Genomic DNA, 55798 nt, shown 5'->3' on the forward strand with positions numbered 1-55798 from the left:
CCCACCCAGCACACCCGTGCCACCGGTCACCAACACCGCACCCTCCCCACCGAAACCCACATCACCGACCACGGGCGCGGTCACACGGGTCAGTCGGGGGGCGTGGAGCGCAGTGCCCCGGGCGGCCAGCTGGGGTTCGCCCGTCGCGAGGGCGGCCGTGAGCAACGGGCCGAAAGCGGCGTCGTCGTACGATGCGTCCGTGTCGAGGAGGACGAACCGGTCGGGGTTCTCCGCCTGCGCCACCCGGACCAGACCCCACACGGCCGCCCCCGCCGGATCGGTCGCCGTCCGCCCGTCCCCGGCGGGCACCGCACCCCGGGTGCGCACGACGAGGCGTGTCCCCTCGGTCCTGGGCTCGGCGAGCCAGGCCTGGACGATCTCCAGCGCCGCGCTGGTCAGCGCCAGCACCTCGGTGTCGGTCGTCCCGTCCGCGACGCACTCGACCAGCGCGGCGGCCGGCGGCTCGGTGCTGTCCAGCAGTGCCGCCAACCCGTCCGGGCCGGAGAGCGTCACCCATTCCGGTGCCGGCGCGGCCGGCCGGGGCGTGGGCAGTTCGGTCCACTCCACGTGGAAGAGGGCGTCGTCCGTGCCGGTGCCGGTGTCCCGGGTGGCCAGGCGGTCGGCGGCGACCGGTCGCAAGGTCACGGCGTCCGCCGTCAGCACCGGGCCACCGGTCTCGTCGGCCGCCTCGATCGAGACGGCGCCTCCGGCGGAGCGGACCAGGCGCGCGCGCAGCACGGTGGCGCCCGTGGCGTGCAGCACCACCCTGTTCCACTCCAGCGGCTGCCACACCTTGTCCCCGTCACCCGCCGTGGCCTCCTGGACGGCCGGGTGCAGGACGGCGTCGAGCAGCGCCGGGTGGACGCCGTACCGGTCCGCCCCGGTCCCGTCCTCCTCCGGCAGCGCCGCCTCGGCGAACAGCTCGTCACCGCGCCGCCACAGCCCGCGCAGTCCCTGGAAGAGCGGCCCGTAGGTGTGCCCGTGGGCGATGAGTTCGGTGTAGAGGTGGTCCGTGTCCACTCGCTGTGCGCCGGGGGGTGGCCAGGCGGTGAAGTCGTGGCCGAGTGTCGTGCCGCCGGTCGTCGGTGTCAGGATGCCGGTGGCGTGGCGGGTCCAGACGACCGGTCCCTCGGAGCCGGTGGAGCCGTCGGGGGCCGCGTACACCTCCACGCTCCTGGAGCCGGTTCCGTCCGGTCCGCCGACGGTGATCTGGAGTCGTACGGCACCCTGCTCGGGGACGACCAGCGGGGCTTCGACGACCAGTTCGTCCAGGACTCCGCAGCCGACCTCGTCACCGGCCCGGACGGCCAGCTCGACCAACCCGGTGGCGGGTACGAGGACCACGCCGCCGAGGGCGTGGTCGGCCAGCCAGGGATGCGTGCGCAGGGACAGCCGCGAGGTGAGCACCAGCCCGTCCGACTGCGGCAGTGGGACCAGCGCGCCCAGCAGCGGGTGGTCCGCGCCGGCCAGGCCCAGCGCCGCCGCGTCGACCAGGGACTCCGTCATCCGCAGCCAGTAGTGCTGGTGGTCGAAGGCGTACGTCGGCAGGTCCACATGCACGCCGGTGGCACCCTCGGGCAACACCGCCGCCCAGTCCACCTTCACCCCCCGCACGAACAACTCCGCCACCGACAGCACGAGTGTCTGCTCCTCGCCGCGGTCGTCACGCAGGGCGGGCACGCTCGCGGCACCCTCACCGGCGGACTCGGCGATCGCACCACTGAGGGCGCCACCCGGGCCCAGCTCCAAGAACACCGACCCACCCGACGCGGCAACACCGTCGGCGAAACGAACCGGGCGACGGACGTGATCCACCCAATAGGCCGGGTCCGTCAACAGACCGGGCTCGGCGACCTGCCCGGTCACGTTCGACACCACCGGGATCCTCGGTTCGTGCCACGTCAGCCCCGCCAACACCTCGCCGAACTCGGCCAACATCGGCTCCATCAACGCCGAGTGGAAAGGGTGCGAGACGGTCAACCGCTTCACCCGGCGGCCCTGCTCCCGCAGCCGCTCCGCCACCGCCAGCACGGCGTCCTCACCACCCGACAGGACCACCGAACCCGCAGCGTTCACCGCCGCCAAGTCCACGCCAGCGCCGAGGTGTTCCGCGATCTCGGCCTCACTCGCCGCCACCGCCACCATCGCCCCACCCGACGGCAACGCCTCCATCAACCGGCCCCGGGCCGCCACCAACGCCGCCGCATCCTCCAGCGACAACACCCCCGCCACATGCGCGGCGACGACCTCACCGATCGAATGCCCGACCACCACATCCGGCCGCACACCCCACGACTCCACCAGCCGGAACAACGCCGACTCCACCGCGAACAACCCGGCCTGCGCGAACACCGTCCGATCCAACAGACCGCCCACCACACCGAACACCACATCCCGCACCGAATGCTCAACCGCACCCGCGAGCTGTGTGTCGAGGGCCGCGCACGCCTCATCGAAAGCCCGCGCGAAGACGGGGAACCGCGCATACAACTCCGCGCCCATCCCCACACGCTGCGACCCCTGCCCAGGGAACACGAACACCGTCCTGCCGTCGGCCCCCGATCCCGTCACCACGACCGGGGACGCCTCCCCCGCGGCCAGCGCGCCCAGCCCCGCCACGGCCTCCGCACGCGAACCGGCGACGACCACCGCCCGCTCCGGCAGAGCCGCCCGCTGCGTGATCAGGGCACCGGCGACGGCGCCCAGGGGGATGTCCGTGGCGCCGGTGAACTGCGCCAGCCGGTCGGCCTGGCCGATGAGGGAGCCCGTGCTCCGCGTGGAGAGGACCAGCGGCAGGACCCCGTCGGCCGGGGGTGACGCCGGTGCGGTGATGTCGTCTTCCTCTGGTGCAGGCTCCGGTGCCTGTTCCAGGATCAGGTGCGCGTTCGTGCCGCTCACCCCGAACCCGGACACGCCCGCCCGCCGCGGCCGGTCCGTCTCGGGCCAGGGGTTGGTGCGGTGCAGGAGCCGGACGGCGCCCGCGTCCCAGTCGACGCGGCTGCTGGGCTCGTCCGCGTGCAGGGTGGCGGGCAGGACGCCGTGGCGCAGGGCCTGCACCGTTTTGATCACACCGGCGACTCCGGCGGCGGCCTGGGTGTGTCCGATGTTGGACTTCAACGAGCCGAGCCACAGCGGCTCTTCGCGGTCCTGGCCGTAGGTGGCGAGGAGGGCCTGCGCCTCGATGGGGTCACCGAGGACCGTGCCCGTGCCGTGGCCCTCGACGGCGTCCACGTCCGCCGGGGTCAGCCCCGCGTTGGCGAGCGCCTTGCGGATCACCCGCTGCTGCGACGGCCCGTTGGGAGCCGTGAGGCCGTTGGACGCGCCGTCCTGGTTCACGGCGCTGCCCCGGATCACCGCGAGGACCCGGTGGCCCTTGCGCTGGGCCTCCGAGAGGCGTTCCAGTACGACGACGCCCGCGCCCTCGGCCCAGCCCGTGCCGTCGGCCGTGTCCGCGTACGACTTGCAGCGGCCGTCGGCGGCGAGGCCCCGCTGACGGGAGAAGTCCACGAAGGTGTGCGGGGTGGCCATGACACTGGCGCCGCCCGCCAGGGCCATCGAGCACTCGCCGCGCCGCAGTGCCTGGGCCGCGAGGTGGATGGCGACCAGGGATGAGGAGCAGGCGGTGTCCACGGTGACCGCGGGACCCTCGAAGCCGAAGACGTAGGAGACGCGGCCGGAGGCGACGCTGCCCGCGCCCCCGGTGCCGGCGTACCCCTCGAGTTCCGGCGGGAGGTTGCCGCCGAGGAAGTAGTCGACGCCCATGATGCCGTTGAAGACGCCGACGTCCGCGCCCTTGAGGGAGAGCGGGTCGATGCCGGCCTGTTCCAGCGCCTCCCACGAGGTCTCCAGCAGCAACCGCTGCTGCGGGTCCATGGCCAGCGCCTCACGGGGTGAGACACCGAAGAACTCGGCGTCGAACAGGCCGGCACCGCGCAGGAATCCGCCCTGGCGGGCGTAGGAGGTGCCCGCCTTGTCGGGGTCGTCGTCGAACAGCGTGTCCAGGTCCCAGCCACGGTCGGCGGGGAAGTCGGACACGGCGTCCCGGCCCTCGGCGACCAGCCGCCACAGCTCCTCCGGGGTCGTCACGCCGCCGGGCAGCCGGCACGCCATGCCGACGATCGCCACCGGCTCGTCCGCGTTCCGCCGGACCTGACGGCGCAGGTCGTGCAGTTCGGTCGTGACGCGCTTGAGGTACTTGAGGAGTTCCTGCTCTGTGGCCATCTTCCATTCCTCACCGAGGGTTTGACGGTCCGCGACGCGACGTGACGGTCAGGAGATTCCGAGTTCGTCGTTGATGAAGTCGAGGACCTCATCGGCGGAGGCGGATTCCAGTTGTTCCGCCACGGCGGAACCCTGTGTGTCCTCGACCGCTCCGTTGCACTTCGCGACCAGGCCCTGGAGGCGAAGCACGATGTCGGCCTTCTTGGCCTCGTCGGACAGCAGTCCGGCGATCAGGGACTCGATGTCCTCGATCCTTTCGCGCACCAGCGACAGGGCGTCGTCGGTGGTGCCCAGTGCCGCGTGCAGGTGGCGGGCCAGGGCGAGCGGGTTGGGATGGTCGAAGACGACCGTGGCGGCCAGTTTGAGCCCGGTCGTCTCCCGGAGCCGGTTGCGCAGTTCGACGGAGGTGAGCGAGTCGAACCCGGCGTCCTTGAACGCCGTCTCGACTCCCACGCGCTCCGCCCCGGTGTGGCCGAGGACGGTCGCGACCTGGCCGCGCACGAGGTCCAGGAGCAGGGCCTCCTGTTCGGCCTGGGCGAGTCCGGCGAGCCGGCGGGTGAGGCCGCCGTCGTCCCCGGCGGTGGTGCGGACCGGCTGGCGGCCGGTGCGGACCAGGCCGCGCAGCAGGGGCTGTACGGCGCGGCCCGCCGAGGCGTCGGCGCGCAGCGCCCGCAGGTCCAGCTTGATGGGGACGACGAGGGCCTCGCCGGTGTCCAGGGCCGCATCGAGGAGGCGCATGCCCTCGGCGGGGCCGATGGGCAGGACGCCGCCCCGGCTCATGCGGGCCTGGTCGGCGGCGCCCAGGTGGGCCGTCATGCCGCTGGTCTGCTCCCACAGGCCCCAGGCGAGCGAGGTGGCGGGCAGGCCGGCGGCCCGGCGCTGGTGGGCGACCGCGTCGAGGTAGGCGTTGGCGGCGGCGTAGTTGCCCTGACCGGCCGAGCCGAACAGGCCGGACGCCGAGGAGAAGACGGCGAACACGGTCAGGTCCAGGGTGCGGGTCAGCTCGTCCAGGTGTCGTACGGCGCTGACCTTGGGTGCGAAGACCCGGGCGAGGCGTTCGGGCGTGAGGGCGCCGATCACGCCGTCGTCCAGGACACCGGCCGTGTGGATGACACCCGTCAGCGGATGCTCCTCGGGTACGGCGTCCAGGAGCCGGGCGACCTGCGCGCGGTCGGACACGTCGGCGGCCACCAGCGACACCGACTCCGCGCCCAGCCCCGCCAGTTCGGCCGCCAGCGCTTGCGCGCCCTCGGCCTCCGCGCCGCGCCGCCCGGCCAGCACCAGGTGCCGTACCCCGTGCCGTACGACCAGATGGCGGGCCACCAGCGCGCCCAGCGAACCGGTACCACCCGTCACCAGCACCGTGCCCCCCGGACGGAACACCACGACCGACCCGACCCCGGCCGACTCCGTTGCGGCCGGCTCCGCCCGCACCAGACGCGGTACCGACAGGGCCGCGCCGCGCACCGCGACCTGCGGTTCCCCGGAGGCCAGGACGGCGGCGAGGAGGTCGTCGGACGGTTCGTCGGTGGCCGGGTCGGTCGCCGGGTCCAGGTCGAGCAGGACGATCCGGTCCGGGTTCTCGGCCTGCGCCGCCCGGACCAGCCCCCAGACGGCGGCACCGGCCGCGTCGATCACCGTGGTGGCACCGCCCGCGGGCACCGCGCCCCGGGTCACCACGAGCAGCCGCGCGTCCTCGGCGTTCTCGGCGTCCTCGTCGGCGAGCCAGGCCTGGACGACCTCCAGGGCGGCGGCGGTCCGGGCCAGTGCCTCCGCGTCGCCGTCGCCGGCGCCCCGGACGTCCAGGACGGCGGCCTCGGACACCTCGCTCCTCAGCGCGGTGACCTCGGCCGCGGTGGCGACCCGCGCCCAGGCAGGTGCCGTGTCCGCCGCCGGGGTCCGTGCGGGCAGGTCGGTCCAGGCCACGGTGAACAGGGCGTCGCGGTCCTCGCCCGCCGTCGCGGCGGCGTCGAGCTGTCCGACGTCCACCGGGCGGAAGGTCACCGAGTCGACGGTCAGGACGAGAGCGCCGTTGTCGTCGGCCGCGGCGAGGGACAGCGCGTCGGTTCCGCGGGGTGTGACGCGCACCCGGAGGGACGCGGCGCCGGCGGCGTGCAGTTGGAGTCCGGTCCAGGAGAACGGCAGGACGTTGTGCCCGTCGGCCGGCTGGGCGAAGGCATCGGTGTGCAGGGCCGCGTCGAGCAGGGCGGGGTGGAGTCCGAACCGGGCGGCCTCGTCGCGGTGGTCGTCCGGCAGGGCGACCTCGGCGAAGATCTCCTCGCCGCGCCGCCAGACCGCGCGCAGCCCCTGGAACGCCGGGCCGTAGGCGTAGCCGTGGCTCAGCAGGTCCGCGTAGAAGGCGGTGGTGTCGCCGTCGACCGGTTCGGCTCCGGCGGGTGGCCAGACCGTGGTGTCGAAGGCGGGTGTGTCCGCCGCGGACGCCGTGACGGTGCCGGTGGCGTGCCGGGTCCAGGTCTCGGGGCCGATCTCGCCGGTGGTGTTCTCCCGCGCCGAGTACACGGCGACGGTACGCGCTCCGCCCTCGTCCGGTCCGCCGACGGCGACCTGCACCCGGACCCCGCCCTGCTCCGGCACGACGAGGGGAGCCTCGATGACGAGTTCGTCCAGCACACCGCTACCGACCTCGTCACCGGCCCGGACGGCCAACTCGACCAACCCCGTGCCCGGCACCAGGACCACCCCACCCACGGCATGATCGGCCAGCCACGGATGCGTGCGCAGGGACAGCCGCGAGGTGAACAGCACCCCACCCGTCTCCGGCACCTCCACCACCGCCCCCAACAACGGGTGGTCCGCCGCGCCCTGCCCGAGCGCGACGGCGTCGGTGACGGGAGTCGTCCGCAGCCAGTAGTGGTGGTGGTCGAAGGCGTACGTCGGCAGGTCGACGTACGCCTCGGTGGCGCCCTCGGGGAGGACGGCAGCCCAGTCCACCTTCGTACCGCGTACGAAGAGTTCGGCGACGGACAGCAGGAGGGTCTGTGCCTCGCCGCGGTCGTCGCGCAGGGCGGGCACGCTCACCGCGTCCTCACCGGCGGACTCGGCGATGGCACCGGTCAAGGCGCCACCAGGGCCCAGCTCCAAGAACACCGACCCACCCGACGCGGCGACACCGTCGGCGAAGCGGACCGGGCGACGGACGTGGTCCACCCAATAGGCCGGCTCGGTCAACAGGCCGGGATCGGCGACCTGCCCGGTCACGTTCGACACCACCGGGATCCTCGGTTCGTGCCACGCAAGGCCCGCCAACACCTCGCCGAACTCGGCCAGCATCGGCTCCATCGACGCCGAGTGGAAAGCATGGGAGACGGTCAGCCGCTTCACGCGACGACCCTGTTCGCGCAGCTTCCCGGCGACGGTCATGACGGCGTCCTCGTCGCCGGAGAGCACCACCGAGCCGGGTGCGTTCACCGCGGCGAGGTCCACGCCCGCGCCCAGGTGGCCGGCGATCTCCGCCTCACCGGCGGCGACCGCGACCATCGCGCCGCCCGGTGCCAGGGCCTGCATGAGCCGGCCGCGGGCGGCGACCAGGGTCGCGGCGTCCGTCAGCGAGAGCACACCGGCGACGTGCGCGGCGACGACCTCGCCGATGGAGTGCCCGATCACCGCGTCCGGCCGTACGCCCCAGGACTCCACGAGCCGGAACAGGGCCGTCTCCACGGCGAAGAGTCCCGCCTGCGTGAAGACGGTCTGGTCCAGCAGGCCGGCGGCGGCGTTGCCGACGTCACCGAGGACGACGTCCTTGACGGGATGGTCCGTCCAGCCGGTCAGCTGTGCGTCGAGCGCGGCGCAGGCCTCGTCGAAGGCGCCGGTGAACACCGGGTAGCGGTCGTACAGTTCACGTCCCATGCCGAGGCGCTGGGCGCCCTGGCCGGGGAACACGACGACCGTGCCGGTGGCGCTGCCGGTGCCCGTGACGACGGCCGGGGACGGTTCACCGGCCGCCAGTGCCGTCAGTCCGGCCACCGCCTCCGCGCGCGAACCGACGACGATCACGGCCCGTTCGGGGAGCACCGCCCGTCGGGAGACGAGCGCCCCGGCGACGGCCGCCGTCGGGGCGTCGGTGGCGGCGGTGAATCCGGCGAGCCGGCCGGCCTGCGCGGCCAGGGCGTCGGCGCCGCGGGCCGAGACGACCAGCGGGAACACGCCGTCGGCGGGGGCCACCGGTTGCGCGGCCGTCTCCTCCTCGGGCGCCTGTTCCAGGATGACGTGGGCGTTGGTGCCACTGACGCCGAAGGCGGAGACGCCGGCGCGGCGCGGGCGGCCGGTCTCCGGCCAGGCCCGGGCCTCGGTGAGGACCTCCACCGCGCCCGCCGACCAGTCGACCTCGGTCGACGGCCGGTCGACGTGGAGGGTGGGGGGCAGTACCGCGTGCCGCAGCGCCTCGACGGTCTTGATGACGCCGGCCACGCCGGCCGCCGCCTGGGCGTGGCCGAGGTTGGATTTCACCGAGCCGATCCACAGCGGCTCCTCGCGGTCCTGCCCGTAGGTGGCGAGGAGGGCCTGCGCCTCGATCGGGTCGCCGAGGACCGTGCCCGTGCCGTGCGCCTCCACGGCGTCCACCTCGGACACCGAGAGACCGGCGTTCGCCAGCGCCTTGCGGATCACCCGCTGCTGCGAGGGCCCGTTGGGCGCCGTCAGTCCGTTGGACGCGCCGTCCTGGTTCACGGCGCTGCCGCGTACGACCGCCAGCACCCGGTGGCCCTTGCGGCGGGCCTCCGACAGCCGTTCCAGCACGACGACGCCCGCGCCCTCGGCCCAGCCGGTGCCGTCCGCGCCGTCCGCGAAGGCCTTGCAGCGGCCGTCGGGCGAGAGGGCCTGCTGGCGGGAGAACTCGACGAACGTGTACGGGTTGGCGAGGACGGTGGCGCCGCCGGCGAGGGCCATGGAGCACTCGCCGTTGCGCAGGGCCTGCGCCGCCAGGTGCAGCGCGACCAGGGAGGAGGAGCAGGCGGTGTCCACGGTGACGGCGGGGCCTTCGAGGCCGAAGACGTACGACACCCGGCCGGAGGCGACGCTGCCCGCGGAGCCGGTCGCGGTGAACCCGGCCAGCTCGGGCGGGAGTTCGCCGCCGAAGCCGTAGCCCTGGGTCATCACGCCGGAGAACACGCCGACGTCGGTGCCCTTCAGGGAGGTCGGGTCGATGCCCGCCCGTTCCAGTGCCTCCCATGAGGTCTCCAGGAGCAGACGCTGCTGCGGGTCCATCGCCAGTGCCTCGCGCGGCGAGATACCGAAGAAGGCCGCGTCGAACAGGCCGGCGTCGTGCAGGAAGCCGCCCTGGTCGACGTAGGAGGTCCCGACGCGCGCGGGGTCGGAGTCGAAGAGGCCCTCCAGGTCCCAGCCGCGGTCGGACGGGAAGCCGGACATCGCGTCCCGGCCCTCCGACACCAGCTGCCAGAGGTCGTCGGGGCCGGTGACGCCGCCGGGCAGGCGGCATGCCATGCCGACGATCGCGATCGGCTCGCCGGGATCGGCCGCGGTGACGGCCGGTTCCGGGCCGGCGGGTGCCGCGGTGACGTGCCCGAAGTGGGTGTGCAGGTGGCGGGCGAGGGCGAGCGGGGTGGGGTAGTCGAAGACGACGGTGGTCGGCAGGATCAGGCCGGTGGCCTCGCGGACGCGGTTGCGCAGTTCGACGGAGGTCAGGGAGTCGAACCCGGCGTCCTTGAACGCCTTGTCGGCCCTGACCTGGTCGGCGCCGGCGTGCCCGAGGACGGCCGCGACCTGGCCGCGGACGACGTCGAGGAGCAGTGCCTCCTGCTCGTCCGGGCCGAGTCCGGCGAGCCGGTCGGCCAGGCCGCCGCCGGCGCGGTCCGCGGTGGCAGTCCGGACGGCCTGCCGGGTGACGCGGACGAGTGCGCGCATCAGGGGCTGCACTGTGCCGCCGGACGCGGCGTCGGCGCGGGCGGCCCGCAGGTCGAGCTTGATCGGGACGACGAGGGCCCGGTCGGCGGCGAGGGCCGCGTCGAAGAGGGCGAGGCCCTCCTCGGGGGTCAGGGCGCGGACACCGCCCCGGCCCATGCGGGCCTGGTCGGTCTCGCTGAGGTGGGCGGTCAGGCCGGTGGTCTGCTCCCACAGGCCCCAGGCGAGGGAGAGCGCGGGCAGTCCGGCGGCGCGGCGGCGGGCCATCAGGCCGTCGAGGTAGGCGTTGGCGGCGGCGTAGTTGCCCTGACCGGCCGAGCCGAACAGGCCGGCGCCGGAGGAGTAGACGGCGAACACGGTCAGGTCCAGGGTGCGGGTCAGCTCGTCCAGGTGGGCGGCGGCCGCGGCCTTGGGGGCGAAGACGCCCGCCATCCGTGCGGGGGTGAGGGCGGCGATCACGCCGTCGTCCAGGACACCGGCCGTGTGGATGACACCCGTCAGCGGATGCTCCTCGGGTACGGCGTCCAGGAGCCGGGCGACCTGCGCGCGGTCGGACACGTCGGCGGCCACCAGCGACACCGACTCCGCGCCCAGCTCCCCCAGCTCGGCCGCCAGCGCTTGCGCGCCCTCGGCCTCCGCGCCGCGCCGCCCGGCCAGCACCAGGTGCCGTACCCCGTGCCGTACGACCAGATGACGGGCCACCAGCGCGCCCAGCGAACCGGTACCACCCGTCACCAGCACCGTGCCCCCCGGACGGAACACCACGGCCGACCCGGCCCCGGCCGACTCCGTTGCGGCCGACCCGACCCCGGCCGACTCCGTTGCGGCCGACCCGGTCCCGGCCGACTCCGTTGCGGCAGGCTCGGCCCGCACCAGACGCGGTACCGACAGCGCCGCGCCGCGCACCGCGACCTGCGGTTCCCCGGAGGCCAGGACGGCGGCGAGGAGGGGTTCCACGGCGGTGCCGTAGGCGATGTCGGGGTCGGTGTCCGTGTCGATCAGGACGATCCGGCCCGGGTTCTCGGCCTGCGCCGCCCGGACCAGGCCCCACACGGCGGCGCCGGCCGGATCGGTCACCGTGCCGTCGTCGCCGGCGGGGACCGCCCCCCGCGTCAGGAGCACCAGCCGGGACTCCTCCAGGGCGGGTGCGGCGAACCACGCCTGGAGCATGGCGAGCACCCGGTCGGTCAGGGCGAGAGCGCCGTCCGCGCCGTCCTCGGCGGTGACGGCCTCGACCACGGCGACCACCGGCCCGGTCACCGCGGCGGCGAGGATCCCGACCTCGTCCGCGTGGAACAGCGGCACCCACGGCGGCACCTGCCCTGTCTCGGGGGCGGGTGCCGGCAGCTCCGTCCAGTCGACGTGGAACAGCGAGTGGCCGTCGGCGGGGGCCGCCGTCAGCCGGTCGGCGGCGACCGGCAGGAAGCCGAGGGCGTCCAGGGTGACGACGAGACCGCCGGTGCCGTCCGCGGCCTCCAGCGACAGGCGCCCGTCCCCGGCGGGGGCGAGCCGCACGCGGAGCTGGGTGGCGCCCGTGGCGTGCAGGGTCAGGCCCCGCCACGCGGCGGGCTGCCACAACCGCTGCCCGCCGCCGTCAGGGTCGGCCGTGGCCGCGTGCCGCAGCCCGGACTGCACGGCGGCGTCGAGGAGCGCCGGGTGGATGCCGAACCGCTCGGCGCCCGCCAGTCGTTCCTCGGGCAGGGCGACCTCGGCGAACACCTCGTCGCCGCGCCGCCACAGCGTCCGTACGCCCCGGAAGGCGGGGCCGTAGGGGTGACCGAGGCGGGCCAGGTCGTCGTAGAACTCGTCGGTGTCGGCCGGGCGGGCGCCGGTCGGCGGCCACAGCGTCAGGTCGGCGCCCGCGCCGGGCGCGGTGAGCGGGGCGGGCGAGAGCCGTCCGGTGGCGTGGCGGGTCCAGGGGCCGGCCTCGTGGCCCTCGCCGGCCGCGTAGACGTCGACGGTCCGGGAGCCGGTTCCGTCGGGGCCGCCGACGGCGACCTGGACGCGGATGCCGCCGTCCTCGGGCAGGACGAGCGGGGTCTCGACCGTCAGCTCGTCCAGGGTGGCGGTGCCGGCCTCGTCGCCGGCGCGCAGGGCCAGTTCGACCAGCGCGGCGGCCGGGACGACGACCGCCCCGCCGACGACGTGGTCGGCCAGCCAGGGGTGGGTGCGCGGGGAGAGGCGGGAGGTGAGGACCAGCCCGTCCGACTGGGGCAGCGGGACGACCGCGCCCAGCAGGGGGTGGTCGGCCGGGGCCTGGCCGAGCGACGCGGCGTCCGTGGCCGGGGCGGTCGTCAGCCAGTAGGGGCGGTGGTCGAAGGCGTACGTCGGCAGGTCGACGTGGCCGGTGCCGGCGCCCTCGGGCAGCACACCGGTCCAGTCGACGGGTACGCCCTTGACGTGGACCTCGGCCATCGAGGTGAGGAGCCGGCGCGGGCCGCCGTCGTCGCGGCGCAGGGAGCCGGTGACGACGGCGTCGGCGCGGGTGTCGTCCACGGTCTCGGCGACCGGCTGGACGAGGACGGGGTGGGCGCTGGACTCGACGAACATCGTGTGGCCCTCGGCGAGGAGGGTGGCGACGGCGGGCCCGAAGCGCACCGGGTTGCGCAGGTTGCGGTACCAGTAGCCGCCGTCCAGGACGCCCGCCTCGCGCACCCATTCGCCGGTCACCGTGGAGAGGAACGGCACCAGCGGCGCCCGGCCGGCGATGTCCGCGAAGGCGTCCGCCAACGCCTGCTCGATCGTCTCGACATGGCGGGTGTGGGAGGCGTAGTCCACGGCGACGCGGCGGACCCGCACCCCGTCCGCCTCCAACGCGGCCAACGCCTCGTCCAGGGCTTCGGCGTCGCCCGCGATCACCACCGAGGACGGACTGTTGACGGCCGCCACCTCCACCCGGCCGTCCCAGGGCGCGATCCGGGCGGCGGCGTCGGCCTCGGGCAGGGCCACCGAGGCCATACCGCCCCGGCCCGCCAACTCCCCCGCGATCACCTGACTGCGTACGGCCACGATCCGGGCCGCGTCCTCCAGCGACAGCGCACCCGCCACACAGGCGGCGGCGATCTCGCCCTGCGAGTGACCGACCACCGCGTCCGGCACCACACCCACCGAGGCCCAGACGGCCGCCAGTGCGATCATCACCGCGAAGCTCGCCGGCTGGACGACGTCGACCCGGGCGAGGAGCGCGTCGTCGGCGTCGCCGCGCAGCACCGCCTTCAGGTCCCAGTCGGTCCAGGGCTCCAGGGCCCGGGCGCACTCCTCGATCCGTTCGGCGAACACCGGTGACGCGTCGAGGAGTTCGCGGCCCATGCCGGTCCACTGCGAGCCTTGGCCGGGGAAGACCAGCACCGTCCGTCCTCCGGCGCCCGAGTGGCCGGTCACCAGTCCGGTGGCCGACTCGCCGGCCGCAAGGGCCGTCAGCCCGGCCACCGCCTCCGCGCGCGAACCGGCGACCACCACCGCCCGTTCCGACAGTGCGGCCCGGCGGGTGACGAGGGCGCCGGCGATGTCCGCGAGCGGGGTGTCGGTGTCCGCCGTGAATTCGGCGAGGCGCTGTGCCTGGCCGGCGAGTGAGTCGTCGGAGGCCGCCGACACCACCAGCGGCACCGGGCCGTCGGACTCGGCCGCCGGCTGCGCGGGCGGCTCCTGGGGGGCCTGCTCCAGGATGAGGTGCGCGTTGGTGCCGCTGATGCCGAAGGAGGAGACGCCGGCCCGGCGCGGGCGGCCGGACTCGGGCCAGTCGCGGGCCTCCGTCAGCAGCTCGACGGCGCCGGCCGACCAGTCGACCTGCGGGGTGGGCTCGGTGACGTTCAAGGTGGGCGGCAGGACGCCGTGGCGCAGCGCCTCCACCATCTTGATGACACCGGCCACCCCGGCGGCGGCCTGGGTGTGCCCGATGTTGGACTTCAACGAGCCCAGCCACAAAGGTTGTTCGCGGTCGCGGCCGTAGGTGGCGAGCAGGGCCTGCGCCTCGATGGGGTCGCCGAGCGCGGTGCCCGTGCCGTGCGCCTCGACCGCGTCCACGTCGGAGGCTGACAGACCGGCGGCCGCCAGCGCCCGGCGGATCACCCGCTGCTGGGACGGGCCGTTCGGGGCGGTGAGGCCGTTGGAGGCGCCGTCCTGGTTGACCGCGCTGCCGCGCAGCACCGCCAGCACCCGGTGCCCGTTGCGGCGGGCCTCCGACAGGCGTTCCAGGACGACGATGCCCACGCCCTCGGACAGGACGGTGCCGTCGGCGCCCGACGAGAACGCCTTGACCCGGCCGTCCGCGGCCAGACCTCGCTGCCGGGACATGCCGAGCACGCCGATGGGCGAGCCCATCACGGCGACCCCGCCGGCCAGCGCCAACGAGCACTCCCCCTGCCGCAGCGCCTGGGCCGCCAGGTGCATGGCGACGAGCGAGGAGGAACAGGCCGTGTCGACGGTGACCGCGGGACCCTCGAAGCCGAACGCGTACGACACCCGGCCCGAGGCGACGCTGCCCGCGGTGGCGGTCGTGACGTAGCCCTCCAGCTCGGGGGGCATGTTGCTGAGGGACTCCAGGTAGTCGTGGATGGAGACGCCGGAGAAGACGCCGACGTCGGCGCCGCGGGTCGAGCCGGGGTCGATGCCGGCGTTCTCCAGTGCCTCCCAGGTCGCCTCCAGCAGCAGCCGCTGCTGGGGGTCCATGGCAAGGGCCTCGCGGGGCGAGATGCCGAAGAAGTCGGCGTCGAACTCGGCGGCGCCCTGGAGGAATCCGCTGCGGTGCACGTAGGAGGTGCCGGCCTTGTCGGGGTCGGCGTCGAACAGCTGGTCCAGGTTCCAGCCGCGGTCGTCGGGGAAGCCCGACATGCCCTCGCGGCGGTCGAGGACCAGCCGCCACAGCCCGGCCGGGTCGGTGACGCCGCCCGGCAGCCGGCAGGCCATGCCGACGATGGCGACGGGCTCGTCCGGATCGGTGGCGACGACCGTGGGGGCGGCGGTGCCGGCCGTGCTCTCGCCCAGTTCCTCCCGCAGATGGCGGGCGAGCGCCACCGGCGTGGGGTAGTCGAAGATGAGCGTGGCGGGCAGCTTGACGCCGGTGGCGGCGGACAGCCGGTTGCGCAGCTCGATCGCGGTGAGCGAGTCGAAGCCGATGTCTCCGAACCCGCGTGTTCCCTGGGCGAGTTCGGGTCCGCTGAAGCCCAGGACGGCGGTGGCCTCGGCCTGGATGACGCCCAGCAGGACGGTCTCCTGCTCAGCCTCGGGGAGACCGGCGAGGCGGCGCAGGAGGGCGCTGCCGTCACCGGCGGTGGCCCGGGCGGAGCGCCGGCCGGCCCGGACCAGGTTGCGCAGCAGGTGCGGCACGGTGGAGCCGGAGGCCGCGTCGGAGCGCAGCGCGCGCAGGTCCAGCTTGATGGGGACCAGCAGGGCCCGGTCGGCGTGCAGGCCGGTGTCGAGGAGGGCGAGGCCCTCGTCGGCGGTGAGGGCGAGGACTCCGCCGCGGCTCATGCGGGCCTGGTCGGTCTCGCTGAGGTGGGCGGTCAGGCCGGCGCTCTGCTCCCACAGACCCCAGGCGAGGGAGACGCCGGGCAGCCCCGCCGCGCGCCGGTGGGCCATGAGGGCGTCCAGGAAGGCGTTGGCGGCCGCGTAGTTGCCCTGGCCGGCGGAGCCGAGGAGGGCGGCCGCGGAGGAGAACACCACGAACGAGCGCAGGTCGGGAGCGAGTTCCCGGGTCAGCTCGTCCAGGTGCCGTACGGCGGTGGCCTTGGGGGCGAAGACCCCGGCGACGCGTTCCTCGGTGAGGGCGCCGATCACACCGTCGTCGAGGATGCCGGCGAGGTGGACCAGTCCGGTCAGCGGCCGGCCGGCCGGGAGGTCGCGCAGCAGCGCGGCGACGGCGTCCCGGTCGGAGACGTCGCAGGCGACGACGCGGACGTCCGCGCCGAGCGCGGTCAGGTCGGCCGTCAGGGCGGCGGCTGAGGGGGCGTCGGGCCCGCGCCGGCCGGCCAGCACCAGGTGGCGTACGCCGTGCCGTCGCACGAGGTGCCGGGTGACGAGCGCGCCGAGGGAGCCGGTGCCGCCGGTGACCAGGACGGTGCCGTCGGGGTCGAACGTGGGCCCGGGTACCGGGGTTTCGGGGCCGTCGGCGGGGTCGGTCCCGGATATGGAGCCTGCGGCCGGGTCGGCCCCGGGGGTGGTGCCGGTGGTCGGGTCGGCCTCAGGGGTGGGCCCGGTGGTCGGGTCCGGTTGGTCCGCGCGGATCAGGCGGGGTGCCGACAGGGTGGTGCCGCGGACGGCGAGCTGCGGTTCACCGGTGGCGAGGAGCCGGGCGAGGGCGGGGCCGGCGCCGGCGGCGGTGGCCGGGTCGAGGTCGACGAGGACGACCCGGTCGGGGTTCTCGGCCTGGGCGGCGCGGACCAGGCCCCATACGGCGGCGCCGGCCGGGTCGGTGACCGTGGTGTCGCCGCCGGCGGGCACCGCTCCCCGGGTGGCGACGACCAGGCGGGCGGCTTCGAGACCGGGTGCGGTCAGCCAGGCCTGGAGGACGTCCAGCACCCGGCAGGTCAGCGTCTGGGCGTCGGCGCCGTCGCTGTGGGCGTCCAGGACGGCCGCGGCGGGCACGCCGTCGCGGGCGGCGAGCGCGCGCACCGCACCGGCGTCGGCGACGGCTACCCAGGCGGGTGCGGCGGTGACGCCCTCGGCGGCGGGCAGCGCCACCCAGTCGACGGCGAACAGGGCGTCCTGGTTGCCGCCGGCCGCGGCGCCGAGCTGTTCGGCGGAGACCGGCAGGGAGACCAGGGAGTCCATGGTGAGGACCAGGGCGCCGGTCTCGTCGGCGGCCTGGAACGACAGGGCGTCGGGGCCGGCGGGCGCGACCCGCACCCGCAGGACGGAGGCGCCCTCGGCGTGCAGGACCAGGCCGTTCCAGGCGAACGGCAGCACGTTGCGGTCGTCGTCCGGGTCGGCGAACGCGTTGGTGTGCAGGGCGGCGTCCAGGAGTGCCGGGTGGATGGCGAACTTGTCGGCGTTCTCCCGGTGGTCCGGCGGCAGGGCCGCCTCGGCGAAGAGTTCCTCGCCGCGCCGCCACACACCGCGCAGGCCTTGGAAGGCGGGGCCGTAGGAGTAGCCGCGGGCGACGAGATCGGCGTAGAAGCCGTCGATGGGGACGGGTTCGGCGCCGGGCGGCGGCCAGGCGGTGAAGTCGGCGGCGGGCGCGGTGGACCGGGCGGGTGCGCTGGACAGCAGGCCGGTGGCGTGCCGGGTCCACTCGCCGTGCCCGTCGTCGTCGGCGTCCTCGCGCAGCGAGTACACGTCGACGGTGCGCGCGCCGTTCGCGGTGGGGCCGCCGACGGCGACCTGGACGCGGACGCCGCCCCGCGCGGGCAGCACCAGCGGTGCCTCGATGACGAGCTCCTCCAGGGTGCCGCAGCCGAACTCGTCGCCGGCGCGCACCGCGAGGTCGACGTAGACGGTGCCCGGGACGATGACGACGCCCTGCATGGCGTGGTCGGCCAGCCAGGGGTGGGTGCGCAGGGAGAGCCGGGAGGTGAGGACCAGTCCGTCGGTCTGGGGCAGCGGCACCATCGCGCCGAGCAGCGGGTGGTCGGTGCCGGTGACACCGAGGGAGGCGGCGTCACCGCCGTCGGGGGTGAGCTGGATCCAGTACCGGCGGCGGTCGAAGGCGTACGTCGGGAGGTCGACGTGGGCGGTGCGGGCCGGTTCGGGCAGGACGGCCCTCCAGTCGACCGGCACGCCCCCGGTGAAGAGCTCTGCCATGGAGGTGAGCAGACGGCGCGGGCCGCCGTCGTCGCGGCGCAGGGAGCCGGTGACGACGGCGTCGGCCGCGTCGGCGATCTCGGTGACCGGCTGGACGAGGACGGGGTGGGCGCTGGACTCGACGAACACCGTGTGGCCCTCGGCGAGGAGGGTGGCGACGGCGGGGCCGAAGCGGACCTGCTCGCGCAGGTTGCGGTACCAGTAGCCGCCGTCGAGGACGTCCGCGTCGCGCACCCATTCGCCGGTGACGGTGGACAGGAACGGGACGGCGGGGGCCCGGCCGCGGATGTCCGCGAAGGCGTCGGTGAGGGTTTCCCGCACGGCCTGGACGTGCCGGCTGTGCGAGGCGTAGTCCACGGCGACCCGCCGTACCCGCACGCCCTGGTCCTCCAGGGTGTCCAGGGCCTCGTCGAGGGCCTCGGCGTCACCGGCGATCACCACGGACGCCGGGCCGTTGACCGCGGCCACCTCGACCCGGCCGGCCCACCGCTCCAGCCGGGCGGTGACGTCGTCCTCGGTGAGGGCTACGGAGGCCATGCCGCCCAGTCCGGCGAGCCGCCCGCGGATGACCTGGCTGCGGACGGCGACGATGCGGGCGGCGTCGTCCAGGGTGAGGGCGCCGGCGACGCAGGCGGCGGCGATCTCGCCCTGCGAGTGGCCGACCACCGCGTCCGGGACGACACCCACGGACGCCCACACGGCGGCCAGGCCGATCATGACGGCGAAGCCGGCGGGCTGCACCACGTCGACCCGGGTCAGCAGGCCGGGGTCGGCGTCGCCGCGGAGCACGGCCTTCAGGTCCCAGTCCACCCAGCGTTCCAGGGCCCGGGCGCACTCCTCGACGCGGTCGGCGAACACCGGTGAGGTGTCGAGGAGTTCGCGGCCCATGCCGGTCCACTGGGTGCCCTGGCCGGGGAAGACCAGGACGGTCCGGCCGACCCCGGCGGCGCCCGCGGTGCCCCGGAGGGTGCCGGGGGCCCGCTCGTCGTGGGCAAGGGCGGTCAGCGCGGCCAGGGCCTCCTCCCGGGTGTCCGCGACCACGACGGCGCGTTCGCCGAGGACGGCCCGCCGGGTGGCGAGGGTGCCGGCGACGTCCGCGAGGGGGGCGTCCGTGCCCTCCAGATAGGCGGCGAGGCGGCCGGCCTGCCCGGTGAGCGACGCGGTGGAGGACGCCGACACCACCAGGGGCACGGCGCCGCCCGGCACTTCGGCGGCGGCCGGCGCGTCCTTCTCGGGGGCCTGCTCCAGGATCAGGTGGGCGTTGGTGCCGCTGGCACCGAACGCGGAGACGCCGGCGCGGCGCGGCCGGTCGGTCCCGGGCCACTCCCGGGCCTCGGTGAGCAGTTCCACGGCGCCGGAGGACCAGTCGACCTGCGGGGTGGGGGCGTCGATGTGGCGGCTGGCCGGCATGAGCCCGTGGCGCAGGGCCTGCACCATGTTGATGACGCCGGCGACACCGGAGGCGGCCTGGGTGTGACCGATGACGGACTTCACGGAGCCCAGCCGCAGCGGCTGCCCGGCGGGGCGGTCCTGGCCGTAGGTGGCGAGGATGGCCTGCGCCTCGATGGGGTCGCCGAGGACGGTGCCGGTGCCGTGGCCGTCGACCATGTCGATGTCGGCGGTGCTCAGCCCGGCGCTGCTCAGCGCCTTGCGGATGACGCGCTGCTGGGAGGGGCCGTTGGGGGCGGTCAGTCCGTTGGAGGCGCCGTCCTGGTTGACGGCGGAGCCGCGGATCACGGCGAGGACGCGGTGGCCGCGCTCCCGGGCCCGCGACAGCGTCTCCAGCAGGACCACGCCGACGCCCTCGGCCCAGCCGGAACCGTCGGCGGCGGCCGCGTAGGACTTGCAGCGGCCGTCGAAGGCGAGGCCGCGCTGGCGGGCGAAGCCGACGAAGCCGCCGGGGGTGGCCATCACGGTGGAGCCGCCGGCGAGCGCCATGGAGCACTCGCCGCGGCGCAGCGCCTGGGCGGCGAGGTGGATGGCGACGAGGGAGGACGAGCACATGGTGTCGACGGTGACGGCGGGCCCCTCCAGGCCGAGGGTGTAGGCGACGCGGCCGGAGGCGACACCTCCCGCGGTGCCCAGGGCCCGTTCCAGGCTGAGGTAGCCCTCGTGGCCGCTGAGGTCGGGGGCGTAGTCCTGGTGGACGATGCCGGCGAAGACGCCGGTGTCGCTGCCGCGCACGGAGTGCGGGTCGATGCCGGCGCGTTCCAGGGTCTCCCAGGCCACTTCGAGCAGCTGGCGCTGTTGCGGGTCCATGGCGAGGGCCTCGCGCGGCGAGATGCCGAAGAAGGCGGCGTCGAACTCGGCGGCCTCGTGGAGGAAGGCGCCTTCGCGGACGTACGTCGTGCCGGGGTTGTCCGGGTCGGGGTGGTAGAGCCCCTCCAGGTCCCAGCCGCGGTCGTCGGGGAAGGCGGTGTACACGTCGGTGCCGTCGGTCACCACCCGCCACAGGTCCTCGGGGGTGCGGATGCCTCCCGCGTACCGGCAGGCCATGGAGACGATGGCGATGGGTTCGGCAGCGGCCGCCGCGAGTCGGCTGTTCTCCTGCTGGAGCCGCGCGTTCTCCTTGAGGGAGGCGCGCAGCGCGTTGACGATCTGGTCGTCCGGGCCCGACATATCCGTCCTCCGAGGTGCGTCCGCTGTCATGGGGTCAGCTCGTCCCGCCCAGAGCACGCTGCACGAGGTCGGCAACGTCCATGGCGTCGATCAGGCTCTCGTCGTCCTCGGCCGGGTCCGCCGCGTCGGACGCGGGTGCGTCCCCGGTGTCCGCGAGGCCGAGCAGGGTGTCCAGCACGCCGGCTTCGCGGAACCGGGCGAGGGGGACGGTGGCGAGGACCCGCCTGAGGTCGTCCTCCCGTCCGTCGAGCCCGTCGTCGGCGTCCCGCAGCAGTTCGGCGCGGAGGTAGCCGACGAGGGCGTCCGGCGTGGGGTAGTCGAAGATGAGGGTGGCGGGCAGCCGCAGGCCGGTCGCCACGTGGAGGCTGTTGCGCAGGTTGACGGCGGCCAGCGAGTCGAAGCCGACCTCCTGGAAGGCCTGGAGGGCGCCGATGCTCTCGGCGCCGCTGTGTCCGAGGACGGTGGCGGCGTGTCCGCAGACCAGCCGGAGCAGGAGACGGTTCTGGTCGGCTTCGGGGACGTCGCGGAGGGACTCCACGAGACCGGCGGTGGTGTCGCCGTCGCCGGTGTCCGGCTGGGTCGCCCTGAGGGCGGCCAGCGCCTCGGGCAGGTCGGCGAGGAGCGGGCTGGGCCGGACGGAGGTGAACGCCGGGACGAAGGCGTCCCAGTCCATGTCGGCCACGGTGACGGCCTTCTCCCGGGCCCGGACGGCCTGTTCGAGGGCGGTGACGGCGATGTGCGGGGCCATGGGCAGGACACCGCGCCGGCGGAGCTGGGTGAGGGTGTCCTCGTCCATGCCGACGCCGACCTCGTCGAGGGCGCCCCAGGCGATCGCGGTGGCGGTGTGCCCGTGGCCGCGGCGCCACTCCACGAGGGCGTCGAGCACGGAGTTGGCCGCGCCGGACGGTCCCTGCCCGCCGCCGCCCCAGACACCGGCGATGGAGGAGAACACCACGAACGCGTCGAGCGGGGTGTCCGCGAACCGTCCGGCGAGCCATCGGGCGGTGTCCACCTTGGCGGAGAACACCTCGGTGAGTTCGGGTACGCCGGTGTCGTCCACGGTGCTGGTGCGGGCGAGGTCGGCGGTGTGCACGACCGCGGTGAGCGGCTGGTCGCCGGGGGACTCCGCGAGCAGGCGCTCGACGGCGGTCCGGTCGGTGTCGGCGCACGTCTCGACGGTGGTGCCGGTGCCGAGCGCGGTCACCTCGGCGCGGAGCGCGTCGACGGCTTCCGGGGGTGCGGCGGCCGTGGTGGTGACGAGCAGCCGCCGGGCACCGGACCGGGCCAGCCACAGGGAGGCGTGCCGGCCGAGGCCCTCGGCGCCGCCGGTGACCAGGACGGTGCCGCCGGGCTGCCGGCCGGAGCCGGCGACCGGGTCGGGGGCCCTCTTGCGCAACAGCCTGCGGGTGTGCACGCCGGAGCGGCGCACGGCCAGCTGGTCGTCGTCGCCGGCGGCGAGCGCGCCGAGCAGGTACCGGACGGTCCGGGTGTCGGGGGTGGCGGGCAGGTCGACGAGCCCGCCCCAGCGGTCACCGCGTTCCAGGGCGGCGGCCCGGCCGATGCCCCAGACGGCCGCCTGCGCCGGCGCGGTCACGGTGTCCTGGATGCCGGTGTCGACCGCGCCCCGGGTGAGGCACCACAGCGGCTGGGTGGCACCGCTGTCGCCGAGGGCCTGCACCAGCGCGACGGTGGCCGCCGTCAGCGGGACGGGGTCCCGGAGGGCGTCCTCGGCGTCCCCGTCGTCGTCACCGACGGGGTCGAGCGCGAGCAGGGACAGCACACCGGTCACCGTGTGCTCGGCTAGGGCGGCGGACAGCCGCTCGCCGAGCCGGTCGCGGGTGGCGTCGGCCACGGCGATCTCCAGCGGGACGACGTCCAGTCCCTGCGCGGTCAGTTCCCGCAGCAGCTCGGCCGGTACCGACCCGGTCCGCGGCGCCGCCGGTACGACGGCCAGCCAGGTACCGGCCGGGACACCGGTGCCCTCCTGGTCCACGGGCCGCCAGGTGACGTGGTAGCGCAGCTTCTCCGCCGCCGACCGCTCGCGCCGCCGGCCGCGCCAGTCGGCCAGCACGGGGACGACCGTGCGCAGCGCCTCGCGGTGGTCGGCGGCGGCCAGGTCGAGGAGGTCGGCGAGGGAGTCGGCGTCGGACTGTTCGACGGCGGACCAGAAGTCGGTCTCGGCGCCCTCGGCGGCCGGGGTGTCCGCGCCGGTCTCCGCCTCGCGCAGCCAGAAGTGCTGCCGGTCGAAGGCGTACGTCGGCAGGTCCACGTCGGCGGCCTCGGCGCCCTCGGGCAGCACACCGGTCCAGTCGACCGGCACGCCCCTGACGAAGAGTTCCGCCATCGACGCCAGCAGCCGCCGCGGACCGCCCTCCTCGCGCCGCAGCGAACCGGCGGCGACGGCACGGAGGCGGACGCTGTCGTCGGCCGCCTCGTCGAAGATCTCGTTGACCGGCTGGAGGAGCACGGGGTGGGCGCTGGACTCGACGAACACCGTGTGGCCCTCGGCGAGGAGGGTGGCGACGGCGGGCCCGAAGCGGACCTGGTTACGCAGGTTGCGGTACCAGTAGCCGCCGTCCAACGCACCTTCGTCGTGCACCCATTCGCCGGTCACCGTGGAGAAGAAGGGCACCACCGGCGCCCGGGAGACGATGTCGGCGAAGGCCTTGCCCAACGCCTGCTCGATCGTCTCGACATGGCGGGTGTGGGAGGCGTAGTCCACGGCGACGCGGCGGACCCGCACCCCGTCCGTCTCCAACGCGGCCAACGCCTCATCCAGGGCTTCGGCGTCGCCCGCGATCACCACCGAGGACGGACTGTTGACGGCGGCGACCTCGACCCGGCCGTCCCAGGGCGCGATCCGGGCGGCGGCGTCGGCCTCGGGCAGGGCCACGGAGGCCATACCGCCCCGGCCCGCCAACTCCCCCGCGATCACCTGACTGCGTACGGCCACGATCCGGGCCGCGTCCTCCAGCGACAGCGCACCCGCCACACAGGCGGCGGCGATCTCGCCCTGCGAGTGACCGACCACCGCGTCCGGGACCACACCCACCGACGCCCACACCGCCGCCAGGGCCACATTCACGGCGAAACTCGCCGGCTGCACCACGTCCACCCGTGTCAGCAGGTCGACTTCACCGCGCAGCACGGCCTTCAGGTCCCAGTCCACCCACGGCTCCAGAGCCCGGGCGCACTCCTCCACCCGCTGCGCGAACACCGTTGCGGAGTCGAGGAGTTCCCGACCCATGCCCAGCCACTGCGAACCTTGGCCGGGAAAGACCAGTACGGTCCTGCCGGGGCCGCCGGTGCCGGCGACGGTTCCGCTCACGACGAGGGGGCTGCTTCCGCCGCGGGCCAGCGCGCCGAGCCCCGCCACCGTCTCGGCCCGGGAGCCGGCGACGACCACGGCCCGCTCGGAGAGCAGGGCCCGCCGGGTGACGAGCGCGCCCGCGATCTCGGCCGGGGCCGCGCCGGTGTCCGTGGTGAACGCCGCCAGACGGCCGGCCTGGGCCGCGAGCGAGGCCGCGCTGCGGGCCGACACCACCAGCGGGACGACACCGGCGGGAACCTGCGGCCGGGTCACCGTTCCGGAGTCCGGCGCGGTGTCGGGTTCCTCGTCCGGGATGTCGGGTGCCTCCTCCAGGATGACGTGCGCGTTGGTGCCGCTCGCACCGAACGAGGAGACCGCGGCCCGGCGCGGGCGGTCGTCGCGGGGCCACTCACGGGCCTCGGTGAGCAGTTCGACGGCGCCGGCCGACCAGTCCACCTGCGGGGTGGGCTCCGTGACGTTCAGGGTCGGCGGCAGCACGCCGTGCCGCAGCGCCTCCACCATCTTGATGACACCGGCGACACCCGCGGCGGCCTGCGTGTGCCCGATGTTCGACTTCAACGAGCCTAGCCACAGCGGCCGCTCGCGGTCCTGGCCGTAGGTGGCGAGGAGCGCCTGGACCTCGATCGGGTCGCCCAGGGTGGTGCCCGTGCCGTGGCCCTCGACCACGTCCACGTCGGCTGGTCCGATCCCGGCCGCCGCGAGGGCGCTGCGGATGACGCGCTGCTGGGATGGGCCGTTCGGTGCGGTCAGGCCGTTGGAGGCGCCGTCCTGATTGACCGCGCTGCCGCGCAGCACCGCCAGCACCCGGTGCCCGTTGCGGCGGGCCTCCGACAGCCGCTCCAGCAGGACCACGCCGACGCCCTCGGCCCAGCCGGTGCCGTCGGCCGTCGCGGAGTACGCCTTGCAGCGGCCGTCGGCGGACAGGCCGCGCTGCCGGGAGAACTCCAGGAAGGCGTCGGGGCTGGCCATCACGGTGGCTCCGCCGGCGAGGGCGAGGGAGCACTCGCCGTTGCGCAGGGCCTGGGCCGCGAGGTGCATCGCGACGAGGGAGGAGGAACAGGCGGTGTCGACGGTGACCGCGGGGCCCTCGAAGCCGAAGACGTACGACACCCGGCCCGAGGCCACGCTGGACGCCGTTCCCGTCATGACGTAGCCCTGGACGTCTTCGGGCACCTCGCGCAGCCGGGTCACGTAGTCGTGGTGGACGATGCCGGTGAACACGCCGATGTCCTGGCCGCGGGCGGACAGCGGGTCGATGCCGGCCCGCTCCATGGCCTCCCAGGAGGTTTCCAGCAACAGCCGCTGCTGCGGGTCCATGGCGAGGGCCTCGCGCGGGGAGATCCCGAAGAGTCCGGCGTCGAACCGGGCGGCGTCGTGCAGGAAGCCGCCGGCGCGGGTGTAGCTGGTGCCGGGGTGGGCCGGGTCGGGGTGGTAGAGCCGGTCGGTGTCCCAGTCGCGGTCGGTGGGGAAGGCGGAGATGGCGTCACGCCGGTCCATGACGAGCTGCCACAGCTCCTCTGGGCTGTCGACGCCACCGGGCAGCCGGCTGCTCATGGCGATGATGGCGACGGGTTCGTCCGGGTCGGCGGTGCTCCGGCGGGTGACGGCGGCCGGTTCCGGGCGGGCGCCGAGGAGTTCGCCGCGCAGGTGGTCGGCGAGCCGGGCCGGGGTGGGGTGGTCGAAGACCAGGCTGCTGGGCAGGCTGACGCCGGTGAAGTCGTGCAGCCGGTTGCGGAGTTTGACGGCGGTGAGCGAGTCGAAGCCGAGGTTCTTGAACGGCTGGTCCTCGTCGAAGCCGTCGCTGTCCTGGTGGCCGAGCACGACGGCCGCGCTCTCCCGGACGAGGTCCAGCAGGACCCGGCGCTGCTCCGCGACGGCGAGACCGGTCAGCCGGGCGGCCAACCCCTCCTCCCCGGCGGACGGTTCACGGCGGACGACACGCCGGGCGGGGGCGGCACCGCGAGTGCCGGGGTGAGGGCTTACGACGGCAGATGCGGTGCCCTGCGTGTCTTCGGTGCCCTCGGTGCCTTCCGCGATCCCGGTGTTCCCGGTTTCCCCGGTGCTCTTCGTACGCGTGAACGTCATGGGGCCGAGCAGGGCCACCGGCCGCCCGTCGGAGTCGGCCAGCTCCACCAGGTGTCCGCCATCGGCGAGGGTGACGCGGACCCGTAGTTCGGTGGCGCCCTCCGCGTACACGGCGAGGGTGGCGCACTCGCCCGGCGAGCCGGCGGACGCGTCACCGTGGGCGGTCTCGGCGGCGAGCCGCAGGGCCGTGTCCAGGAGTACCGGGTGCAGGGCGAAGTCGGTCGCTTCCTCGGCGAGGTCGTCCGGCAGCGCGATGTCGGCGAGGACCTCGCCGGACTGTCGCCACAGGCCGCGCACCCCGGGCACGGCACTGGCCTCGGCGGGCTCCGCGGGCCAGGCGCGCAGGTCGGACGCGTGCTGCGGGACGCCGGGTACGAGGGTGGCGTGGGCGTGCCGCAGCCACGGCTCACCCGCCCGGCCGGCCGGGCGGCTGTGCACGGTGACGTCACGCCGGCCGTCGGGGCCGGGAGCGTCCACGAAGACGCGCAGCTGGAGGTGCCCGTGCGCGGGGACGACCAGGGGGGCGTCGACGGTGATCCGGTCGGCGGTGCCGCCGCCGGCCTCGTCACCGGCCCGGACCAGGAGGTCCAGCAGCACGGCCACCGGAACGGTGGTGTCCTCGTCGGTGCGCACGCCGGGAAACCGGCCGGGGCCGCGCCCGGACAGCCGCCCGGTGAGGACGACGCCGGTGCCGCCGTGGGTGCCGGGGACCTCCACGACGCCGCCCAGCAGCGGGTGGCCGGCGGCCCGGGCGCCGAGCGCCTCGGCGTCGGTGGGGGCGTCGCCGCGCACCCAGTACCGCTGGTGCTGGAAGGCGTACGTGGGCAGGTCGGGTCCGACGGCCGGTGCGGGGCGGCCGAGGACGGCGGTCCAGTCGACGGGCACGCCCCGTACGTGCAGTTCGGCGAGCGCGGCACGGACGGCGGTGTCCTCGGGGGTGTCCCGGCGCAGCGTGGTGACACAGCCCCGGCTGTCCGGTCCGAGTGTGCCGAGGGCCATGGCGCTGAGGACTCCGCCGGGACCCAGTTCGAGGTGGGTGACGGCGCCCTGGTCGCGCAGGGTCGTGACGGCGTCGGCGAACCGTACGGCGTGCCGGGCCTGGTCCACCCAGTAGTCGGGGGTGGCGAGCAGCCTGTCCGTGGCGAGCGCGCCGGTCAGCGTGGAGACGATCGGCACGGTGGCCGGCCGGTAGCGGAGCCGGGCGGCCACGGCGCGCAGTTCGTCGAGCACCGGTTCCATCAGCGCGGAGTGGAAGGCGTGGCTGACAGGGAGCCGCCGGGTGCGGTGGCCGTCCTGGGCGAGGCGTCCGGCGACCGCCTGAACGGCGTCCTCGGCGCCCGACAGGACCAGTGCCCGTGGGCCGTTGACCGCCGAGACGCCGACGACGCCGGGTGCCCGGGCGAGCAGGGGTGCCACCTCGGCCTCGGTGGCCTCGACGGCGGTCATCGCCCCGCCCTCGGGCAGGGCCTGCATCAGCCTGCCGCGTGCGGCGACGAGTTCACCGGCGTCCGCCAGGTCCAGGATGCCGGCCGCGTGGGCCGCGGCGATCTCACCGACCGAGTGGCCGGCGAGCAGGCCGGGCCGTACGCCCCAGGAGGTGAACAGCCGGAACAGCGCGGTCTCCAGGGCGAACAGCGCGGCCTGGGTGTAGAGGGTCTGGTCGAGCAGTGCGGCCTGTTCGGTGCCCGGCTCGGCGAACACCACGTCCTTCAGGGGGTGGGCGAGTGCGTCCAGGTGCCGTTCCACGGCCGCGCAGGCGGCGTCGAAGGCGTCGCGGAACACCGGTTGGGCGGCGGCGAGTTCGCGGCCCATCCCGGGCCACTGACTGCCCTGCCCGGTGAACAGGAAGGCGAGTTCTCCGTCGGCCGGGCGGCCCATGACGGTGTCCGTGCCGGTGGTGCCGTCGGCGAGCGCGCGCAGGGCGGCGACGAGGCGCTGCCGGTCGGCCGCAACGACGACGGCGCGGTGGTCGAGGTGGGCGCGGGCCGTGGCGAGCGCGTGGGCCGTGGCGGGGAGCGGTGTCCCGGTCCGGTCCGTGAGCCAGTCCGCGAGCCGGCCGGCCTGTCCACGCAGACCGGCGGGGGTGCGGGCGGAGACCGGGAAGAGATGGGGGCCGCCGGCGGTCTCGTCCGCGGGCGGCGCCTGGCCGGCCGGGGCGCCGGAGGAGCCGTCCGTGGCCGTGTCCGGTGCCTGGACGGGCGGGGCGCCGGAGGAGCCGTCCGCGGCCGTGTCCGGTGCCGGCGCCGGTGCGTCCTGCGCCTGTTCCAGGACCACGTGGGCGTTGGTGCCGCCGATGCCGAAGGCGGAGACGCCGGCGCGGCGCGGGCGGCCGGTCTCCGGCCAGGCGCGGGCCTCGGTGAGGACCTCCACCGCGCCCGCCGACCAGTCGACGTGGCGGGACGGCCGGTCGACGTGCAGGGTGCGGGGCAGCAGGCCGTGCCGCATCGCCATGACCGTCTTGATGACGCCGGCGACGCCGGCCGCCGCCTGCGTGTGGCCGAGGTTGGACTTCACCGAGCCGATCCACAGCGGCTCCTCGCGGTCCTGCCCGTAGGTGGCGAGGAGGGCCTGCGCCTCGATCGGGTCGCCGAGGACCGTGCCCGTGCCGTGCGCCTCCACGGCGTCCACCTCGGACACCGAGAGACCGGCGTTCGCCAGCGCCTTGCGGATCACCCGCTGCTGCGAGGGCCCGTTGGGGGCGGTCAGTCCGTTGGAGGCGCCGTCCTGGTTGACCGCGCTGCCCCGGAGCACCGCCAGCACCCGGTGGCCCTGCCGCTGCGCCTCGGACAGCCGCTCGACCAGGAGTACGCCCGCGCCCTCGGACCAGCCGGTGCCGTCCGCGCCGTCCGCGAAGGCCTTGCAGCGGCCGTCGGGGGCCAGGCCGCGCTGCCGGGAGAACTCGACGAACGTCTCGACGTTGCCCATCACCATCACCCCGCCGGCGAGCGCCATGGAGCACTCGCCGTTGCGCAGGGCCTGGGCCGCCAGGTGCAGGGCGACCAGCGATGAGGAGCAGGCCGTGTCGACGGTGACGGCCGGTCCCTCGAAGCCGAAGTGGTAGGCGACGCGGCCCGACACTACGCTGCCGGAGCCGCCGGTGAGGCGGAACCCCTCGGCGTCGGCCGAGTGGTGCATCCGCACGGTGTAGTCGTGACTGTTGACGCCGACGAAGACCCCGATGTCCCGGCCGCCGAGCCCGGTCGGATCGATCGCGGCGCGTTCGAACGCCTCCCAGGACGTCTCCAGCAGCAACCGCTGCTGCGGGTCCATGGCGAGGGCCTCGTTCGGGGAGATGCCGAAGAACGCGGCGTCGAAGCCGGGCGCGTCGTCGAGGAACGCGCCGTGCCGCACGTAGGTCGTGCCGGCCTTGTCCGGATCGGTGTCGTACAGCCGGTCGATGTCCCAGCCCCGGTCGTCGGGGAACTCCGTGACGGCGTCGACCCCGTCGGCGACGACCCGCCACAGGTCCTCGGGACTGTGCACCCCGGCGGGGAAGCGGCAGGCCATCGCGACGATCGCGATCGGCTCGTCGGGCGCGGCGGGACCCACTGCGGGCGCGAGCACGGCGGACGCGGAGGCTGTGTCGCCGGCGAGCCGGGTGCGCAGGTGCTCGGCGAGCACGACGGGCTTGGGATAGTCGAAGACGACGGCCGACGGCAGGGTGAGCCCGGTGGCCGTCGCCAGCCGGTTCCGCAGCTCCACCGCGGTCAGCGAGTCGAACCCGGCGTCCTTGAAGGCCCGGTCGGCGCGGACGGCGTCGGCGGTGCCGTGCCCGAGCACGTCGGCGGCGTTGCGCCGGACCAGGTCCAGCAGCAGTGCCCGCTGGGCGGCCTCGTCCAGCCGGCCGACACGCTCGCGCAGGCTGCCCTCGTCCGCGGCGCCGGCGCGGGCCAGTGCGCGGGGTGCGGGGGCGAGGCCCCGCAGCAGGGGCGCCACGGGCGCGGTGCGGGCCGCGACGCGCAGCGCGGGCAGGTCCAGTTTCGCCGCCACCAGTGCGGGGGGCAGCCCGGTGCCGGGGCGCAGGGCGAGGTCCAGCAGTGCCATGCCCTCGGCCTCGGACAGCGCGGCCATGCCGAGCCGCCGGTTGCGGTTGAGGTCGGCGGCGCCGAGGTGCCGGGTCATGCCGCTGGCCCGCTCCCAGTGGCCCCAGGCGAGCGAGACGCCGGGCAGCCCCTGTTCCCGGCGGCGCGCGGCGAGCGCGTCCAGGCAGGCGTTGGCGGCGGCGTAGTTGGCCTGCCCGGGGTTGCCGAACACGTGGGCGGCCGAGGAGAACAGCACGAACGCCGCGAGGTCCAGGTCCCGCGTCAGTTCGTCGAGCAGCAGGGCCGCGTCCAGCTTCGGCCGCAGTACGGTGTCGAGCCGCGCCGGGGTCAGCGCGGTGACCACGCCGTCGTCCAGGACACCGGCGGTGTGCAGGACGGCGGTCAGCGGGTGTGCGGCGGGCACCGCGTCCAGGACGGCCGCCAGCTGGGCCCGGTCGGCGGTGTCGCAGGCGGCGAGCGTGACGGTGGCGCCGAGCGCGGTCAGCTCCTCGGACAGGGCGGGGGCGCCGTCCGCCGCGGGCCCACGCCTGCTGAGCAGCAGCAGCCGGCGGACGCCGTGGTCCGTGACCAGGTGTCGCGCGGTCAACGCGCCCAGGGTGCCGGTGCCGCCGGTGACGAGGACCGTCCCCTCGGGGTCCAGCGCACGGCCCGGCCGGGTCGTCTCCCCCTGGTCCGCCGGTACGCCGGCCCGGACCAGCCGGGGCACCTCAGCCCCCGTGACTCCCCGAGCCGCCTCCGCCCGGAGCCGTACCCGCGGTTCGCCGCAGGCCAGCAGGCCGGGCAGCACGGAGCGGATCAGCGCGTCGGCGTCCGGATGGTCACCTGTCCCCTCGACCTCGACCTCGACGAGCGTGATCCGGCCGGGGTGCTCGGACTGGGCGGAGCGCATCAGCCCCCGGACCGCGGCTGCGGAGAGGTCCGTGCAGGCGCCGACGGACGCCACGACCAGCCGGGCCGCCTCCGGTGCGGGATCCGCCAGCCAGGCCTGGAGTACGGCGAGCGCGGCGACGAGCGCCGCCCGTGGATCACCGCCCGCCCGTTCGGCCGCGTACAGCAGGACATCGGCGTCGCCAGCCCCCGCCGTGACGTCCCGCGCGGTCCGTACGGTGACGACGGACGGTGACCCGTCACCCGCCGGAAGCGGCAGCTCCGTCCAGTCGACGCGGAACAGCGCGTCCTCGGTGAGGGCTTCGGCGAGCCCTGCGCGCGCCGGGTCGAACGGCTCGGGCAGCACCGCGTCGACGTCGAGCACCGGCCGTCCCGCGGGGTCGGTCAGCTCCAGCCCGGTGCCCTCCCCCACCGACCGCACCGTCACGGCGGTCGCGCCGGACGCGCGCAGCCTTACCCCGCGCCAGGTGGCGGCCACGGTGCCGGCGGGCAGCACCGTCCGCACGGCCGCGTCGAGCAGGGCGGGGTGCACGCCGTACCGGCCCGCGTCGCCCGCACCCTCGTCGAGGCCCACCTCGGTGCCGGGCCCGGCGGCCGGCCGGTCGTCGTCCTCCTCCGGCGCGGCGGGGGCCAGCGTGCCGCGCGCGTGCCGCGTCCAGACGGCGTCCGGTCCGGAGCCCTCCGCCCGCGAGTAGACCTCGACCGTACGCCGTCCCGTGCCGTCCGCCTCGCCCACGACGGTCTGCACGGCCCGGCCACCGCGCGCCGGCAGGACCACGGGCCGCTCGACGGTCAGCTCGGCCACGACCGGTGCCCCGGCCTCGTCACCGAGCCGGACGGCCAGCTCGACCAGTGCCGTGTTCGGCACCACGACGGTGTCGGCGCCCACGAGGTACTCGGCCAGCCAGGGTTGGGCGCGCGTCGACCAGCGCGAGGTCGTCATGAACCCACCGGAGTCGGGCCGTCCGACGACCGCGCCGAGGAGCGGGTGATCGGCGCGGGCCTGCCCGAGGGAGGCCACGTCCGCCGCCGGAGCGGGCTTCAACCAGTAGTGCCGGTGGTCGAAGGCGTACGTCGGCAACTCCACGTCGGCGACTCCGGCGCCCTCGGGCAGCACACCGGTCCAGTCGACCGCCACACCCCGGACGAACACCTCGGCCATCGACGCCAACAGCCGCCGCAAGCCGCCGTCCTCACGGCGCAGGGAGCCGGTGACCACCGCCTCGGCCCCCGCCTCGTCCACGATCTCGTTCACCGGCTGCACCAGAACGGGGTGGGCGCTGGACTCGATGAAGGCGGTATGCCCCTCAGTGAGGAGGGTGGCGACGGCAGGCCCGAAGCGGACCTGATTGCGCAGGTTGCGGTACCAGTACCCGCCGTCCAGGACACCCGCCTCACGCACCCACCCACCAGTCACCGTGGAGAAGAACGGCACCACCGGCGCCCGACTCACGATGTCCGCGAAAGCCTCCGCCAACGACCGCTCTATCGCCTCCACATGACGGGTGTGCGAGGCGTAATCCACCGCGACCCGACGCACCCGCACCCCGCCCGCCTCCAGCACGGCCAACGCCTCGTCCAGGGCTTCGGCGTCGCCCGCGATCACCACCGAGGACGGACTGTTGACGGCCGCCACCTCCACCCGGCCTGCCCACGCGGTGATCCGCTCAGTGGCTTCCGTCTCCGACAGGGCCACGGAGGCCATACCGCCCCGGCCCGCCAACTCCCCCGCGATCACCCGACTGCGCACCGCGACGATCCGGGCCGCGTCCTCCAACGACAGCGCACCCGCCACACAGGCGGCGGCGATCTCCCCCTGCGAGTGACCGACCACCGCGTCCGGGACCACACCCACCGACGCCCACACCGCCGCCAGGGCCACATTCACGGCGAAGCTCGCCGGCTGCACCACGTCCACCCGTGTCAGCAGGTCGACTTCACCGCGCAGCACGGCCTTCAGGTCCCAGTCCACCCACGGCTCCAGAGCCCGGGCACACTCCCCCACCCGCTCCGCGAACACCGGTGAGGACTCCATGAGCTCCTGGCCCATGCCCAGCCACTGCGAACCCTGACCGGGAAAGACCAGCACCGTCCGCCCCGCAACAGCCGTACCGCCGGTCACCACCCCGGCAGCAGACTCTCCCCGGGACAGCGCACCCAGCCCCGCCACCGCCTCCGCACGCGAACCCGCAACCACCACCGCACGCTCCGACAGCACCGCACGCCGGGTGACGAGGGCGGTGGCGATCTCCGTGAGCGACGCGCCGGTGTCCGCCGTGAACGCGGCGAGGCGCTCCGCCTGTCCGGAAAGCGCGCCGTCGGAGGCCGCCGACACCACCAGCGGCACCGGGCCGTCGGCCTGGATCGCTGCTTCGGCGGGCGGTTCGTCCGGTGCCTGTTCCAGGATCACGTGGGCGTTGGTGCCGCTCACGCCGAAGGAGGACACACCGGCACGGCGGGGGCGGCCGGTCTCGGGCCAGTCGTGGGCCTCGGTGAGGAGTTCGACGGCGCCCGCCGACCAGTCGACCTGGGAGGAGGGGGCGTCGACGTGCAGCGTGGCCGGGAGGACACCGCGGCGCAGCGCCTGGACCGTCTTGATGACACCGGCGACCCCGGCGGCGGCCTGGGTGTGTCCGATGTTGGACTTCAACGAACCGAGCCACAGCGGACGTTCACGGTCCTGGCCGTAGGTGGCGAGGAGGGCCTGTGCCTCGATTGGGTCGCCGAGAACGGTGCCCGTGCCGTGGCCCTCGACGGCGTCGACGTCGGCCGGGGTGAGGCCCGCGTCGGCCAGTGCCTTGCGGATCACCCGTTGCTGCGACGGGCCGCTCGGCGCGGTGAGGCCGTTGGAGGCGCCGTCCTGGTTGACCGCGCTGCCCCGGACCACCGCGAGCACCCGGTGCCCGTTGCGGCGGGCTTCGGACAGGCGCTCCAGGACGAGGACGCCCGCGCCCTCGGACCAGCCGGTGCCGTCTGCGGCCTCCGCGTACGACTTGCAGCGGCCGTCGGCGGCCAGGGCGCGTTGCCGGGAGAACTCCACGAAGGTGCCCGGTGTCGCCATGACGGTCGCGCCGCCGGCCAGGGCCATGGAGCACTCCCCGCGGCGCAGCGCCTGGGCGGCGAGGTGCAGGGCGACGAGGGAGGAGGAGCAGGCGGTGTCCACGGTCACCGCGGGGCCTTCGAGGCCGAGGACGTAGGCGACTCGCCCGCTGGCGACGCTGGTCGCGGTGCCGGTGGTCACGAAGCCTTCGAGTTCGGCGGGGAGTTCGCCGCCGGTGCCGTACTGCTGGCCCATCACGCCGGTGAACACGCCGACGTCGGTGCCCTTGAGGGAGGTCGGGTCGACACCGGCCCGTTCCAGGGCCTCCCAGGAGGTCTCCAGCAGGAGCCGCTGTTGGGGGTCCATGGCGAGGGCCTCGCGCGGCGAGATGCCGAAGAAACCGGCGTCGAACCGGCCGGCGTCCGGCAGGAAGCCGCCCCTGTCGACGTAGGAGGTGCCGGTCCTGAGCGGGTCCCGGTCGAAGAGGCCGTCCAGGTCCCAGCCCCGGTCGGCCGGGAATCCCGAGACGGCGTCGCGGCCCGAGACGAGCAGGTCCCACAGTTCGTCGGGGGTGTCGACCCCGCCGGGCAGCCGGCAGGCCATGCCGACGACGGCGACGGGCTCCTGCGGGTCGGCGGTGAAGGCCGGCCGCTCCCGGGTGTGGTCGTCCAGGCCGAGGACCGCGCGGCGCAGGTGGGCCGCCAGGTCGCGCGGGGTCGGGTGGTCGAAGGTGACGGTGGTGGGCAGCCGCAGGCCGGTCCGTGCGGTGAGCCGGTCGCGCAGGGCGACGACGGTGACCGAGGTCAGGCCGAGGTCGCGGAAGGCACGGTCGGCGGGGAGCCGGGTGGCCTCCGGTCCGTGCAGGACGGCGGCGGCCTGTTCCCGGACCAGGTCTTCGAGGTGGGCGGACTGGGCGCGGTCGTCGAGGCCGACCAGGTGGGTGCGCAGGGCGGCGGTGACGGCCGGGTCGGGCCGGGTCCGCCCGGTGGCCGGTCCGGTGAGCGCGCGGAGGAGGGCGGGCAGCGGCCCGGACGGGTCGGGCGGGGCGGGCCGGGGTGCGAGGAGGGCGGGGGCCCGGGAGGCGAGCAGGACGTCGAACGCGGCCGTCAGGTCGGCGAGTCGGGGCGCCCCCTCGTCCGTGGTGTCCCGGGGGCCGGTCCAGGCCAGGGTGGACGCGGTGGCGCCCCGTGTCCGGCGGGCGTGGGTGACCGCCTCGGTGCGGGCGTCGCGGACGGCCCGGTCCGGGTCGCCGGGTGCGCCCAGGGTGTCGGAGCCGTCGGTGACGGTGACGAACTCGGCGGTGAAGTCGGCGAGTTCGTCGAGGGCGTGGGCCAGGTCGGGGTCGCCGGTGGTGTGCACCACCGCGGTGACCGGGTGCTGTACGTCGGCCAGGGCGTGGTGCGGGCCGGGGCCGTCGGCGGTGACGCTGGTGGTGTGGGTGCCGGGCGGCCAGGCGTCCGGGTCGGTGGCGTCGGTGGTGCCGGGAGCGTGGACGAGCAGCAGGCGGCGGGCGCCGTGGACGTCGGCGAGGTGGTGGGCCAGCGTGGCGCCGACGGGGGTGTCGGTGCCGGTGACGACGACGGTGCCGGGGCGGGTGAGTGCGGGGGCGGGCCGGGGCCGGTCGTCCAGGGGTGTGGGCAGCAGCCGGGGTACCAGCAACTCGCCCCGGCGGACGGCGAGCTGGGGTTCCGCGCCGGTGAGGGCGGTGAGCAGCGTGTCCGGGTCCGGGTCGTCGGTGTCGAGGTCGATGACGGTGACCTGGTGGTGTCCGTCCGCCTGGAGGGAGCGTACGGCGGCCCACAGCGCGGCGCCGGCGGGATCGGGCGCGGTACCGCCGGCGGGTGTGGCCGACCGGGTGAGGACCACGAGCGGGGCGGGGGCGGCGCCCCCGGTGACGAGTTCGGTGAGGGCGCGGGCCGGTGCCGAGGGGTCGACGGCGGCCGTGGGCGGCGCCAGGACGGTCAGGGGCGCCTCGCCGCGTACCGCCGACGCCGGGTCGGGACGGAGGTCTGCGCGGATGCCGGCGGCGCCGAGCGCGGTGACGAGTCCGGCGGGGACCTCGCCGGCGAGGGCGCACGTGGCCGGGCGGGCGGTGGCGCGCCCGGGGGGCGCGGGGACCCAGGCGGCGGTGACCAGGGAGTCGTGGTGGCCGTCGGCGGTGTGGCGCGGCCAGTGGGACCGCGCGGTGAGCAGCCGGCGGACGATCTTCCCGGAGGCGGTGCGCGGGACGGCGGTGATCTCGTGGATCCGCTCGGGGATCTTGTAGGCGGAGAGCCGGGCGCGGCAGTGCGCGAGGAGGGCCGCCGTGTCCAGGCCGGCCGGCCCGGGCACCACCCACGCCACGGGGACCTCGCCCAGGGTGTCGTGGACGACGCCGGCGACCCCCGCGTCGGCGACGCCGGGCGCGCCGCGCAGGACCGCTTCGACCTCGTCGGGGTGGATGTTCTCGCCGCCCCGGATGATGAGGTCCTTGAGCCGGCCGCACACCGTGAAGTAGCCGGCCGCGTCGCGACGGGCGAGGTCGCCGGTGCGGAACCAGCCGTCGCGCAGGGCGGCCCGGGTCGCCTCGGGGCTGTTGTGGTAGCCCACCATGACGTTGGGGCCGCTGACCCAGACCTCGCCCTCCTGGCCGGTGGGCACGTCCTGTCCGGTGCCGGGGTCGACCAGGCGGACGTCCACGCCGGGGACGGGCAGGCCGCAGGAGCCCTCGACGCGGGCGCCGTCCGGCGGGTTCATGGTGATCGCGCCGCAGGTCTCGGTGCTGCCGTAGGCGTCGACCAGGGGGACGCCGAAGGTGTCCTCGAAGGAGCGGCGCAGCTCGGAGCCGGTGACGGCGCCACCGACGAGTCCGATGCGCAGGTCGGGCAGGGACAGGCCGGTGCGGCGGGCGGTGGCGACGAGATGGTGGTAGGTGGTGGGGACGCCGGCGAGGAAGGTGGCCTTCTCCTCGCGGAGCAGGTCCAGTACGTCGTCGGGTGAACCGCCGTCCGTGATGCGAGCGGTGGCGCCCACGGCGGTCACGGACAGGACGCAGGCGATGTGGGACAGGCTGTGGAAGAGGGGCAGCGGCCACAGCACCCGGTCGTCGGGTGTGAGGCCGGGGAGGGGCACGTAGCTGGCGGCGACCGACCACAGGCAGTTGCGCTGGGTGGACAGCACGCCCTTGGGGCGCCCGGTGGTGCCGGACGTGTAGAACATCCAGGCGACCTCGTCCAGCCCCAGGTCGTCGGGGGCGGGGGCGCCGGGATCGGTGGCCGCCAGCTCGTCGTAGGAGTGGGTGCCGGGCGGGACGGACGCGGTACCGGCCACCAGCACGGTCGTGCGGGGGGCGGTGGACGCCACCACCTGAAGAAACGTCACTGCACCGCTCGCTCCGGCGAGGGCGAACACCGCGCCGCTGTCGGCGAGAAGATGCTCCAGCTCGGCGGGGGCGGAGCGGGGGTTCACGGGGACACCGACGCCGCCGGCCCGCACGACCGCGAGATACCCCTCCACCATGGCGACGGAGTTGCCGAGGCAGAGCGCCACCCGGTCGCCGCGCCGCAGGCCGAGGCGGACGAGGTGCCCGGCGAGGTACCGGGTCCGCTCCTCCAGTGCGCCGTAGGTGACCGAGCGCCGGTCGTCGGCGAAGGCGGTCTTCCCGGGGGCGCGGGAAGCGTGCTGTCGGAGCGTGACCGCAAGCGGGGTGACCAGGTCGGGACGCACGCCTCGATCTCCTTCCACAGGGCGGCAGCGGTACCGGGGCAGCGGGTCGTGGGTGGTTGCCGGAGACGGTGGTGGCGGCTGCGCGACATCGGACAGCCGGTCGTCGTCCGGAACGACGGGAGCAGAACGTCCCGCGCCGCGCTGGTGCGCGGCGGTCAGGCGCCCGGTGGAGCGGGGGCGGTCGGGATCTCTCGTCCGGACCGGACCGGACCGGACCGGAGCGGACCGCACCGGATCGGACCCGACCGAATTGGCCCGGACCGGATTGGACCGGATCCCACCGGACCGGGGATTGACCGGACCGGTCGAACCGGTCGGACCGGATCAGGAACGGGTCCCGGGTCCGGTGCCGTGCGTCACGAGGCCGAGGGGCCCGTGACGGGACCCCGGTGGCCGAGGACGTGGTGCGGCGCGGTACCGGGGCCCGCGGGCCCGGTGTGATCCGAACGAGAGGCCCCGGGCCCCGCGCGTCGTTGCGCGGGGCGCCGCCGGGCCGCCGGAAGGAGTCGGAGGTGGTAGGGAGGGGGTGGGAGGCTGTACGAGCGGATGTGCGAGGGCGTTACCAGGTGACGGGCAGGCTCTTCAGGCCGAAGACGGACCCGCGCAGGCTCAGCGGGATCTCCTCGGCCGGGGTGGCCGCCCGCAGGTCCGGGAACGCCTCCAGCAGCGCGCGCAGCCCGGTGCGCAGTTCGAGGCGGGCCAGGTTCTGGCCGACGCACTGGTGGATGCCGTGGCCGAACGCCAGGTGTCCGGCGGTGTCGCGGTCGAGGTCGAGGTCGGCGGGGCAGCCGTACTTCTCCGGGTCGCGGTTGGCGGCCGGCAGGGAGACGGTGACGGTCTCCCCCTTCTTCACGGTCAGGCCGTCCAGCTCGACGTCCTCCAGCGCGGTGCGGAAGATCTCGTACTGGTTGACGGTGACGTAGCGGAGGATCTCCTCCACCGCCGCGTCGATCCGGCTCAGGTCGGCCCGGAGGGAGGCGAGTTGGGCGGGGTGGTGCAGCAGCGCCAGGACACCGACGCTGAGGGCGCTCTCCGTCGTCTCGTAGCCCGCGAAGAGCAACAGGGCGACCATGTTGCCGAGTTCCTCGTCGGACAGCTCGCCGGCGGCCAGCAGCCGGCTGATGATGTCGTCGCCGGGTTCCTTGCGCTTGCGCTCGATGGTCTCGGCGATGAGGGCGCCGACCTGCCCGTAGGCGGCCATCGCCTCCTCGGCGTCACCGTCCGGGTCGTGGGTGATGGCGGGCACGTCCTGGTACCGGTCGCGCTCCTCGTACGGCAGGCCGACCAGCTCGGACAGGATGCGCAGGACGAACGGCTTGGCGAAGGTGGCGAGCAGGTCGGCGGGGGCGCCGTGCTCGCGCACCACCTCGATCTGCTCGGCGGCCACCGCCTCCACGCGGGGCGCGAGTTCTGCGACGCCCCGGACGGTGAACTCCCGCGCCAGCATCCGGCGGAAGCGGGTGTGGTCCGGCGGGTCCATGTGGATGAACATGCCGGGCAGCGCCGCGAACTGCGGTACGGGGCCACCGTACTTGGTGACCGGGAAGTGGCCGATCTCCAGGCTGTGGCTGAACCGCGGGTCGCTGAGGACCTCCCGGGCGAGGCGGTGGCTGGTGGCGATCCAGCCCGTGTGGCCGTCGGGATAGGACATCCGCGCGAGCGGGCGTTCCGCCCGGAGCGAGTCGAAGATCGCGGGCGGGTCGAAGTGATGGGTGCGTGACCAGACTTCCTCGTAGGAGACCAACTCGCTCATGAGCACCTTCCCCACAGTGTGTGCGAACGTACCTGCCCGCGGAAGACCCGCGCCCCCACGGGTGCGCCCGCCCGCGTGAACGGTGAACGGTGGTGCCTCCAGGTCAGAGGGCCAGCTTGCGCAGCGTCTCGCGGGCGTCCGCCAACGACTTCTCCCCCAGCGGCCTCAGCTGCTCCATGGCGGGCACGATCGCCGCGAAGGTGAGTTCGGCGTGGATGAACTTCAGGTGGTCGGCGAGGCCGATGGCGCCGAGCACGGCCCGCAGGTACGGCTCCTGGTAGTCCCAGCCCTCGCGCGGGGTGCCGGGGGCGTAGGAGCCGCCGCGCGCGGTGACGACGATGACGTTCTTGCCGCTCAGCGCGCCGGACTCGGCACCCGGGAGGATCATGTGGGCCGGGCTGACCAGCCGGTCGATCCAGGCCTTGATCGACGACGGGATCGTGTAGTTGTACATCGGGACGCCGAGCACGATCGTGGTCGCCTCGTGGACCTCGGAGACGAGCGCCTCGGTGAGCGCCTGCTCCTCGGGGCCCACGCCGTGCAGGTCGCCGGTCGGGTCGAACAGCCACTCCCGCACCTCGTTGGTGATGTGCGGGACCGGCTCGGCACCGAGGTCGCGGTAGGTGTAGCCGGCGTCGGGGTGGTTCTGCCGCCACTGGGTGGCGAACTCGGCGGTGAGCCGCCGCGTCACGGACTCGCCGGAACGGATGCTCGCGTCGATGTGCAGAAGATGGGTCATGACATGACTCCCGGCCACTCGTTCGGCTGTTCCGGCAACCCGCCCGGTCCCTTCCGGCCGGCCTTCGCCGACGGACGGCACACCACGGTGAGGAGCGGTGCTTCCCTCGACCGGAGGCTACGGCCCCACCCCGCCGCGGCGGCATCCCTCAGGTTGGTAGGGCCGCCGGGGCCGGACCGGTGCGGGGCTGCCACCTGGTACGACGGCTCCACGCCTTCGGGTGGTCACACGGCCTGCCGGGCCCTGGGCGGGCGGATCTCCCGCGGGGAGTCGCCGCGTTCCTCCACCAGGATCCGGTTCCAGGAGCGGGCCAGTTCGACGCGGGAGGTCACGTCGAGCTTGCGGAAGATCTTCTTCAGGTGGAAGGCCACCGTGTGGGGCGAGATGTAGAGCTGGCTGCCGACGCGGCCATTGGTGAGTCCCTGGCTGACCAGCTCGGCCACCGCGAACTCGGTGTCGGTCAGCCGGCTGACCCGGGTCCGGCCGCGGGCCGGCCGGCCGCACCGGCCGTCGAGTTCCCGGATCCGGCTCTGCACCCGGGACAGGTCCCGGGTGGCGCCGGCCCCCAGGTAGGCGTCGGCCGCGCGCCGCAGCAGGTCGACCGCCCGGTCCCGCTCGGGCACGCGCACGGAGCGTATGCGGCTCGCGTCCTCGAGCGCGGACGCCCGGGCCCACGGGTCCAGGTGCCGTTCCGAGGCCGCCTCCAACGCGTCCGCGTCCCGCTCGTACAGGGCGGTGGCGTGCTCGGCGGCCGCCTGTACGCTCCTGAAGCTCCGGTTGACCAGGGCCAGTCCGCTCATGCGGCGGGCGGTTCCCTCGGCGAGGTCGTCGTCGCCGAGCCGCTGCCCGGCGCGCACCAGCCAGGAGGCCGCCGCCGGCTGGGAGACCAGCAGGTCGTCGGCGAGGACGTCGTCGTGGGCGATGCCCTTCAGCAGATGGGACACGCTCTCCAGGCCGTTGCGGGCCTCCAGCGCCTGGGCGGCGGCCCAGACGCACTGGCCCGGCATGAGGTTCTCCTGCCCGAGCAGTCCCGCGTCGCGCAGGTAGTTGGCGTACAACAGGCCGGTCGTCAGGTCGAGAGACCGCACCGAGCACACGGCCATGACCACGTGTCCCCGGGGCGGGAGACCGCGGCTCCCGGCCTGCTCGGCCAGCCGGAGCCCCGCCTCGGCCGCCACCGCCGCCTCGGCGGGTCTGCCCGCGGCGAGGTGGATCTCCGCCTGGCACAGGTGCAGCGCCGCCTGCACCTCCGCGCGCTGCGGCGGGTGGGGGGCGGTCGTGGCCGCGGCGATGAGACGGCCGGCCGGCCGCAGGCCCCGGACCCGTGTCAACAGCGTGGCGTACCAGATCCGGGCCTCCAGCGACGTGCTGCGACCGGCCCGTTCCCCCGAGGCCGGTTGCGACGCCGCGGCCGCTAACTCCATGCTTTCGCCAAGCCGTCCGTCGAGCCAGAACAGCGCGGATTGTGCAATGGAGCGGCCCGGTTCGGAAGTCGATTCCAGAAGAATTTGTTCGGAGATGACTGAATATCGCGGGGGCACTACTACCTCTGCCTTGTTATCGGGTGGCGTTCTGATCTCGTGGGGGTGTCGCTCTGACCCGTGGCCGCTTCTTCGAGGCCGCGCGGCGGGCGGCCCCCTGCCCTCCGCGGCGGCTCTTCGGGGACCCGCCCGGTGGAGCCGAAAGGTGTCCTGCGCCCGCTCGCGTCCGCCGTCCAGCACGATTGAGCACCTCACAGCTGTTCGGTCCGCGGACGGCCCGTACGGCGTGATCCGTACGGCCCGCCCCTTCTCCGTCCTCGGCCCGGTCGCCTCAGCGCCCCGTCCGCCGTGCCGCGCGGAGGGGCGGTCCGCGCCGTGCGCCCCGCCGGAGCGGCCGCCGCGTGGCGCGGCCCGGTTCCACGAGGAACATCGAGTAACCCCCCTGGCCTGTGCGCCAGTATTCCGTGTCACCTACACGCGTAGTACATCGCGATCGCGCACGAACCCTCACATGGCCGGCGGGTGATACCGATCCCGCCATCCGGTCATGGATCCCTTCGCACAACCATACGTATTCATGCGATGAAGTACCACGAATCGCTGTGACGCTGCCGTTAACGCTCGCCGACGATCGATCGGGCACAGGCGTGCTCACGGCCGCCGTACACCATTCCCCCACACGAGCCCCGCCCCTGTCCCGGTGGCCATGCGGCTCGCCGCCCGCCGCCCCCGGGGAGAAGCCCTGCCCCGGACGGCGCCTCTGTGAACGTGAGCAACGCCACGAAGTGAAAGAGGCGTTCGCTCGACGTCCCGACCGTCGACCTTCGGCCACCGTGGCCGGACCGCGGTGTCGGGGCGGCGGGGTCAGGGGGGCGGTGCCTGGACGCCCGGCCGGAACTTCGGCACCCGGACCGTGATCTTCGTACCGGCGCCGACGCCCGTCTCGATGACGAGACCGTGGTCGTCGCCGTACACCTGGCGCAGTCTGCGGTCCACGTTGCGCAGCCCGATGCCGGTGGACGCCCCCGCCGTGCCGCCCAGGATCCCGCGCAGCCGCTCCGGCTCCATGCCCACGCCGTTGTCCTCGACGACCACCCGGGCCTCGGTGCCCTCGTCCTCGGCGGTGATCGACACCCTGCTGCGCTCCACGGAGTCCTCCAGGCCGTGTTTGAGGGCGTTCTCGACCAGGGGCTGGAGACACAGGAACGGCAGGGTCACGGGCAGTACCTCGGGGGCGATGCGCAGGGTGACCTGGAGCCGGTGGCCGAACCGGGCGCGGGCCAGCTCCAGATACTGCTCGATGGAGCGCAGTTCGTCGGCGAGGGTGGTGAAGTCGCCGTCGCGGCGGAACGAGTAGCGGGTGAACTCGGCGAACTCCTGGAGCAGTTCACGGGCTCGGTCGGGGTCGGTGCGGACGAAGGAGGCGATGCTCGCGAGCGAGTTGTACACGAAGTGCGGGGAGATCTGCGCACGCAGCGCCCGCACCTCGGCCTCGTGCGCGCTGGACCGGGCCCGGTCGAGGCCGGCGAGGTCGAGGTCCACGGAGAGCCGGCGGGCCGCCTCCTCCGCCGCCCGGACCAGCGCGGCGGACTCCGCGTCCGCGCACACGGCGAGCGTGCCGGCCGGCTCCCCGCCGGCGCTGAGCGGCACCAGGGCGGCCCAGCGGACGGGGCAGTCCTCGTCGGCGCAGGACAGGGCGAGGGAGCGGGGGCGGGGGGTGGCGGCCAGCTCGGCCGCGAGCTGGTCGCGGTGGTGCTCGGCGGCGCCGTCCCAGACGAGGACGCGGGTGTCGTCGGCGAGGGCGAGGGCCGGGGTGCCGAGCAGGGGGCGCAGCCGGCGGGCCGCCCTGCGCGCCGTGTCCGGGGTCAGCCCGGCGCGCAGCGGTGCCGCGGCGAGGGCCGCGGTGCGCAGGACGTGGGTGAGGGCGCGCGTCCCGTCGGTGCCGGCCGCGTGCTCCAGTTGCCGGCGCGCCGCACCGTGTCCGAGGGCGGCCCCCAGCACGAACAGCGCGAGCCCGGCCAGGACGAGGGCCGCGGTGACGAGCGCGGTCATGAGCGGTACGGCCGCGGGCGGGCGGGCGGTGGGACGGACACGGGTCTCCTCGGTCGGGGCGCGGGGCGCGGGGCGGCCGGGCCGGCCGGGATCGGGGCCGGCGGGGTCCGGTTCGCGCGGGCGGGGCGGGGCTCGTCAGGGGTGGGTGGGGGTGGACTCGGGCAGGTGGAGGCGGGCCATCGTGACGTTCGTGCCGGGGGGCACCCGGTGCCGGGTGGCCAGGGACGTGAGCACCATGGCCGCGAACCCCACGGGCACGGACCACACCGCGGGCCAGGCGAGCAGGGCGTGCAGCGGGCCCGGGCGGACACCGCCCGCGATGGTCACCGTGACCGCGGTGAGCGCCGAGCCGCCGCCGAGCAGCAGCCCGGCGATCGCGCCCGGCGGGGTCAGGCCGCGCCACCAGATGCCGAGCACGAGCAGCGGGCAGAACGAGGAGGCGGACACCGCGAAGGCGAGCCCGACGGCGTCGGCCACCGGCAGGTCGCTGACCACGGCGCCCGCGGCGGTGGGCACCGCGACCGCGGGCAGCGCGGCGAGCCGGAAGTGGCGTACGCCGAGGGCGGGCAGGACGTCCTGCGCGAGCACCCCGGCCACGGACAGGGTGAGCCCGGAGGCGGTGGACAGGAACGCCGCGCAGGCGCCGCCGGCGACGAGGGCCCCGAGCAGGTCGCCGGCGACACCGCCGATCAGCCGCTGCGGCAGCACGAGGACCGCCGCGTCGGTGTCGCCCGTGAGCAGCAGGTCGGGCGCGTACAGCCGGCCCAGCATGCCGTACAGGGGCACCAGGAGGTAGAAGGCGCCGAGCAGGCCGAGCACGGTCACGGTGGTGCGGCGGGCGGCGCGGCCGTCGGGGTTGGTGTAGAAGCGGACGACGACGTGCGGCAGTCCCATCGTGCCGAGGAACGTGGCCAGGATCAGCCCGTAGGTGGCGTACAGGCCGTGCTGTGCGCGGTCCGTGGCGAGGGGTTCGCCCCAGCTGGACGGGGCGGTGCCGCCGGAGGCGCGGTCGGGCAGCGGGACGCGGGCGCCGGCCGGGAAGCGCAGGGTGGTGTCCGCGCCGACGCGGTGCCGGCCCGCGGCCAGGGTGACCGGACCGCCGTGCAGGGTGCGGCCGTCGACGGACCCGGAGACGGTCACGCGGACCGGCGCGTCGGCGGCGAGGGTGACCGGCCGGTCCAGGCGCACCGCGGTCGGGCGGTGGAAGACGGGCCGGTCGTCCCAGGAGGGGGCCGGGGCGTGGTCGGCGCGCCAGGCGAGGAGCAGGAACGCCACGGGCACCAGCAGGGCGGTGAGTTTCAGCCAGTACTGGAAGGCCTGGACGAAGGTGATGCTGCGCATCCCGCCGGCGGCCACGGCCGCCGTCACCACCGCCGCGACGATCAGGCCGCCGAGCCAGCCGGGCGCCCCGGTGAGCAGCCGCAGGGTCAGCCCGGCCCCGCGCAGCTGGGGCAGCAGGTAGAGCCAGCCGATGCCGACGACGAGCGCGCCCGCGACCCGGCGGACCGCCCGGCTCTCCAGCCGGGCCTCGGCGAAGTCCGGCAGGGTGTAGGCGCCGGAGCGGCGCAGCGGGGCGGCGACGAAGGCCAGCAGCACCAGGAACCCGGCGGTGTAGCCGATGGGGAACCACAGCATGTCGACGCCCTGGGCGAGGACGAGCCCGGCGACGCCGAGGAAGGAGGCGGCGGACAGGTACTCGCCGCTGACCGCGCAGGCGTTGAGCCGGGGGGCGACGGTGCGTGAGGCGACGTAGAAGTCCGACGTGGTGCGGGAGACGCGCAGGCCCAGCGCGCCGACGAGGACCGTGGCGAGGACCACGGCCGTCACGCCCGCGATGCCGTACGCGCGGTTCACCGGCCGGTCCCGGTCTGTGGTCGGCGCATGGTCAGGTGCGCTCCGCGGGGGCGGGGTCGGGTGCGCCCCTCTCGTTGCGTTCGGCCCGGCGGACGTACCAGACGCCGATGCCCAGCAGTGCCGGGTAGGGCGCCACGCCCAGCAGGAGCCAGGGGACGGGCGGGACGCGGGGCGAGGCGCCGGCGGGCGGCAGGAGCCGCAGGAGGACGGGGAGCAGGCCGAGCGGGGCGGCGAGCAGGGCCGTCGCGGTGAGGGCGGCCCGCAGCTGACGACGCATCAGCGAGCGGACGGCGGTGCCGTCCGGGCGGGCCGGGCCGGGGGCCGAGGGCGGTGCGGTCCGGCCGGTGCCGGGGGTGTGCGGCCGTGCGGTGACCACCTCTCGGCGAGGGACGGATTCCGCAGCCATCGCGCACTCCCCGGCGTCGCGGTGATCACCTTGTGTGCGGCGAGTGTACGCAGAGCGCCACCGGCGAGACAGCCGGTGGACGGGATTCGCCACGGCCGGATCCGGGCCGCCGCCGCGCCGTGGGGTCAGCGGGGCCGGTCCGCCGCGCGGCGGGCCAGCAGGTCGCGCAGTTCACGGGCGTTGCGGCGGCTCACCGCGAGCACCCGGTCGCCGATCCGCACGCTCAGGTTGCCGCCGTCCAGGCGGAGTTCCTCGATCCGGCCGAGGGCGACGAGGCGGCTGCGGTGGATGCGGACGAAGCCGTGGGCGCGCCACTGTTCCTCCAGGGTGGACAGCGGTATCCGCACCAGGTGGCTGCCGTCGCGGGTGTGCAGCCGGGCGTAGTCGCCCTGCGCCTCGGCGTAGGTGATGTCGGCGACCGGCACGAACCGGGTGACCCCGCCCAGCTCCACCGGGATCTGGTCGCCGAGCGCCGGTACGGGCGGTGGGAGGGCGGCGGGCCGGGGGCCCTGCCCGGCCCGGACCAGTTCGGCGACGCGTCGCACGGCCTCGGCGAAGCGCTCCCGGCGCAGCGGCTTGAGCAGGTAGTCCACGGCCTTGAGGTCGAAGGCGCGGACCGCGAAGTCCTCGTGGGCGGTGACGAAGACGATCAGCGGGGGTGTGGCGAACCCGCCGAGCAGCCGGGCCAGTTCCAGGCCGTTGAGGCCGGGCATGCTGACGTCGAGGAAGACGACGTCGAAGGCGTCGGCGCCGCCCGGCCCGTCCTCCATGGCCCGGCCGAGCCGGCGCAGCGCCTCGGTGGCGGCGGGGGCGGGCACCACCGTGCCGACCCGCGGGTCCTTCCCCAGCAGGTACAGCAGTTCCTCGAGCGCGGGCCGCTCGTCGTCCACCGCCAGGACGCGCAGGGGTACGTCGCTCACGTGCATGTCCGGCAGCTCCTGTCACCCTCGGTCTCCTTGCGGGGAATGGTGGTCCCCCCGAGGGCCCGGCGTCGAGATCGCGTGCGGGGTGTGTCCGGGCCGGCGGGTGTGTCCGGCCCCTTCCCCGGCCATGATTGCCTCGCGGGGGAGACGGACGGCGGGCGGGAGGAGACCCGGTGGCACACCTGACGGGCGAGCAGTGGGACGCCCACTACGCGGGCGGCGGCCGGTTCCGGCCGCCGGGCGACGCCGAACGCCGGCTCCTCGCCGCGCACGTCCCGGCCCCCGCGGGCGGTGTCGCCCTGGACGTGGGCTGCGGGCTCGGCGAACTCGCCCGGCACCTGGCCGGGTCCGGCTACCGGGTGGACGCGGTGGACCTGTCCGACGCGGCGCTCGCCGCGGCCCGGCGCGCGGACGGGCCGGACGTGACGTACCTGCGGCTGGACGTCGAACACGACGACCTGCGGCGGCTCCCGCACACCGCCTACGACTTGATCACCGTCCGGCTCGCCTGGGTGTTCGTCCGCGACCGTACCCGGGTACTGAACCGGCTGCGGGAGCGGCTGCGTCCCGGTGGCGCGCTCTGCGTGATCACCCCCGTCGCGGACGCCGTGGCCGAGGAGCGGCGGTCGGTCGCCCTGGACGAGACGGAGATCGGACTGCTGTGCGCGGGCTGGAAGTCGGTGGGCCGGTACGACGCCGAGGGGCTGGCCCTGCTGGTGCTGCGCGGCCCCTCCCCCGGCCCGCTCGTGTGCGCGGCGAAGGGGCGTCCCGTCCCGCACGCGCTGACCGGTGCCGGTGTCGTCGTCACCGATCCGGCGGGCCGGGTGCTGCTGGGCTGGTCGGTGCGGGGTGTCTGGGAGCTGCCCGGCGGCAAGAACGACCCGGGTGAGGACTTCGCCGCGGCCGGTGTGCGGGAGCTGGCGGAGGAGACGTCGCTGCGGGCGGACCCGGACGGCGCCCGGGTGCGGGCGGTGTTGCTGGACTCCGTCGACGGTCTGCCCCGGCTGACGGCCGCCGTCCGGGTCACCGTGTTCACCGGCGAACCGGCGGTCACCGAGCCGCACCTGATCCACCGGTGGGAGTGGCACGAGGTCGCCGACCTGCCCGCCCTGTCGGCGCCGCTGTTCACGCCGAGCGCCCACGTCCTGGACACCGTGTGGCCGGGCCTCCTGCCGGGCCTGCCCCCGGTGCACCGCTACCCGGTCGCCGGGGACTGAGCGGCCCGGTCGGGGTCAGTCCTCGGACAGCAGGGCGGTGAGCACGCGGTCGGGGGTCAGCGGGAGTTCGCGGAAGCGGATGCCGGTGGCGTGGTGGACGGCGTTGCCGAGGGCGGCGGCCGTGCCGACGATGCCGATCTCGCCGATGCCCTTGCTGCCCATCGGGTTGAGGTGGGGGTCGTCCTCGTCGATCCAGTCGGCCTCGACGGCGGGGACGTCGGCGTGGGCGGGCACGTGGTAGGAGGCGAGGTCGCTCTCGGTGAAGTCGCCGAACGCGGGGTCCAGGGTGCTGCCCTCGGTGAGCGCCATGCCGAGGCCCATGACCATGCCGCCGGTGAACTGGGAGCGCGCGGTACGCGGATTGAGGATCCGGCCGGCGGCGTAGACGCCCAGCATCCGGCGGACGCGGATTTCGCCGGTGACGGTGTCGACGGCGACCTCGGCGAAGTGGGCGCCGAACGCGTGCCGGGCGTAGGGGCTGTCGGCGTCGGCGCGGCCGGTGGTGTCGGCGCTGACGGTCAGCCCGTCGGGGGGCAGCGGGCCGGGGTGCGCGGCGAGCCGGGTGCAGGCGTCGTGCACGGCCCAGCCCCAGGAGGCGGTGCCGGAGGAGCCGCCGGCCAGCGGGGCCGGCGGCAGGTCGCTGTGGCCGACCTCGGTGCGGACCCGGTCCAGGGGGACGCCGAGGGCGTCGGCGGCGATCTGGGTGAGGACGGTACGGGCCCCGGTGCCGATGTCGGCCGCGTTGACCCGGACGGTGAACGTACCGTCGGGCAGGGCCTGGGCGGTGGCCGAGGACGGCGACGCCATCACGGGGTAGGTGGCCGCCGCGACGCCGGTGCCCAGGAGCAGCGGGCCCTCGCGGCGGACGCCGGGGCGTGGGTCGCGGTCGGCCCAGCCGAAGCGCCGGGCGCCCTCGCGCAGGCACCGCACGAGGTTCCGGCTGCTGAACGGTTTGCCGCTGCCGGGTTCCCGGTCGGGTTCGTTGCGCACGCGCAGTTCCACCGGGTCCACACCGACCGCGTCGGCGAGTTCGTCCAGGGCGGACTCCAGGGCGTACATGCCGGGGGCCTCGCCGGGGGCCCGCATCCAGGACGGGCTGGGCACGTCCAGCGGGACCACGCGGTGGGCGCTGCGCAGGGCGGGGGCGGCGTACATGGTGCGGGAGACGAGGGCGGCGTACTCCACGAACTCCTTCACCCGCGAGGTGTGGGTGGTCACCTCGTGCAGCAGGGCGGTGAGGCGGCCGTCCGCGTCCGCTCCGAGCCGGATGCGCTGCCGGGTGGGGGCGCGGTGGCCGGTGGTGGTGGGCAGGTGGCGGCGGTGACAGGCCACGGTGACGGGCCGGCCGGTGTGCCGGGCGGCCATCGCGGCGAGGACGACGTCCGGGCGCGGGGTCCCCTTGGAGCCGAAGCCGCCGCCGACGTGCTCGGCGACGACGGTGATGTGCTCCTCCGGCAGCTCGAACAGCTGGGCGAGCACGGAGCGGACGGCGGTGCCGCCCTGGCTGGAGGTGTGCACGATGAGCCGGTCGCCGTCCCAGCGGGCGGTGCTGGCGTGCGGTTCCATGGGGTGGTTGTGCAGCGGCGGCACCCGGTAGGTGGCGTCGACGCGTACGGCGGCGGCGGCGAAGGCCGCTTCCGGATCGCCGTGCTCCAGGGTGCCGGGCTGGCCGCCGGCCTCGTCGGGCGCGTAGGCGTCCCGGTGGGCCTCGCTCAGGTCGACGTCGTGCGGCCGGGTGTCGTAGCCGACGCGGACCGCGCGGGCGGCGGCGCGGGCCGTCTCCAGGGTCTCGGCGACGACCAGGGCCACGCACCAGCCGCGGTGCGGTACGGCGGTGTCCTGGAGGACGGCGAGGGTGGCGTCGTCGGCCTCGGCGAGGCGCGGGGCGTCACCGGGGGTGAGGACGGCGAGGACGCCGGGCAGGGCGAGGGCGGCGGAGGTGTCGACGCCGGTGACCCGGCCGCTCGCGACCGCGGCCGGCACCGGCCAGGCGTGGGCGCGGCCGGGCACGGCGTACTCGGCGGCGTAGCGGGCGGCGCCGGTGACCTTCTGGCGTCCCTCCGTGCGCTCGGCGGGGGCGCCCAGGGCGCTGCCGGTCATGGTTCCTCCTGGGGCGGCTTCAGGCCGTTGTGGGGGCCGGGGCGAGACGGGTCAGGACGTCGAGGGCCAGATTGCGGGCGAGGGGCACCTTGTAGGCGTTGTCCCGCAGCGGCTCGGCGTGCGCGAGTTCGAGTGCCACGGCTCCCTCGAAGGCGGCCGGGGTGGCGGGGGCGCCCAGCAGGGCCAGCTCGGTGTGCCGGGCCCGCCAGGGCCGGTGGGCGAGTCCGCCGAAGGCGACGCCCGCCTGGTCGACGACCCCGTCCACGACCTTGAGGACGACGGCCACGGAGGCGAGGGCGAAGGCGTACGACGCCCGGTCCCGGGCCTTGCGGTAGGCGGAGGGCACCCCGGCCGTGGCGGCCGGCAGCAGCACCCCGGTGATCAGTTCCCCGGGGCGGATCCAGGTGTCGCGTTCGGGGTGCTCGCCGGGCAGCCGGTGCAGGTCGGCCACGGCCAGGCGCCGGGTGCCCTCGGTGCCGTACAGCTCGACCTGGGCGTCCAGCGCGGCCAGGGCGACGGCCATGTCCGAGGGGTGGGTGGCGATGCAGTGCGCGGAGTGGCCGAGGACCGCGTGGTCGCGATGGACGCCGTCCCGGGCGCCGCAGCCGCTGCCCGGCTCCCGCTTGTTGCACGGTTTGTCGAGGTCCTGGAAGTAGGGGCAGCGGGTGCGCTGGAGCAGGTTGCCGCCGGTGGTGGCGGCGTTGCGCAGCTGCGCGGAGGCGCCCGCCAGCAGGGCCTGGGACAGGGCGGGGTAGCGGTCGCGGACGCGCGGGTCGGCGGCCAGGTCGCTGTTGCGGACGGTGGCGCCGACGCGCAGGGAGCCGTCGGGCAGCTCCTCGACGGTGTCCAGCGGCAGCCGGCCGATGTCGATGAGGAGGTCGGGCCGCTCGACACCGAGTTTGAGCAGGTCGACCAGGTTGGTGCCGCCGGCGAGGTAGCGGGCGCCGGGGTGGGCGGCGTACGCCTCGACGGCCTCCTGGAGGCCGGCAGGCCTGAGGTATCCGAAGCCGGTCACTCGATCACGTCCTCGATCGCCTCGACGATGCGCGGGTAGGCGCCGCAGCGGCACAGGTTGCCGCTCATCCGCTCGCGGATCTCCGGGCGGTCCAGCGGTACGGGCCGGCCGGCGGGGGTCTCGGGGCCGGTGACGTGGGAGGGGTGGCCGGCCGCGGCCTCGGCGAGCATGCCCACGGCGGAGCAGAGCTGGCCGGGGGTGCAGTACCCGCACTGGAAGGCGTCGCGGTCCAGGAAGGCCCGCTGGAGCGGGTGCGGCTGCTCGCCGTCACCGCCGAGACCCTCGACGGTGGTGACCTCGCGGCCGTCGGCGGCGACGGCGAGCAGCAGGCAGCTGTTGAGGCGGCGGCCGTCGACCAGCACGGTGCAGGCACCGCACTGGCCCTGGTCGCAGCCCTTCTTGGACCCGGTGAGGTCCAGGTCCTCGCGCAGCACGTCCAGCAGGACGCGCCGGTGATCGACGAGGACGGTGTGGGGTTTGCCGTTGACCCGGAGGGTCACCTCGGAGTGGTGGCCGGGCTCCTGTGCGCTGGTCATGAGGGGGCTGACCTTCCGGACGGACGGTGGGTGCCGTCCAGACCGCGTATCCAGGCGCGGCCGGCTCACACCTGTCAGCCGGCGGCCGCGGTGGTCCGGGCCACCTTGTCGGTGACGTCCGCGGTGTCGCGGGCGGGCGGCGCGGTGACCCGTGCCTCGGTCCCGTAGTCCGAGAAGCGCAGCACGGTCGTGCTCGTCACGGCCGTGTCCTGCCGGCCCGGCGTCTTGTGGACGAGGGGGTGCAGGGTCACCCGGACGCTCTCCTGGCGCAGCCGGCCCTGCCCGTCCAGCCACAGGTCGACGGGCAGCCGGGACTTCCCGAGCTGCTCGCGCAGTTCCCGCTCCCGCGCGGCGTCGCCCGAGGAGAGCACGGAGACGGGGACGGAGACGCGGTAGTGGGTGGTGCGGGTGCCGTCCAGGGTCTGGGTGCCGACGCGGGTGACGTCCTCGGAGCCGACGTTCTTGAGGTAGCGGACCGGTTCGGCGGGGTCGCTGACCTGGGACCGGCCGGCCGAACCCCGCTGGGCGAGCCGCTTGAGGTCGATCTTCGCCCAGGTCTTGCCGCCCGGGACGGCGTCCTGCTTCCCGCGGGACGGCTTCTGGTAGACCACGCCGTCGACGACGCGCTGCTCGACGGTGGCGCCGCGCGTGGTGAGCGTGACGCGGCTGCTGCCGTCCTTCAGGGCGGCCACGCCGTCGCCGTGCGCCGTGACGGCCTGGTCACCGGCGACGACCTTGCTGGTGACGGCGATCTTCGCGCTGTCCGCGGCCACCGTCCGGCGGTAGGCGTCCTGGACGGCGCGGGCGGGCGGGGTCGCGCTCGGCCGGGCCTGCGCGTCCCCGCCCTTGCCGTCACCGTCGTCGTTGCCGCAGCCGGTCAGCCCGGCGGCGAGCACGAGGGCGGCGACGGCACTTCCGATCCCAGCCTTGGACACAGTGGGGTCCCCTTCCGATTCACGCCTGATCGTGGGTAGTTGACCCGATCACGGCTTCCCCGTCCGGTGTCGCTCACGCCCCGGCGCGGGGCCGGGAACCCGCGTACCGCGGCCGCTCAGACCGTCGGCACGGTCTCGTCCCGCCGGGCGAACCGGGTGCGGTGCAGCTCCGCGTACCGGCCGCCCGCCGCCAGCAGTTCCTCGTGCGTGCCGCGCTCGGCGATCCGGCCCGCCTCCACGACCAGGATCTGGTCGGCGGCCCGCACCGTGGACAGGCGGTGGGCGATGACGACGGCGGTACGGCCCTGGAGCGCCTCGGTGAGCGCCTCCTGGACGGCCGCCTCGGACGTGTTGTCCAGGTGGGCGGTGGCCTCGTCCAGGATCACCACGCGCTGGCGGGCCAGCAGCAGCCGGGCGATGGTCATGCGCTGGCGTTCGCCGCCGGAGAGCCGGTAGCCGCGCTCGCCGACGACCGTGTCCAGGCCGTCCGGCAGGGAGCGTACGACGTCGGTGAGGCGGGCGCGGCCGAGGGCGTCCCACAGGTCGGCGTCCGTGGCGTCGGGGCGGGCCAGCAGCAGGTTGGCGCGGACGGTGTCGTGGAAGAGGTGGCCGTCCTGGGTGACCATGCCGATGGTGGCCCGCAGCGACGCGGCGGTCACGTCCCGGACGTCGGTCCCGCCGACGCGGACCGCGCCCGCGTCGACGTCGTACAGGCGGGGCAGGAGCTGCGCGATGGTCGACTTGCCGGCGCCGGAGGAGCCGACGAGGGCGACGGTCTGCCCGGGTTCGGCGCGGAAGGAGACGCCGTGCAGGACCTCGGCGCCGCCCCGGGTGTCGAGGGCGGCGACCTCCTCCAGGGAGGCGAGGGAGACCTGGTCGGCGGCGGGGTAGGCGAAGCGGACGTCGTCGAACTCGACGGCGACCGGCCCCTCCGGGACCTCGCGGGCGTCCGGCTTCTCCGCGATGAGCGGCTCCAGGTCGAGCACCTCGAAGACCCGCTCGAAGCTGACCAGCGCGCTCATCACCTCGACCCGGGCCCCGGCCAGCGCGGTCAGCGGGGCGTACAGGCGGGTCAGCAGCAGGGCGAGGGAGACCACCGCGCCGGGCTCCAGGGTGCCGCGCAGCGCGAACCAGCCGCCGAGGCCGTAGACCAGGGCCAGGGCGAGCGCGGAGACCAGGGTGAGCGCGGTGATGAACACCGACTGGGCGGTGGCCGTGCGCACGCCGATGTCGCGGACCTCGCGGGCGCGGGCGGCGAACTCGGCCGACTCCTCCTCCGGGCGGCCGAACAGCTTGACCAGGGTGGCGCCGGGGGCGGAGAACCGTTCGGTCATCCGGGTGCCCATGGCCGCGTTCAGCGCCGCCGCCTCCCGCTGCATGCGCGCCATCCGGCGGCCCATGCGGCGGGCGGGCAGCACGAACACCGGCAGCAGCACGAGCGCGAGCAGGGTGATCTGCCAGGACAGGGTGAGCATCACCGCGAGCGTGAGCAGCAGGGTGACCAGGTTGCTGACCACGCCGGAGAGGGTGTTGGCGAACGCCCGCTGGGCGCCGATCACGTCGTTGTTGAGACGGCTGACCAGCGCGCCCGTACGGGTACGCGTGAAGAACGCGACGGGCATGCGCTGCACATGATCGAACACGGCCGTGCGGAGGTCGAGGATGAGTCCCTCCCCGAGCGTCGCCGACAGGCGCCGGCCGAGGATGCCGAGCGCCGCCTCGGCGAGCGCGACCAGGCCGATGAGCAGGGAGAGCCGGACCACGGTGCGGGAGTCGTGCCCCGCCACGATCGCGTCGACGACGCGGCCGGCGAGCACGGGGGTCGCCACGGCGAGCAGGGCGGTCACCACCCCCAGGGCCACGAACCGGATGATGCCGGAGCGGTGGGGTCGGGCGAAGGCGGCGATGCGGCGCAGCGTGGCGCGGGCGAGGGGGCGACGCTCGGACTGCGCGTTCATCACGCTGTGCAGCTGCGTCCAGGCGGTGGTTTCCATGCTCATGGGAGAGAACGTAGAACCTCAAGCGACGTCGAGGTCAAGGGCCGCGCGCTGCCGCCCCCGCCGCAGTCCGCCGCGACGCCTCCCGCCCGGCGCGCCGCCGACCTCCGGGCGCCGCGCCCGACCGGGCTCCTGCCGGCCGCGGTCGCCGGTGTACGGCGCTCGCTGCGCGCCGTGTTCACCCGGCCGGGGCGGTGGTGCCGGCGGCGTCGGGACGCGGGGGCGCCGGTGCGCCCGCGGGCCTGAGCCGCGAAGCTACGGGGAGGCCACCGCCCCCGCCCGCGCGGGGGCCCGAGAAGGAGGTTGCCGGATGCCGGTGCGCGTCGAACGCCAGGAGCACGTCACCACGGTCGTCCTCGCCCGGCCGGAGGCCCGCAACGCGGTCGACGGCCCGACGGCCGCCGCGCTCGCCGCCGCCTTCCGGGCGTTCGAGGCGGACGACGGCGCCCGGGTGGCGGTGCTGTGGGGGGAGGGCGGCACGTTCTGCGCGGGCGCGGACCTGAAGGCGATCGGCACCGAGCGCGGCAACCGGGTGGCCCAGGACGGTGACGGGCCGATGGGGCCGACGCGGCTGCGGCTGTCCAAGCCGGTGATCGCGGCGGTGGCCGGGCACGCGGTCGCGGGCGGCCTGGAGCTCGCCTTGTGGTGCGATCTGCGGGTCGCGGAGGAGGACGCGGTGTTCGGGGTGTTCTGCCGGCGCTGGGGGGTGCCGCTGATCGACGGCGGCACGGTACGGCTGCCCCGGCTGGTCGGGACCGGCCGGGCCATGGACATGATCCTCACGGGCCGCCCGGTGCCCGCCCCCGAGGCACACGCGATGGGGCTCGCCGACCGTGTGGTGCCGACCGGCACCGCCCGCGCCGAGGCGGAGGCCCTCGCCGCCCGCATCGCCCGCTTCCCCCAGGCCTGCCTGCGCGGCGACCGCGCGTCGGTCCTCGACCAGGAGGGCCGGGACGAGGAGACCGCGCTGCGCGCCGAACTCCGCCACGGCATGGCCGTCCTGGCCCAGGGCACACCGGGCGCGTCCCGCTTCGCCGCCGGAGCCGGCCGACACGGAGCCTTCCCGGACGCCTGAACCACCACACCCCGACCACACGGACCACGACATGCCGCCGAGGACGGGGAGGGTCAGGGGGCGGTGGGCCGGGGCGGGCAGTCGGGGTGACGCGGCGCCAGTGGCGTGCCGTCGACGGCCGGAAGGTCGGGGGCGGTGGGACGCATGGGTGCCGGGGCCGCGACGTTCG

The 55798-nt window shown here is 75.3% G+C and carries 16 protein-coding genes and 1 pseudogene; 2 read left to right on the plus strand and 15 right to left on the minus strand.

The genetic code is table 11. From position 1 onward, the window contains the following. From ACIQVT_RS30170 to ACIQVT_RS30215, 10 genes and pseudogenes are all read right to left on the minus strand, one after another. A pseudogene (locus tag ACIQVT_RS30170) lies at positions 1-4191 on the minus strand (type I polyketide synthase); the annotation flags it as partial. A 78-nt stretch (positions 4192-4269) separates the two neighbouring features. Beyond that, a complete protein-coding gene (locus ACIQVT_RS30175) occupies positions 4270-20511 on the minus strand; it encodes a type I polyketide synthase (protein ID WP_403761082.1) in 16242 nt (5413 codons plus the stop codon). Continuing rightward, complete coding sequence (locus ACIQVT_RS30180; RefSeq protein WP_403761085.1) at positions 20489-37546, minus strand: type I polyketide synthase; 17058 nt, start codon at positions 37544-37546, stop codon at positions 20489-20491. Before ACIQVT_RS30180 ends, ACIQVT_RS30175 begins: the two co-directional genes overlap by 23 nt. Positions 37547-38105: 559 nt before the next feature. After that, positions 38106-39299: a cytochrome P450 gene (locus ACIQVT_RS30185; RefSeq protein WP_403761089.1), complete on the minus strand. Its 1194-nt coding sequence runs from the start codon at positions 39297-39299 to the stop codon at positions 38106-38108. Between the two features lie 103 nt (positions 39300-39402). Then, the gene (locus ACIQVT_RS30190) at positions 39403-40038 is read right to left on the minus strand and encodes an FMN-dependent NADH-azoreductase (protein WP_403761092.1); all 636 of its coding nucleotides are present in this window, start codon (positions 40036-40038) and stop codon (positions 39403-39405) included. Between the two features lie 224 nt (positions 40039-40262). Next, positions 40263-41462, minus strand: a complete 1200-nt coding sequence (locus ACIQVT_RS30195; protein ID WP_403761095.1) for a LuxR C-terminal-related transcriptional regulator — start codon at positions 41460-41462, stop codon at positions 40263-40265. A gap of 921 nt (positions 41463-42383) precedes the next feature. Continuing rightward, a complete protein-coding gene (locus ACIQVT_RS30200; RefSeq protein WP_403761098.1) occupies positions 42384-43571 on the minus strand; it encodes a sensor histidine kinase in 1188 nt (395 codons plus the stop codon). A gap of 135 nt (positions 43572-43706) precedes the next feature. Next, on the minus strand, positions 43707-45425 hold the full coding sequence (locus tag ACIQVT_RS30205; RefSeq protein WP_403761103.1) for a cation acetate symporter: 1719 nt from the start codon (positions 45423-45425) through the stop codon (positions 43707-43709). 31 nt (positions 45426-45456) lie between these two features. Continuing rightward, the gene (locus ACIQVT_RS30210) at positions 45457-45831 is read right to left on the minus strand and encodes a hypothetical protein (protein ID WP_403761106.1); all 375 of its coding nucleotides are present in this window, start codon (positions 45829-45831) and stop codon (positions 45457-45459) included. A 125-nt stretch (positions 45832-45956) separates the two neighbouring features. Then, complete coding sequence (locus tag ACIQVT_RS30215; protein ID WP_403761109.1) at positions 45957-46757, minus strand: LytR/AlgR family response regulator transcription factor; 801 nt, start codon at positions 46755-46757, stop codon at positions 45957-45959. A 170-nt stretch (positions 46758-46927) separates the two neighbouring features. Between ACIQVT_RS30215 and ACIQVT_RS30220 the strand changes: the two genes are divergently transcribed. Then, a complete protein-coding gene (locus ACIQVT_RS30220) occupies positions 46928-47971 on the plus strand; it encodes a bifunctional class I SAM-dependent methyltransferase/NUDIX hydrolase (protein ID WP_403761112.1) in 1044 nt (347 codons plus the stop codon). 15 nt (positions 47972-47986) lie between these two features. On the opposite strand, the gene ACIQVT_RS30225 is transcribed toward ACIQVT_RS30220, so the two are convergent. The 5 genes from ACIQVT_RS30225 to ACIQVT_RS30245 all read right to left on the minus strand — a co-directional run bounded on the left by ACIQVT_RS30225 (position 47987) and on the right by ACIQVT_RS30245 (position 54551). Continuing rightward, entirely contained in the window at positions 47987-50071 is a 2085-nt protein-coding gene (locus tag ACIQVT_RS30225) for a xanthine dehydrogenase family protein molybdopterin-binding subunit (RefSeq protein ID WP_403761115.1), read from the minus strand. A 19-nt stretch (positions 50072-50090) separates the two neighbouring features. Further along, the gene (locus tag ACIQVT_RS30230; protein WP_403761123.1) at positions 50091-51086 is read right to left on the minus strand and encodes an FAD binding domain-containing protein; all 996 of its coding nucleotides are present in this window, start codon (positions 51084-51086) and stop codon (positions 50091-50093) included. Further along, the gene (locus ACIQVT_RS30235; RefSeq protein ID WP_403761129.1) at positions 51083-51622 is read right to left on the minus strand and encodes a (2Fe-2S)-binding protein; all 540 of its coding nucleotides are present in this window, start codon (positions 51620-51622) and stop codon (positions 51083-51085) included. Before ACIQVT_RS30235 ends, ACIQVT_RS30230 begins: the two co-directional genes overlap by 4 nt. A 74-nt stretch (positions 51623-51696) precedes the next feature. Then, positions 51697-52557, minus strand: a complete 861-nt coding sequence (locus ACIQVT_RS30240) for a hypothetical protein (RefSeq protein WP_403761132.1) — start codon at positions 52555-52557, stop codon at positions 51697-51699. Positions 52558-52673: 116 nt separating this feature from the next. Continuing rightward, positions 52674-54551, minus strand: a complete 1878-nt coding sequence (locus ACIQVT_RS30245; protein WP_403761660.1) for an ABC transporter ATP-binding protein — start codon at positions 54549-54551, stop codon at positions 52674-52676. Between the two features lie 313 nt (positions 54552-54864). On the opposite strand from ACIQVT_RS30245, the gene ACIQVT_RS30250 reads away from it, so the two are divergent. Continuing rightward, positions 54865-55629, plus strand: coding sequence for a crotonase/enoyl-CoA hydratase family protein (locus tag ACIQVT_RS30250; RefSeq protein ID WP_403761135.1), 765 nt, complete (start codon positions 54865-54867; stop codon positions 55627-55629). Positions 55630-55798: the final 169 nt, after the last annotated feature.

Source organism: Streptomyces sp. NPDC100445 (genome assembly GCF_044759735.1).
In the GTDB taxonomy this organism is placed as follows: domain Bacteria; phylum Actinomycetota; class Actinomycetes; order Streptomycetales; family Streptomycetaceae; genus Streptomyces.

What these genes read in the sequence shown, in the direction of transcription:
- ACIQVT_RS30185 (WP_403761089.1), bottom strand. Translation starts at nt 39,299, where the DNA reads ATGAGCGAGTTGGTCTCCTACGAGGAAGTCTGGTCACGCACCCATCAC.
- ACIQVT_RS30190 (WP_403761092.1), bottom strand. Translation starts at nt 40,038, where the DNA reads ATGACCCATCTTCTGCACATCGACGCGAGCATCCGTTCCGGCGAGTCC.
- ACIQVT_RS30195 (WP_403761095.1), bottom strand. Translation starts at nt 41,462, where the DNA reads ATGGAGTTAGCGGCCGCGGCGTCGCAACCGGCCTCGGGGGAACGGGCC.
- ACIQVT_RS30200 (WP_403761098.1), bottom strand. Translation starts at nt 43,571, where the DNA reads ATGACCGCGCTCGTCACCGCGGCCCTCGTCCTGGCCGGGCTCGCGCTG.
- ACIQVT_RS30210 (WP_403761106.1), bottom strand. Translation starts at nt 45,831, where the DNA reads ATGGCTGCGGAATCCGTCCCTCGCCGAGAGGTGGTCACCGCACGGCCG.
- ACIQVT_RS30215 (WP_403761109.1), bottom strand. Translation starts at nt 46,757, where the DNA reads ATGCACGTGAGCGACGTACCCCTGCGCGTCCTGGCGGTGGACGACGAG.
- ACIQVT_RS30225 (WP_403761115.1), bottom strand. Translation starts at nt 50,071, where the DNA reads ATGACCGGCAGCGCCCTGGGCGCCCCCGCCGAGCGCACGGAGGGACGC.
- ACIQVT_RS30235 (WP_403761129.1), bottom strand. Translation starts at nt 51,622, where the DNA reads ATGACCAGCGCACAGGAGCCCGGCCACCACTCCGAGGTGACCCTCCGG.
- ACIQVT_RS30245 (WP_403761660.1), bottom strand. Translation starts at nt 54,551, where the DNA reads ATGGAAACCACCGCCTGGACGCAGCTGCACAGCGTGATGAACGCGCAG.
- ACIQVT_RS30250 (WP_403761135.1), top strand. Translation starts at nt 54,865, where the DNA reads ATGCCGGTGCGCGTCGAACGCCAGGAGCACGTCACCACGGTCGTCCTC.